Here is a 56,498-nt window from a genome sequence, read left to right on the forward strand (position 1 = left end):
GATTGGGGATTCGTAAAAGCGCGCACGGGCGGCTGCAGCGCCGCGTGGTGGTGAGGCGTCGCCGGGTTACCGGGAGTGCGGTACAGCGGATCGACCAAGACGCTTTGACGCAGTCAGCGGCACGCGCCGCCGCCGCGCCGCGCTGTTGCCAATCCCCAATCCCGACTCCCCAATCCCAACTCATTTCCTGGGCGCCTCCACCTTGGCCAGCAGCGCGCCCAACGCGTCGTCGGCGCTCTGGCCTTCGATCTGCAGTTCCGGGGCCAGGGCGATGCGGTGGCGCAGGGCCGGTTTGGCCACGTCGCGGATGTCGTCGGGGATGACGAAGTCGCGGCCGGACAGCACCGCCTGCGCGCGCGCCGCGCGCACCAGGGCGATGCTGCCGCGCGGGCCGGCGCCCAGGGCGATGCCCGGCCAGCGGCGGGTGGCGGCGACGATGCGCACGGCGTAGTCGATGACTTGCGGGTCCACCGCGATGGCGGCGGTGCCGGCCTGCATCGCCACCACGTCCTCGGCACCGAGCACGCGCGGCACCTGCGACAGGTCGAAGTCGCCGGCGCTGCGGCCGCTGGTGACCGCGGCGACCATGCGCGCCTCGTCCTCCAACTGCGGATAGTCGATCAGGATCTTCAGCAGGAAGCGGTCCAGCTGCGCTTCCGGCAGCGGATAGGTGCCTTCCTGCTCGACCGGGTTCTGCGTGGCCAGGGCCAGGAACGGCGGCGCCAGCGGGAAGGCGGTGCCTTCGATGGTGACCTGGCCTTCCTGCATGACTTCCAGCAGCGCCGACTGGGTCTTGGCCGGGGCGCGGTTGATTTCGTCGGCCAGCAGCAGATGGGTGAACACCGGGCCGCGGCGGATCTTGAAGCTCTCGGTCTTGGGGTCGTACACGGCATGGCCGCTGACATCGCTGGGCATCAGGTCCGGGGTGAACTGCACGCGTGCGTAGTTCAATTCCAGCGCCTGCGCCAGCGCACGCACCAGCAGCGTCTTGCCGAGGCCGGGCACGCCCTCGATCAGCACGTGGCCGCCGGCCAGCAGCGCGATCAGGATCTGCTCCAGCACCTGCGGCTGGCCGATGAAGGCGTGGCCGACCGCGGCGCGGATCGCCTCGGCGCGTTCGATCAGGGCAGGGCCGGCGAGCGGCGCGACGGCGTCGGAGGGGGCGGTGGTCATAACTGGTTTCTCATCTGGACGAGGAGGCGGATGCGCTCGCGCAAGGCGGCGGGTTGGTTGGGCGGCGGTGGCTGCAGCGCCTGTTCGACCTGCGCGACCGGCAGCTGCAGGCGTTCGGCGATGGCGGCCGCCTGGGCCTGACCTTCCAGCGCAGCGGCTAGCGGCGCGCGCCGGCGCAGCCGCGCCAGGAACGCCTCGCGCACCGCCGCGTGCAGCAGGTCGGCGCGGCCATAGCGCAGCAGGTGTTCGCCGCTGGCGTGCACGTGTTCCAGCAGCGAACGGCGATCCTCCGCCGGCGCGGCGCGCAGCGGTCCGAAGCGCTGCATGCGTGACCACAGCCAGGCCAGCAGGATCAGCAGCGCCGGCAGCCAGGCCGGCCAGCCGCGGGTGAACAGGGTGCGCCACAGCGACGGCAATTCGGCCGAATAGATCAGGTGGATGGTGCCCTGGCCGTAGTTCGGCCCCAGCACCTGCCGCGCCAGCAGGCGGTTGCCCGCTTCGCGCAGCCCGCCGCTGCGCAGCACCGGGTCGTTCTCCATCGGCGAGCCATCGAACATCGCGCCGATCCGGTTGTCCTGGTTCTCGAGGAAATCCAGCTCCGACAGCACGTCCACGCTGCCGTCGCCGTAGGGAATGCGCGCAAACACGAAGTCGTCGTCCTCGCCGCTCCACCAGTTGTCGGGCGCGTCCGGATCGATGTGGAAGCGGCGGCCGTCGCAGAACACTTTTTGCGGCGCTGCGCCCGGTACCGCCATCATCAGGCAGTTGTCCGGGCTGCGCGCCTCGACGGTGATGTCCAGCGCCTCCAGGATCGGCACGTCGCCATGCTTGACCTCCGCGGTGGGTGTGCGCAGCACCAGATGCCCGCCATGCTCCACCCACTCCAGCAACGCGTCGCTATCGGCCTGGCCGAGCATGCGTGGATCGCCGTACAGCACGACGCTGTCGTGCGGATGCAGGCGCATCGCCGCCAGGTCCAGGCGTTGCCGCGACTCGGCGCGCACGCCGTCGGCGCGCAGGGTCTGGCGCAGCGCGTACAGCGGGTTGTAGGCGGCCTCGCCGCGCGGCGGCAGCACGATCACCCGCTCGGCGCGTTCGTAGCGTCCGAAGAACCAGGCCGCGACCACGCTGGCCAGCAGCAGGCCGACCAGGAAGATCAGCGCATTGCGCGTCCCGCTGTTCATGCCTGCCACCGGAACTGCCGCTGCAGGTCGTCGACCAGCGCGTCGAAGGCACTGTCCTCGGGTAGCCGGCCGGCGTAGGCGGCGTGTTGCCAGACCCGCACCATGCGCGCGAACAGGCCGCGGTCGGCGTCGTCGGGCAGGCGTTGCGCGGCGCGCAGGCACTGCGCCTCGGTGGCGCTGGGCGGCAGCACCAGACCGGCGCGCTCGCACAGCGTCGCCACGCTGGCCCGGTACAGCAGCGCCAGCGCATCGCGGTGGCGCCCCTCGCGCCAGGCGCACCGCGCCACGGTCGCGACGTCGTCGGGCAGCGGTTGCGGCGCCAGCACCGGGGTGTGTTCCGGCGCCGCCGGCACCGCCGCGCGTCGGCGTCCGCTGCCGCGCAGCCACGGCAGCCAGTGCTTGGCGGTCAGCAGCAGCACCAGCAGCAGGATCCCCACCACGATCCACAGGCCCCACTTGCCAGCCAGCGCGATGGCCTGGCCCGCTGCCTTGATCCACTGGCCGAACGGGGTGAGGTCCTGCTTCTTGTCGTCCGGCTTGGGTGGTTCGTCGGGATTGCGTTTCTTCCAGTAGCCGATGGTGCGCTTGGCGGTCAGCAGCGGATCGTCGTAAGCGCGGTCGGCGGCACGGGCGAAGCGCGTATCGGCGGCGGGCACGGTGTCGAACACTTCGTCCAGCGGGACCGGGCGCGCGCCGTGGTGGTGGCTGTCGGCGGCGTGTGCGGTGGCGGCCTTGGTGTCGGTGTCGGCATCCGCGTCAGCGTCGGTATCGGCATCACTGTCCGAGTCGGCGTCGGTCTCGCCGTCGCCATCGCGCTTGTCGTCGGCGGTGTGGGCCTTCCGCTCCGCCGCGGTCTGCACTGCCGCGTCGGTGGCCGGCTGCGCGCGCAGCGCCGCGACCGGCGCGGCGAGCAGGGCCACGCACAGCAGTGCCAGCGGTGCAGCGTTGCGCAGGCGCGCGGCCATCCGCCGCAGCGCCATCTCCACGTCCCAGGCTTCGAGCTGGGTGCGCCGGTTGAGGTACAGGCCGAAGCCGGCGCCGACGAAGAACGGTTCGATCAGGGTCATCGCCAGCCAGCCGATGGCGTTGAAGCCGAGGTCGGCCCACACCGGCGTCTGCTGACCGATCAGCGACCAGGCCGCGCGCGCGGTTTCCGGCAGCAGATCGATGGGCACGAACAGGGCGATGGTGGCGATGCAGGCGACGAAGAGCATGCCCTCGAACGTGGCGAAGACGCTGGCCATCAGCAGCGCATGGCCGTAGATCGCCCCGCCCAGGGTGCGGCGGCGCTCGCGCTGCTGCTCGGCGCTTGCGCCTTCCAGCAATTCCAGCGGCATGAACACGCTGCGCGCCGGACTCAACCGACGCCAGGTCAGGTAGCCGAGCAGGGTGCGCCAGCCCCAGGCGCCCTGCGCACGCACGGTGTCGCGCACGCGCGGCACGTCGCCGAACACCGCGCGCGAGATCACGAACAGCGGGATCCGGTCCAGCACCGGCTTCAGCCACCACAGCAGCAGCGGTGCCAGCCACAGCGCGTCGATCGCCCAGGCGCCAAGGTTGAGCACGGCGAACAGCGGCACCGTGACCAGCAGCCAGGGTTTCCAGATCGCCCCGGCGTGGCGGCGGACCAGGGCGCTGCCCAGTTCCATCGCCTCCCAGGCCGAGCGTGCGCGCAGCACCACGTCCAGGCGCTCAATCCGCATCGATGGCCTCCGCGCGGCCGCGCCCGCCACGCCACAGCCACGCCAGCACCAGCGTCCACAGCACCGCGGACACGCTGTACTTGATCCACGCCGGCACGGTCGCGATGGACGACCAGAACGCCTCGATGAAGGCGGCCACCAGCAGCATCGCGGCCACGCCCAGGCACAGCCGGGCGCCGATCTTGCCGCCTTCCACCAGCGCATCGATGCGCCGCCGCCGTCCCGGCGCCAGCACCTTCAGGCCGAGCTGCAGGCCGGCACCGCCAGCGATCACGATCGCGGTCAGTTCGAACGGCGCATGCCCGGCGACGAAGCGCCAGAAGGTGACGCCATAGCCGATCTGGTGCAGATGCCCGGCCACCGCGCCGATGGTGATGCCGTTGAACAGCAGCACCAGCACCGTGCCCAGCCCCGCCAGCAGACCGCTGGCGAACGTGCGCAGGCCGATGCTGATGTTGTTCATGATGTAGTGGCCGAACATCTGCCAATCGGTGCCGCTGTCGCGGCCGAGCTTGTGCGCGCTGGCCGCCGGGTCGTACATGCGTTCGATCTGGCTGACCTGCATCGGGTCCATCAGCCCGTGGATCAGTTCCGGGCGGAACTGCAGCAGCACGAAGATGGTCACCAGCGGCACCACGAACAGCGCGGTGGCCGCGGCCATGTAGCCGGCCTGGCTGCGCACCAGTTGCGGAAACTCGGCGAACAGGAATTCCGCCGCGCGCCGCCAGCGTGGCCGCGGCGCCCGGTACAGGACGGTGTGGCCCTGCTGCATCAGGTGCTGCAGACGCGCGGTGACCTGCGGGCTGTAGCCGCGCCTGCGCGCCAGCGCCAGCTGGTGGCACACGCGCCGGTAGCGCGCGGGCATGTCCTCGTCGGCGAGCGGCGGCGGCAGGCCCGGGCCAGGGGGCGGTGGCGCGGCCGTCTCGCCGGCATCGTTGGCGTCGTCGGCCTTGTTCGGCGCCGACTTGCGCGCGCTGCGCTGCAGCCAGGCCTCGAACACCTGCCACTCGTGCTGATGGCGGAGGACGAACTGTTCCTGCTTCATCGGCGGCCCAGCAGCCAGTTGGCCATCGCGTACAGGCGCAGCACCCCGGCCTGTCCCGGTGTGTCGGTCAGCGGCTGCGCCAGCGCGGCCAGTTCCAGCTGCCGCTCCGGAGTGAGCCGCGGCGCGCGCTCGGCGAAGGCGATCAGCGCCGTCTGTTCGGCCGGCAGCAGCGGCCGCGGCGGCGCGAGCGCGCTGGCGATCGGCGGCAGCGCCTCGTCCTCGCGCGGCGGCTGGTGCACCACCAGCGTGCCCGCGACCAGGTCGCCCAGGCGCCGCGAATGGGCGTCGAACAGGCAGGCGATCAGGCCGACCGCATAGCCGAACGGCAGCATGTCCACAGTGCGCAGCAGGTTGCGGGTGATCGCGGCCATCCAGCCCACCGGCGCGCCGTCGCGCGCCACCACGCGCAGGCCCAGCGCCTGCTTGCCCAGGGTCTGGCCGCGCCAGCCCTCCAGCACGATCGGGTAGGCCCAGAACACCAGGAACATCGCCACCAGGTACAGGCCCTGGCCGAGGCCACCGAGCAGGCCGAGGAACATGCCCATGGCGGTGAGCAGAGCGAAACGCAGCGCCAGGTCGATCAGCCACGCCAGCGCACGCGGCACCTCACCGGCGGCCGGCAGGTGCAGCGGTACGCCCTCGGGGGTGATGACTTCGCGGTAGGTATCGAGCATGCCGCTTACCGCCGCCAAGTGGTGCGGCGGACACGGGCACCTGCGATGTGGGGAGGCCGTCCTTCCGTTCGGCCGGCTGCCTGTGGCGGCATGCTGCTCTCGACTGCGTCCTGCTCCGAAGCAGCACTTTAGCCGGCGTGGCGTGAATTGCCCAGCACGCCGGCGACGCCGATCAGCGCACCGTGCCGCCGTCGCGCTGGCGCCCGGAGAACAGCTTGCGCACGCCGGCGACCAGCGCCATCAGGCCGACCAGCAGCAGCTTCCAGGCCTTGGCCAACAACAGGCCCAGCTTGGCGAACAGGCCGGCCTTGGCCGCCAGGCCGCCGCCGATCAGCGTGGCCAGGCCGTAGCTGGCGATCTTGTCGGTGGACGGGTTGTGGTCGGCATAGCGGGCGCCGCTGTCGAACTCGGCCATCGGCAGCAACTGCTGCATGCCCTCGCGCACCTGCGTCAGTTCGCCCATGCCCGAGACCGCATTGAGGCTCAGATAGCCATGCCGGCCGAGCACGCGGATGTCGTAGTTGAGGGTGTGCTCGTGCTCGCCGGCGAACGCCAGCTCGCGCGCCCAGTACAGCTTCTTGCTGCCGGTGTCGTAGCGCGGCGGCACCGCCCAGCCGATCAGATCGACCTGCTCGTAGCCGGCCTTCTTGCGCTGCGCGTTGGACTCGCGCGTCTCCTCCTGCATGTCCTTGAGCATGGCCTGGTAGTCGATCTTGCTGGCGTCCTCGTCGGACACGTAGCCGTCGTCGGAATAGGTGACGACCACCGCCCAGCTGCCCTTCTCGTCGAGCGCGGGCTGGCGCGGCACGATCAGGCCCAGCACGTCGTCGTCGGGTGGGTTGCCCCAGTAGCTCTCCAGCACCCTGCGCGCGTCGGCCTTGTCCAGAAAGCGGAATGCCGGGCCGAGGTCGAAATGCACCTTGGCCTGCGGCAGTTCGATATGCCCGTCGCGGAAATGCAGCGAGCCGACGAACTGTTCGGCGGTCATGTCCGGGCCGCTGTCCTGAGCCAGCACCGGGCCGGCGGTGGTGCACAGCGCACAGAAAAAAGCGGCCAGCAGGCCGCGCAGCGAGGTGTTGAGCATCGGCGATTCCATTCGTTCGGTGGCGTCCCCACGCCAGAGACGCCTAGTGTCGCGCAAGCGTGCATGGCGCGCCAGTCGCGCGCGCGCCCGTTTGCCGGTCCACGGCGCCGCGCGGCGTCCTGCCGGCGATGCGCCGGCAGCGCTCAGACGGGTGAGGCTGGTGCAGGTCCGAGGCCGGCGTCGAAGGCAGCCAGCAACTGCGCGCCGTGCGGCCATGCGCCCAGGCCGCTGTCCGCATTGAGATGGCCCAGGCGCTCGAGTTCGACCAGTCCGCTGCCCCAGTCGGAAGCGCAGCGGCGGCTGTAGGACAGCGTTGCGTACGGATCGTCGCTGCTGGCCACGATCAGGCTGGGAAACGGCAGCGGCGCCGCCGGCACTGGGACGAAACTGGCGGCCTGCGCATGCGGAAACGCGGCACTGGCCGGGTCGGGCACCGCCACCAGGAAAGCGCCGCGCGGCTGCCGGTCGGCGCGCGCGGCCCAATGCGCGACCAGCAGGCAGCCCAGGCTGTGCGCGACCAGCAGCGGCGGCGTGGCGCAGTGCTGCACGCAGCGGTCGAGCGCACGCAGCCAGTCGTGCAGCTGCGGGTGCGCGAACGCGTCCGGCTGCAGCCGACGCATGCGCGGGTCTCGCCGCTGCCAGAGGGTTTGCCAGTGCTCCGGTCCCGAGTCGCCGATGCCCGGCACGATCACCACGTCCTGCATGCGCTACGCTCCGTCGAAGAAAGCACGAGTGTCGCGCTGCCTGTGCGGCATCGCCATGGCGATGCATCGGCCGATGCGGCGTTTTTCCGATGAATCCACGGTGCGTGACGAGGGGCGAGACGAGTGGCGGCGAAGACCTGGCGGGGCGATGCCCTGGACTACGCGATCCTGGAGGCGTTGCAGTGCGACGGACGCATCGCCCTGGCAGCGTTGGGGCGGCGCATCGGGCTGTCGCAGCCGGCGATGTCCGAGCGCGTGCGCCGGCTCGAGGAACAGGGCGTGATCACCGGCTATACCGCCCGGGTCGACCCGCGCGCGCTGGGCCTGGCGACCTCGGCCATCGTCCGCCTGCGCACCACGCATGCGCAGATCGGCGCATGCCTGGAACTGTTCGCGCAGATGCCGCAGGTGCTGGATGTGCATCGGGTCACCGGCGAGGACTGCTTCGTGCTGCGCGTGCTGGTACCCGCGCCGGCGCAACTGGAGCCGGTCATCGACGCCCTGGCGCGCTTCGGCGCGGTGACCACCAGCGTCGTGTTGCGCAGCGAGACGCCGCGCCCGATCGGCAGTGCGCTGATGGCGTTGGCGGCCGAGTAGCGGCGCTGCCTACTGCGGCGACGCAGCGGCCGCGGCCAGATAGCGGTCCTTCAGCCGCACGTAGTGCTGCGCCGAGTAGTGCAGGCTCTCGATCTCCTTGTCGCTGAGCATGCGCGCCTTGCGTGCGGGATTGCCCAGCCACAGTTCGCCTTCGCCGACGGTCTTGCCGGGCCCGACCACCGCGCCGGCGCCGACGAAGCCGTATTTCTTCACCGTGGCGCCGTCCAGGATGCACGCGCCCATGCCGATCAGGCACAAGTCCTCGATGGTGCAGGCATGGATGATGGTGCCGTGGCCCACGGTCACGTCCGCGCCGATCAGGGTCGGGTAGCCGGCGGCGTTGAACGGGCTGTGGTGGCTGACGTGGATGATGGTGCCGTCCTGGATGTTGCTGCGCGCGCCGATGCGCACGTGGTTGACGTCGCCGCGGATCACCGTGCCTGGCCACACCGACACGTCGTCCTCCAGCACCACGTCGCCGATCACGGTGCAGGCCGGGTCGACATAGACGCGCGCGCCCAGTTGCGGGGTCTTGTCGAGGAACGGACGGATCGGGGACATGGCGCTCTCCAGCGGTGGGCGGCCGGTGGCCACGCGGGCGCCGATGATAGCGTGGCGCCCGGTGCCGGGTTCGGCCTTCTGAGTACCCGGGAGGACAGGGCACTTCGTGCATTTGTGCGATAAACGCACCGCCAATCGATATTCGCACTTGAATGGTGCACTGCGATAAAACTAGCGTTGCCCCTGTTCCGGCGCCGTGCCACGGACGCGGCGGCGTCCGGCTCGGCGCCAACGCGTCGCCGGCGCGGTCCCGATCCTGTTGGAGATGGTGCATGTCCCCTGTGTGTTTCCGTGGCCTGGCGTTGCTCGCGGCCTTGCTTCCCGGTGCCGTGCGCGCCTACCAGGCCGAGCCGGCGCCGCCGGAGCGCAGCGTGCTCACGGTGGACCGCTACGCCGACGACGACGCGCCGGGCTCCCTGCGCTGGGCGATCACCACCGCCAACCAGGCGCCGGGCCGCTACCGCATCGAGATCGCGGCGGTGGGCGCGCCGCCCTACGTGATCCGCCCGCGCGCGCCGTTGCCGGCGCTGCAGGGGCCGCTGCAGGTGGTGGGGCTGGCGCGGGCGCACGACGGCCAGTACATCGCCATCGACGGCGCCGGCTACATCCACGGCAAGGGCACCGCCGCTTGCCCGGGCGCGGAGAAGGGCCAGTTCGGCACCAACGTGCGTAGCACCACGCTGCCGGGCCTGGTGCTGCGCGACACCCATGGCGTGGAACTGAGCGGCCTGGAGATCCGCAACTTCTGCATCGGCGTGTTGCTCAACCGCGCCAGCGACAATGTGCTGCGCGACAACCGTATCGTCGCCAACCACGGCGGCGCCGGGGTGATGCTGACCGGCGACGACGGCAACGGCCAGTCCACCGCCACCACCACGGTGCGCAACCGCATCGAGCGCAACACCTTCGTCGACAACGGCGACGGCCTGGAACTGACCCGAGGCGCGGCCTGGAACCTGGTGGCCGACAACGTGTTCCGCTCCACCGACGCCAATCCCGAGCCCTCGCAGGGCATCGAGATCCTGTGGGGCAACGACAACACCGTGCTGCGCAACCGGTTCGAGCGCTACTCCGACGGGCTGCAGATCAACTGGGGCAATCGCAATACCATCGCCGACAACGACTTCGCCGGCAATTCGATCGGCGTCAGCGTCACCGGCCGTGACAACCTCATCGAGGGCAACCGCCTGATCGGCAACGGCATCGGTATCGCGGTACGCCCGCAGCCGCGCAGCGAACCCAACCGCTTCAGCGCCAACCTGCTGTCCGGTAACGGCCTGAAGATCGAACGCTGTTTCGCCGGCGGCGCCTGCGTGCCGGGCCAGCCGCGCGGCGCCATCCTGTTCGGCGTGCCGGGCCTGGAACACGCGCCCTTCGTCGGCTCGCGCGGCATCGGCGTCGATCCGGACCCGCGCAAGCGCGCGGCGATCTGCGGCGCCGCCGCGGCGGACGGCTGCCAACCGCCGCCGAACTTCGGCCAGGCCGCGCCGCAGTTGCGCGCGATCGAACGTGGTGCCGGCGTGCCGCAGGTGCAGGGCAGCTTCATCGGCCGCCCCGGTCACCTCTACACGGTGGAACTGTTCGGCAACCGCCACCCCGGCGACGACGAAGCCGAACGCTATCTCGGCCGCGTCGAGGTGGCGGTGGATGCACAGGGACAGGGCCGCTTCGCGCTGCCACTGGACAGCGACGGCGCGGCGCTGGCCACGCTCACCGCCACCGTCACCAGCGACGATGGCGCGACTTCGCCGCTGAGCGCGCCGCTGGCGGTGGCACCGTGAGCCGCGCTGAATCCGCCGGCGCTGGCGCGCTGCGACGCGTGCCGGCGTTGCCGGCCTGGTCGCTGTTGGCCGCGGCCATCGTCTTGGCCCCGGCGCTTGCCACCGCGCAGGATGCCGACCTGGCGCACAGCACCTTGACCGGCGACTGGAACGGCACGCGCAGCGACTGGCTGCAGCGCGGTGTCAATGTACGCGGCGACTACGTCGGCGAAGCGATGGGCGTGGTCGATGGCGGCCGCGGCGAGCACGGCGCGCGCTATGCGCAGCAGGTACGGCTCGGCGTGGACCTGGACCTGGCCAAACTCGCCGGCTGGGACGGCGGCGCGCTGCATGTGACCATCAACGACCGCCGCGGCCGCAGCACCTCGGCCGACCTGCTCGGCAACCGCTTCCCGATCCAGGAAGCCTACGGCGGCCAGTTCACCCGGCTCACCGAACTGAGCTACGACCGCCGCTTCAACGACGGGCGCAGCTACGTCAAGGCCGGCTTCTACGCGATGGGCAACCAGTTCGGCGCGCACACGCTGCTGACCAACTTCGTCAACGCCGCGTTCTGCGCGCATCCGTTGGCGATGTCCGGCAACAGCGGCTGGTACAACTATCCCAACGCGCGCTGGGGCGCGGAGGCAGCACAGCATCTGACGCCGGCGACGAACCTGCGAGTCGGCTGGTTCCAGGTCAACCCCAGTACCAACAACAACGTGCACACCGCGTTCGATCTGAATGCGCGCGGCACCACCGGCTCGCTGTTCCCTGTCGAGCTCACCTGGACGCCGGGCGCCGGCGGCGCCTACCCGGGCACCTACAAGTTCGGCGGCTACTACGACTCCTCGCGGGTGCCTCGCAAGGGCCTGGACCCGCGCGCCACCACCGGCCGCGACGGCGCCTATCTGCTGGTCGAACAGAAGCTTTACTCGCCCGGCGGCGAGCGCGGCCGAGGCCTGACCGGCTTTGCCCAGTACATGGTCTCCGACCGCGCCACCGCGCAGATCACCCGCTGGTACGCGCTGGGCGGCGTGTACCAGGGCATTGGCCGGCGCAGCCAGGACCGCATCGCCCTGGGCTACGTCGGCGCCGACATCAACCACCGCCTGCTCGACATGCGTCGCGCGGCGCTGCTCGAGGCCGGCGTGCCGCCGGACGCGCCGGTGTTCGCGCTCGACACTGCCGAGGAACTCTACGAACTGTCCTACAGCGCGCAGCTGACGCCGTGGCTGATGCTGCGGCCGGATGTGCAGTACATCGTCAACCCCGGCACCTTCGCCTATGCGCGCACCGACAACGCGCTGGCGGTGGGGCTGCAGGTCAAGCTCACCTTCTGAGCGCGCGCTGCGCGCCACCTTGCCCAGGCCGATCCCGATGCCCCTGTTTCCACGACCACTGACCATCCTGTGCTGCGCCGGCCTGCTGCTGCTGGCATCGCCGCTGCAGGCCGCGGCGGCACCCGCGGCAGTGCCTGCGTCGCCACAGGCTGCGGCACCGCTACCGCCGCCGCACGTTCTGCAGATCCGCGGGCTCGATATCGGCGCCGGCCTGCCCAAGATCATCGTGCCGATCACTGCGCACGACGCCGAACAGGCGCTGGCGCAGGCACAGCGTATCGCCGCCTCGCCCGATGCGGACCTGGCCGAGTGGCGCATCGACCTGATGGACGATGCTACCGACGCGGCGGCACTGGCGGCATTGGGGCCGCGCCTGGCAAAGGCGCTGCACGGCAAGCCGCTGCTGCTGACCTTCCGCACCAAGGCCGAGGGCGGTGCGGTGGCGATCGACGATGCCGCCTACGGCGCGCTGTACGCGCGCCTGCTGGAGGCGCGCTTCGCCGACCTGCTCGACGTGGAGATGGTCCGCGACCCGGCAGTGCTGCGGCAGCTGGTGGCGCAGGCCCACCGGCAAGGCGTGTACGTGGTGATGTCCAGCCACGACTTCCACGCCACCCCGCCGGTGGCGGAGATCGTGGCGCGGCTGCAGCGGCAGCAGGTGCTGGGCGCCGACGTGCTGAAGATCGCGGTGATGCCGCGCGATCCGGGCGACGTGCTGCACCTGCTCGACGCCACCTGGCAGATGCGCCAGCGCAGCGGCCAGCCGTTGCTGACCATGGCGATGGGGCCGCTGGGCGCGGTGTCGCGATTGTCCGGCGGCACCTTCGGGCAGAGCCTGACCTTCGGCATGCTCGGCAGCGCCTCGGCGCCGGGGCAGATCGATGCGGCGCGGTTGCGGCAGGCGCTCGACGCGCTGCATGCCGCTGCGCCCTCCAAGTAATCCCGCGACGCTGCGGTTCTCGTTCGCTGTTCCTGCAGGAGTGTTGCCATGAGCCATGCCGCCGCCCCGCCCAGCACGCTCGTCCTGGACCGCATGAGCGGCTTCCAGTGGACGGCCATTGCGGTCTGCGTGTTGTTGAACATGCTCGACGGGTTCGACGTGATGGTGATGGCGTTCATCGCCCCGCACGTGTCGGAGGCCTGGCATTTGTCCGGCAAGCTGCTGGGGATCGCGCTCAGCGCCGGGCTGGTGGGCATGGCGCTGGGCTCGCTGCTGCTGGCACCGCTGGCCGACCGTTGGGGCCGGCGCAACATGATCCTGTGCTGCCTGGTGATCCTGACCGTGGGCATGGCTGCCTCGGCGCTGGCGCAGAACATCTGGCAACTGGCCGCGCTGCGCGTGTTCACCGGCATCGGCATCGGCGGCATGCTCGCCGGCGTCGGCGTGATCACCGCCGAATACGCGAGCCCGAAGTGGCGCAGCACCGCGGTGGCGCTGCAGGCCACCGGCTATCCCATCGGCGCCACGCTGGGCGGTTTGATCGCCGCGATGCTGCTGGAACGCTGGGGCTGGCACTCTGCCTTTCTGTTCGGCGCACTCGCGTCGCTGCTGTGCATCCCGGTGGTGCTGGCGCTGCTGCCCGAGTCGTTGGACTTCCTGCTCAGCCGGCGCCCGCCGGATGCGCTGGCGCGGCTCAACGTGCTGCTGACGCGCATGCGCGCACCGACCCTGGATGCCCTGCCGCCGCGACCGCCGGTGCAGGAAAAAGCGGGCTACGCGGCGCTGTTCACCCCGCGCCTGCGCCGCAACAGCGTGCTGATCGCGTTGGGCTTCTTCATGCACATGTTCGCCTTCTACTTCGTGCTGAGCTGGACGCCGAAACTGCTGGTGCAAGCCGGGTTGTCGGCCGAACAAGGCGTCACCGGCGGCGTGCTGCTGAACCTGGGCGGCATCGTCGGCGGTGCGTTGTTCGGCGGTCTGGCCGCACGCTTCGCGCTGCCGCGCTTGACCGCGGCCAGTTTCCTGATCGCCGCACTCGGCATGGCGGCGTTCGCCACGCTCGGCGCGCAGCTGCAGCTGGCCTTCCCGGTGGCCTTCGTGATCGGCGCGGCGCTGTTCGGCTCGATGGCCGGCCTGTATGCGGTGGCGCCGATCGTGTTCGCGCCGACTGTGCGCACCACCGGCCTGGGCTGGGCGATCGGCATCGGCCGCGTCGGCGCGATCCTCTCGCCGATGACCGTCGGCGTCCTGGTCGACGCCGGCTGGCAACCGGCCAACCTGTACTACGTGCTGGCGTTGCCGCTGCTGGTGGCCATTGCCGCGGTGCTGACGATGCGGTTGCAGCCAGCGCGTTGAAGGCCAGGCGGTCCGGATACGTGTCCAGTCTTCGAGAACAACGCGCCTGAAGACGCTGACATTGCCGACTTCGCCTACGTCATTGCTCGGCGCCACCACCCGGCGCCGGGACTGATGTGTCTGCGGTGACGCTCGGCGACAGCCAGTGCCAGCGCTGGGCCGGTACCGGTGGGCACCGCGCGCTGGAACCGCGCCAGTTCGGACGACTACCCACCGCCTTCCAGATCGTCGATGGCGCGGTCGACCTGCCCACGCATGACGTGGTGAGCGTGCAGCGTGTGCGTTGCTCGGCGCCCGGCATCGCGGTGGCGGCCAACGTGCTGCACTCGCTCGAGGCGGCCTAGGCCCCACGGACGTGGGGCCGCTCTGTCCGCTGCCACCGCGCGCAGGCGCTGCCTGCGCGCGACCTTGCTACTTGGCGTTCGGCAGCGCGTAGGCGATCACGTAGTCGCCGCGGTCCGGCGACTGCCGCGCGCCGCCGGCGGTGATCACGATGTACTGCTTGCCGTTCTTGGCCGATACGTAGGTCATCGGCCCGCCCTGGCTGCCGACCGGCAGCCGCGCCTTCCACAGTTCCTTGCCGGTGCCGCTGTCGAACGCACGCAGGTAGTAGTCCTGGGTGCCGGCGATGAACACCAGGCCGCTCTGCGTGGCCAGGGTGCCGCCCAGGGTCGGCATGCCGACCGGAATCGGCAGGTGCATCTTGAAGCCGAGCGGGCCAGTGTCCTGCACGGTGCCCACCGGCACCTGCCAGGCGATGCTGCGGGTCTTCAGGTCGATCGCGCTCAGCGTGCCGAACGGCGGCGCCTGGCAGGGGATGCCCAGCGCCGATAGGAAGCGGTTCTTGTTGACCGCGTACGGCGTGCCCTTCAACGGCACCGCGCCCATGCCAGTGTTGACCGCCTCGCCGCCGCTGGAGGCGGCCGCCTTCTGCGCCTTCTGCGGAATCATCTGCACCCACAGGCCCAGGCGCATGTCGTTGGCGAACACCACGTCGTGCACCGGATCGACCGACAGCCCGCCCCAGTTCATGCCGCCCAGCGAGCCGGGGAAACTCAGCGACACGTCGGTGCCGGGCGCGGTGTACAGGCCCTCGTAGCGCATCTTCTTGAAGGCGATGCGGCACAGCATCTGGTCCAGCAGGGTGGCGCCCCACATGTCCGCCTCGGTCAGGTGCTTGGTGCCGATCTGCGGCATGCCCACCGACAGCGGCTGGGTCAGCGCATACGGCTCGTGCGGGATGTCGGCGGCCTTCACCGGCACCTCGCGGACCTCGGTCAGCGGCGTGCCGGTGGCGCGGTCGAGCACGTACAGCTGGCCGGCCTTGGTGCCGATGATCAGCGCCGGCACGCGGCGGCCGTCGGCCATCGGGAAGTCGATCAGGCTCGGCTGCATCGGCAGGTCGAAGTCCCACAGATCGTTGTGCACGGTCTGGTAGACCCACTTGACCTTGCCGGTGCTGGCGTCCAGCGCGGTGATCGAGGCGCCGAAGCGGTGGTCCAGCGCGCTGCGCTCGGCACCGTACAGGTCGGTGGACGGGCTGCCCATCGGCAGGAACACGGTGTTGGAGGCGGCGTCGTAGGACATCGGCGCCCACACGTTCGGCGTGCTGCGCACGTAGGTCTTGCCCGGCGCCGGCGGCTGCGTGTCCTGCGGGTTGCCCGGGTCAAAGGCCCAACGCTGCGCACCGGTGATCACGTCGAAGCCGCGGATCACGCCGCCGGGCATGTCGGCCTGGACGTTGTCGGCGACGCGGCCGCCCACCACCACCGTGGTCCCGGCCACGGTCGGCGCCGAGGTCAACTGGTACAGCGGATCGGGCGCGGCGCCGAGGCCGGCCTTCAGGTCGACCTGGCCGTTCTGGCCGAAGCCGCTGCAGAACGCGCCGGTGTCCGCATCCAGCGCGATCAGCCGTGCGTCGATGGTGTTGGTCAGCACGCGGCGGCGGCAGTTCGCGCCGGCCGGCAGCACCGCCGCCGCCACCGGCGAGGCATTGGCGGCGCTCTGCTGCGCCAGCGCCGCGTCGGTATCGAAGTAGGCCAGGCCGCGGCAGCGCTGCCACACCGAGGACTGTGCGTTGATCTCGCGCTTCCACAGTTGCCGGCCGCTGCTGGCATCCAGCGCGATGACGTTGTTGTGCGGGGTGCACACGTACAGCGTCTCGCCGATCTGCAGCGGGGTGGTCTGGTCCTCGGCGCCGTTGCCGTCGCTGACGGCGACATCGCCGGTGCGATAGGTCCAGGCCACCTGCAACTGGCCGACGTTGCCGCGGCCGATCTGGTCCAGCGCGGCGAAACGGCTGCCGCCGGCGGTGTTGCCGTAGTGGCTCCAGCCGCGTTGCGCCTGCGCCGGGGTCACCGGCACCGGCGCCGGCCCGGGGCCGCTGGCGGCCACCGGCGCATGCGGTACGAACATGCCGGCCAGGCCGCCGGCACAGGCCAGCGCCAGCACCGCCGCCAGCGCATAGGCGCCGCGGCCGCCGCGCAGACCGCGGGCGCGGCGCAGGGTCGGGTAGACCAGGGCGACCAGCAGCGCCAGCACCGCCGGCATCATCAGCCGCGACACCAGCGGCCAGAACGCCAGGCCCGCATCCCAGGACGCCCAGGCCACGCTCAGCACGAAGGCCAGCGCGTACAGCCAAGCGCCGGCCGGGCGCCGCCGCAGTACCAGCAGCGCCGAGACCACGCAGGCCGCGCCCATCGCCAGGAAGTAGACGCTGCCGCCGAGCGTGGCCAGGCGGATGCCGCCGACCAGCAGCGCCAGCCCGATCAGCGCCAGCAGCAGGCCGACGCTCCACAGCAATATCCGGCCGCCGGCCGACACATCCGATTGGGTTTGCACGTTTTCGATCCTCTGCAGGGTAGGCGCGCGGCGCCCGCTATCGGCCACGACGATGGCGAGGGCAGGGCGTGCGCACGATGGCATGCCGCGGTTGGAAACGACGTCGGCAAGATGGGCGATTATCGCATTTGTGTTCGGTAATAGAACGAACGGCGCCGTCTGCCAATGCGACGCTGCGTGCCGGTTCCGACGTTTCTCCGACCTTGGTGAAGCCCGTACAACGCACTGTTACAGGGATGGTGCGATGCGACACATCGGTGGAGTAGCGTTGCGCGTTTCTTCCCAGCCGCACTCCCCATGTCCGACCTCTTCCAGGCGCCTCGTCGTCCCGTTCGCTGTGCCGTATTGCTGGCCATTGCCGTGGCCGGAGGCTGCTCCGGCGACAAGCCGGCGGCCGCGCCACCGCCGCGGGTGGGGGTGCTGACCCTGGGCGCGCGCACGTTGCCGGTGGAGCGCACCCTGGCCGGCCGCACCGTGGCCTACGAGACCGCCGACGTGCGTCCGCAGGTCGGCGGGCTGCTGCGCCAGCGCCTGTTCCAGGAGGGCCAGGAGGTCAAGGCCGGGCAGGCGCTGTACGTGATCGATCCGGCGCCGTACCAGGCCGCCTACGACATCGCCCGCGGCAACCTGGTGCAGGCCGAGGCGGCACTGGCCAGCGCGCGGCCCAAGGCCGAGCGCACCCGCAGCCTCACCGACATGGACGCGGCCAGCAAGCAGGACGCCGACGACGCGGTGTCCGCGCTGCGCCAGGACGAGGCGGCGGTGGTCGCGGCCAAGGCGGCGCTGCAGGCGGCGCGCATCAACCTCGACTACACCCGCATCACCGCACCGATCTCCGGCACCATCGGCACCTCCGCCTACACCGTCGGCGCGTTGCTCACCGCCGCGCAGGACGCGGCGCTGACCACCATCCAGCGGCTGGACCCGATCTACCTGGACGTCACCCAGTCCAGCACGCAGATGCTGGCGCTGCGCCGCCAGCTCGATGCCGGGCAGATCCACGCCATCGACGGCAAGGCGCAGGTGCAGGTGCGGCTGGAGGACGGCAGCACCTATCCGCACGCCGGCACCCTCGAATTCGTCGGCACCCAGGTCAACGCCGGCACCGGCAACGTCACCCTGCGCGCGGTGGTGCCCAACCCCGAGCACCTGCTGCTGCCGGGCATGTACCTGCGCGCGGCGCTGCCGATGGCCACCGACCAGGGCGCGGTGCTGGTGCCGCAGCAGGCGGTGACCCGCGACAGCAAGGGCGAGCCGGTCGTGAAATTGCTCGACGCGCACAACAAGGTGGTGGAGCGGCACATCCGCACCGGCGAGGCGATCGGCCACGACTGGCTGGTGGAATCCGGGCTCAAGCCGGGCGAGCGCCTGATCGTGGTCAACGGCAGCCGCGCCGAACTCGGCAAGCCGGCGCAGCCGTATCCCGTCACCGCCGCCCAGCTCGACGCCGCGCCGGCGCTGCCGGGCGACGACGCCCAGGCCGACTGAGGACTCCCGCATGTCGCGCTTTTTCGTCAACCACCCGGTGGTGGCCTGGGTCATGGCCATCGTCATCGTCCTGATCGGCATGCTGGCCATTCATGGCCTGCCGGTCGAACGCTATCCGCACATGGCGCCGCCCACCATCACCGTGCGCGCCACCTACACCGGCGCCTCGGCGCAGACGGTGGAGAACACCGTCACCCAGCTGATCGAGCAGTCGCAGCAGAGCCTGGACCACCTGCTGTACATGACCTCCACCAGCGCCTCGGACGGCACCGCGCAGGTCAACCTGGTGTTCGAGACCGGCACCAATGCCGACACCGCGCAGGTGCAGGTGCAGAACCAGTTGCAGTCGGTGATGTCGGTGTTGCCGCAGGCCGTGCAGCAGAACGGCCTGGTCATCACCAAGTCCAGCGGCTCGCTGTTCGAGGTGGTGGCGTTCACCTCCGACGACGGCAGCATGGACAACTTCGATGTCGCCAACTACATGGAATCGAACATCGACGACCAGATCAGCCGCGTCAGCGGCGTCGGCAACATCCAGCCGATGGGCTCGGAATACGCCATGCGCATCTGGCTGGACCCGGAGAAGCTGCGCAAGTACGCGCTGATGCCCTCGGACGTGGAGAACGCGCTGCAGTCGCAGAACACCGATGTGTCGGCCGGCGAGATCGGCGGCCAGCCGGCGCTGCGCGGGCAGCGCCTGGACGCCACCGTGACCACCCGCAGCCGCCTGCAGACCCCGGCGCAGTTCGGCGCGATCGTGCTCAAGAGCGATGCCAGCGGCGCCGCCGTGCACCTGTCGGACGTGGCCAGGATCGGCCTGGGCCCGGAGACCTACGACAGCATCACCCGCTTCAACGGCAAGCCCTCGGCCTCGCTGGGCATCGAGCTCAACTCCGATGCCAACGCGGTGGAAACCTCCAAGGCCATCGACCAGCGCCTGCAGGAACTCAAGCAGTACTGGCCGCACGGCTTCAACTACCACATCGCCTTCAGCACCACGCCGTTCGTCACCACCTCGATCAAGGAAGTGGTCATCACCCTGATCGAAGCGGTGTTGCTGGTGGTCGCGGTGATGTACCTGTTCCTGCAGAACTGGCGCGCCACGCTGATCCCGACCATCGCCGTGCCGGTGGTGCTGATGGGCACCTTCGGCGTGCTCGCCGCGTTCGGCTACTCGATCAACACCCTGACCATGTTCGCGATGGTGCTGGCGATCGGCCTGCTGGTCGACGACGCCATCGTGGTGGTGGAGAACGTGGAGCGGGTGATGGGCCAGGAGGGACTGCCGCCGAAGGAGGCGACGCTGCGCTCGATGCAGCAGATCGGCGGCGCCCTGGTCGGCATCGTGCTGGTGCTGACCGCGGTGTTCGTGCCGATGGCGTTCTTCAACGGCGTCACCGGCGTGATCTACCGGCAGTTCTCGATCACCATCGCCGCCTCGATGATCCTGTCGGTGCTGGTGGCGATGACCCTGACCCCGGCGCTGTGCGTGACCATCCTCAAGCCGCTGCACCAGGGCGAGGCGCCGATCGGCTCGCACGGCCGCCTGGGCTGGTTCTTCATCTGGTTCAACACCCGCTTCCGGCACCTGTCCGAGCGCTACCGCACGCTGGTCGAGCGGGTGCTGGGCAAGCGCGCGCTGGGCTTGGTCGCCTATGCGCTGCTGATCGCGGTCACCGGCCTGCTGCTGTGGCGCCTGCCCGGCGCGTTCCTGCCCGACGAGGACGAGGGCATGCTCAACGTGCTGGTCAAATTGCCGGCCGGCTCCACCCTGGAGCAGACCCTGGCGGTGACCGACCGGCTGACCAAGGCCGCGCTGAAGGACCCCGGCGTGCGCTCGGTGCTGTCCTCGGCCGGCTTCAGCGTCACCGGCGCCGGCCAGAACGTCGGTATGGCCTTCGTGCGGCTGAAGGACTGGGACGACCGCGACGACGACGCGGCGACCATCGCCGACCATCTGAACAAGGCGCTGGCCGACGTGCCCGACGCGGAACTGTTCGTGACCTCGCCGCCGGCGATCACCGGCCTGGGCGACGCCTCCGGTTTCACCTTCGAGCTGATGGACTACGAAGGCGCCGGCCACGCCGCCCTGGTCGCCGCGCGCGACAAGCTGCTGCGGCTGGCCCAGCACGATCCCAAGCTGATGAACGTGCGCTACGCCAGCCTGGAAGACGCGCCGGTGTACGCGGTCAAGATCGACGACGCCAAGGCGCAGGCGCTGGGCGTGGATCCGGGCGACATCAACGCCACGCTCAACAGCGCGCTCGGCGGCGACTTCGTCAACAACTTCATCTACAAGGGCCGCATCAAGAAGGTCTACGTGCAGGGCGATGCCGACGCGCGCATGGCACCGCAGGACCTGGACCGCTGGACCGTGCGCAACGGCGGCGGCGACATGGTGCCGATGTCGGCGTTCACCCGCTCGCACTGGACCAGCGCGCCGGCCGCGCTGGAACGCTACAACGGCGTGTCGGCGATGGAACTGACCGGCCAGGCGGTGCCCGGGGTCAGTTCCGGTGCGGCGATGGACGCGATGGCCGAACTCAGCAAGCAACTGCCGCACGGCTTCGGCTACGCGTGGTCGGACATGGCCTACCAGGAAAAGCTGTCGGCCAATCAGGCGCCGGCGCTGTACGCGATCTCGCTGCTGTTCGTGTTCCTGTGCCTGGTGGCGCTGTACGAGAGCTGGTCGATCCCGTTCGCGGTGATGCTGGCGGTGCCGGTGGGCGTGTTCGGCGCGGTGCTGCTGATGACCCTGCGCGGGCTGGAGAACGACGTCTACTTCCAGGTGGGCCTGCTGACCACGGTGGGCCTGGCGGCGAAGAACGGCATCCTCATCGTCGAGTTCGCGCGCGACCTCGAGCACCGCGGCGAAAGCCTGCTCGCCGCCACCCTGCACGCGGTGCAGATGCGCCTGCGGCCGATCCTGATGACCTCGCTGGCGTTCCTGCTCGGCGTGCTGCCGCTGGTGTTCAGCAAGGGTGCCGGCTCGGCCGCGCGTCACTCGCTGGGCACCGGCGTCACCGGCGGCACCCTGGCCTCGATCACCCTGGGCCTGTTCTTCGTGCCGCTGTTCTACGTGATCGTGCGCCGGATGTTCCCGGGGCCGGCGGTCGCCCACCCGGAGACGCAGGCATGAGCGCGATCTCTCGCATGAGCGTGGCGGTGGCCACGCTGCTGGCCCTGTCCGGCTGCACCCTGGCGCCCACCTACGTGCGCCCATCGGCGCCGGTGCCGGCCGACCTGGCGGCGGTCGATGCGGCGCCTGCCGCGGGCACCGCCACCGATACGCTGGCGATGCCGGACTGGCAGCAGGTGTTCCTGGATCCGCGGCTGCGCCAGACCATTGCGCTGGCGTTGCAGAACAACCGCGATCTGCGCGTGGCGATGCTGTCCATCGACAAGGCGCGCGCGCAGTACCGCCTCCAGCGCGCCGCGCAGCTGCCGTCGTTCGATGCCAACGCCAGCATGAGCCGCGGCCGCAGCAGCGCCGCCAGCAACGACGACGGTGTCTCCCAGGTCAGCACCAGCGACACCCTGCAGGTCGGGCTCAGCAGCTGGCAACTGGACCTGTTCGGACAGTTGCGCAGTCTCAAGCAGGAAGCCCTGCAGAACTGGCTGTCCAGTGCGGAGAACCAGCGCAACGTGCGCCTGAGCCTGGTCGCCCAGGTCGCCGCGGCATGGCTGACCGTGGGCGCGGACCAGCAGCAACTGGATCTGGCGCAGCAGACCCTGGACAGCCAGACGCAGACCCTGCAACTGACCGAGCGCCGGCACAGCATCGGCAGCGCGTCCGGGCTGGACCTGGCGCAGCAGCAGACCAGCGTGGAGTCGGCGCGTGTCGCCGTCGCCAGCGCCGCGACCCAGCTGGCGCAGACCCGCGATGCGCTGCAGCTGCTGGTGGGCGCACCGGTCGACGCAGCCCTGCTGCCGACCGCGCAGGCGATGCAGGGCAGCCTGGCGCTGGCACCGCTGCCGGCGCATCTGTCCTCGACGGTGTTGCTGCAGCGCCCGGATGTGCTTGCCGCCGAGCACACCTTGCAGGCGGCCAATGCCGACATCGGTGCCGCGCGCGCGGCGTTCTTCCCGTCGCTGAGCCTCACCGCGTCCACCGGGCGCAGCAGCGATGCGCTGTCCACGCTGTTCTCCGCCGGCAGCCGCACCTGGTCGTTCGTGCCCAGCATCACCGCGCCGATCTTCCACGCCGGCGCGCTGAAGGCCTCGCTGGATGCCTCCAAGCTCGGCAAGGACATCGCCGTGGCGCAGTACGAGAAGGCGATCCAGGCGGCCTTCGCCGAAGTGGCCGACGCCCTGGCCGCGCGCGACCACCTGCAGGCGCAGCTGACCGCGCAGCAGGCCCTGGTCGACGCCAGCCAGCGCAGCTACACCCTGGCCGACGCGCGCTACCGCGCCGGCCTGGATGGCCACCTGCCGGTGCTGGATGCGCAGCGTTCGCTATTTGCCGCGCAGCAGGCGCTGATCGCGCTGCGCCTGCAGGACGCCAGCAACCGCGTCACCCTGTACCAGGTGCTCGGCGGCGGTGCCGACGCCCAGGCCCTGGCTCAGGCCGCTGCTTCGCCCTGAGCCAGCTTGACGCTGGCCTGAGGCGAGGGATGAGTCGGTCCTGAGACGATCCTGAGCGAGCAGGAGCGTCGCCACGCGCGACGCTCCCCTGTGGGAGGGACTTCGGTCCCGACGCATCGCGGTTGGACGCTGTCCAACTGCCGGCCGAGGCGAGGTCCTGCGCGACATCCCCATGGCATCCCGCGCGGCCAGCCACCGCGCTGTTTTCCTGGCTGAACCCGGCCGCACGCAACGGCATGCGACGCCCACTTGGCGCGGGAGGAGCTTCTTGTGGGGGGGGACTTCAGTCCCGACGCGATGGACTCGAAAGGCGCTCCACCCATCGACCCAGACGCTGCCTTGCGCACCCCGCGGCACTCAACACGACCAGCCCGCGTCGCCCTCTTGATAGCTGAACGCGGCGGTACGCGCGGGCGGTCGTCGTAGACAAATGCCGGACATCGCTGCGCCCTGGATCGTTCGTCGCACAGGCCGCAGGCCGGCCCAGATGCATCTTCGGGCGCGCTGGCGACACCCTCGACACCGCACAGCGCGTCGGGCGTCGCGCCACGCTTGGGCCATAATCGCAGCGACTCACTCCAGGTATGCCGCACCCGATGAAGATCCCCCCGAGCCTGCAGCCGCTGATCGACGATGGCGTCATCGACGGCGTGCTGCGCCCGCTCAAGAGCGGCAAGGAGGCCGCGGTCTACGTGGTCCAGGCCGGCGACGACGTGCTCTGCGCCAAGGTCTACAAGGACATGGCGCAGCGCAGCTTCCAGGCGCGCGTGCAGTACCAGGAAGGGCGCAAGGTGCGCGGCAGCCGTCAGGCGCGGGCGATCGGCAAGGCCAGCAAGTTCGGCCGCCGCGAGCAGGAAGCGGCGTGGAAGGACACCGAGGCCAACACCCTGTACCAGTTGGTGGATGCCGGCGTGCACGTGCCGCAGCCGCGCGGCTACTTCCACGGCGTGCTGCTGATGGATCTGGTCACCGACGCCGACGGGCAGAGTGCGCCGCGGCTGAGCGAAGTCGAACTGGAACCGGCGCAGGCGCAGGCCTTCCACGCGCAGTTGGTCGGCGACGTGGTGAAGATGCTGTGCCTGGGCCTGGTCCACGGCGACTTGTCCGAATACAACGTGCTGGTCGGCGCCGACGGCCCGGTGGTGATCGACTTCCCGCAGGTGGTCAGCGCCGCCGGCAACAACGCCGCCCGCACCATGCTGCTGCGCGACGTGCACAACCTGCGCGATTGCCTGGGCCGCTTCGCCCCCGAACTCAACGCCACCCACTACGGCGAGGAGATGTGGGCGCTGTACGAGAAGGGCACGCTGCGCCCGGACAGCGCGCTCACCGGCCGCTTCGCCTTCGACACCCGCCGCGCCGACGTGCGCGCGGTGCGCGCCTCGATCGAGGACGCGCGGCAGGAAGCCATCATCCGCCAGCAGGGCCGCGAGGCCGCCGCGCAGGACGATTAGCTGGGGCCTCGAGTAACGACGGAGTCCCACTGTAGGAGCGGCTTCAGCCGCGACAAGCTCTATCGCGAATGCCCGGTCGCGGCGGAAGCCGCTCCTACCAGGGTCACGCCGTGTCCGGCTGCGCTGCGGTAACGCGGGTGATTGAGGTGCCCTGGTGTCGAGTACGCCATGTGGTGGTCATGCGTGTTCGTGGGTGGGAAGCGACGACGTGGACGGCCCGGCCACGCCCGGGCGACCGCATGCAGCATGACCGTTGCCGCCCGCAAAACGCCCCACGGTGTCGGCGAGACTGCGCATACCTGCCGCTCCGCTCGATCAGTGCCTGTTCGATTGCACTGAACCTAGCATCGCCACGCGGTCGCAGGCGCACGCGATCACGCCTTCAGGGTCGGCCTGGAAAACGCGCCGCTGACGCGGCGCAGCGTGTCTGATGACGGCCCCGCAATGCCAACGGACGGCCGCCAACTCCAACGCGGTGTATTGGGGAATGGGTACAGGACCTGGCGCGAAGCCGCGTTTGCGCAGGCCCATGTTGCGCTGCAATGCGGTGCCGCGGCATGTGCGACAGCGGCCACCGCGCGCTGCAAGCCGCGCCAGGCCTTGCCACGCCTGCATTGCGCAGGCCTCTACGCCGCGGCGGCCGGCCGTCTGCCGCTGATCCGCCAGGTGCCTTGATGAGCGTTCCATTTCGCTTATTTGCAGAAATGATTATTGAAAATAACAATCTGCCAGACGCCGCTTGCGCAGCCGCCCCTGGAGGGCCACCCATGTATTTCGATCCAGACGTCGTCCGATTCTTCGCCCTGGCGCAGCAGTCCGGGCAGCCGCCGATGGAGGAACTGCCCTTGCCCGAGGCGCGGGCGATGATGCGCGGCGTCGCCGCGCAGTTCGGTTTCCCGCGCGCGGAGATGGCCGAGGTCCGCGACCTGCAGGCGCCGGGTCCGGCCGCGCCGATCCCCCTGCGCCTGTACCGTCCGCACGGCCTCGACGCAGGCCCGGCGCCGACCTGCCTCTACGCACACGGCGGCGGTGGCGTGGTCGGCGACCTGGATTCGCACGACGACGTGTGCCGGCAACTGGCCGCGCGCGCCGGCTGCCAGGTGCTGGCGGTGGACTACCGGCTGGCGCCCGAGCATCCGGCGCCGGCCGGCATCGAGGACGTGATCGCCGTGCTGCACTGGTTGGCCGCGCACCCGGGCGAGGTCGGCGCCGATGCGCAGCGCCTGGCCGTCGCCGGCGACAGCATGGGTGGGGCCCTGGCGGCGAGCGCCGCGCTGGACGCACGCGATGCCGGCATCGCCCTGCGCTGCCAGATCCTGATCTATCCGCTCACCGACGTACGCCCGGACAATCCCTTCCCGTCGCGCGTGCACAACGCCGGCATCCCGCCACTGACCGAAGCGGCGATGCGCTACTTCGATCGCCAACTGCTGCCGGACCCGTCGCTTGCGTCGGACTGGCGCATCTCGCCGGTGGTGGCCGCGGACGTCGCCGGCGTCGCCCCGGCGCTGGTGGTGCTGGCCGACCGCGACGCGCTGCACGACGAAGGCCTGCACTACGCGCAGCGCCTGCGCGAGGCGGGTGTGGAAACCCTGGTGCGTGTCCACCCCGGCATGATCCACGGCTTCATCAACATGGGCAGCGTGATGCGCGTGGCCGGCGAAACCCTGGACCTGGCCGCGCTGCTGCTGCGCCAGCACCTACTGCCGGTAGCTGCGCAGGACTGAGCGCCTCGCTGCAGCGCATACGCCTGCCTGCGGTCGTTGCCCGCAGCGGCGCGCGCTGCCCTGCCTGACGCAATGCACCCATCGCGTCCGCAGGAGCGGCTTCAGCCGCGACGGGGCGTTGCCGATGCACCTCGGTCGCGGCTGAAGCCGCTCCTGCGCGTGCTGCGCTGTCGCGGGCTACGCCACCCGGCTGCGCCGCGCCCGTTCCAGGTGCACCAGCAGCAGCGAGATCGCCGCCGGGGTCATGCCGGGGATGCGCTGCGCCTGGCCCACGGTCTGCGGACGCACGCGCTCGAGCTTCTGCTGCACTTCGGCCGACAGCCCGCGCACCTGCGCGTAGTCGAAGGCGGCCGGGATCGGGGTGTCCTCGTGGCGCTGCTGGCGCGCGATCTCCTCGCGCTGGCGGTCCAGGTAGCCGGCGTACTTGATGCCGATCTCCACCTGTTCGGCCACCTGCGCGTCGGCCACGCCCGGGCCCAGCGACGGCACCCGCATCAGCGCGGCGTAGTCCAGCTCCGGGCGCTTGATCAGGTCCAGCACGGTGGTCTCGCGGCTCACCGCCACGCCCAGCGTGGCCACGACCTCGCGACCCAGTGCGTTGCCCGGCGTGGCCCACAGCGCGCGCAGGCGCTCGTTCTCGCGTGCCACCGCCTCCTGCTTGGCCTGGAAGCGTGCCCAGCGGCGTTCGTCGACGATGCCCAGGTCGTGGCCGATGCCGGTCAGGCGCGCGTCGGCGTTGTCCTCGCGCAGCTGCAGCCGGTACTCGGCGCGGCTGGTGAACATGCGGTACGGTTCGCTGGTGCCGTGGGTGATCAGGTCGTCGATCAGCACGCCGATGTAGGCCTGGTCGCGACGCGGCGACCACGGCTCCAGCCCGCGCACCTGGCGCGCGGCGTTGAGGCCGGCGATCAGGCCCTGCGCGGCGGCTTCCTCGTAGCCGGTGGTGCCGTTGATCTGCCCGGCGAAGAACAGCCCGGGCATGGCCTTGGTCTCCAGCGAGGCCTTGAGCCCGCGCGGGTCGAAGAAGTCGTACTCGATGGCGTAGCCGGGGCGGGTGATGTGGGCGCGCTCGAAGCCGCGGATCGAGCGCACCAGCTCCAGCTGCACGTCGAACGGCAGCGAGGTGGAGATGCCGTTGGGGTAGATCTCGACCACGTCCAGGCCTTCCGGCTCGACGAAGATCTGGTGGCTGGCCTTCTCGGCGAAGCGCACCACCTTGTCCTCGATCGAGGGGCAGTAGCGCGGGCCGATCCCCTCGATCTGGCCGGTGTACAGCGGCGAGCGGTCCAGCGCGCCGCGGATGATGGCGTGGGTGCGTTCGGTGGTGTGGGTGATCCAGCACGAGACCTGGCGCGGGTGCTGGGCGACCTCGCCCAGGAAGGACATCACCGGCAGCGGATCGTCGCCCGGCTGTTCCTCCATCGCCGTGTAGTCCAGGCTGCGCCCGTCGATGCGCGGCGGGGTGCCGGTCTTGAGCCGGTCCACGCCGAAGCGGCCATCGCGCAGCGCCTGCGCCAGCGCGGTGGCCGGCGGATCGCCGGCGCGGCCGCCGGCGTACTGGGTCTGGCCGATGTGGATCTTGCCGGCCAGGAAGGTGCCGGCGGTCAGCACCACCACCGCGGCCTCGAAGCGCAGCCCGGTCTGGGTCAGCACGCCGCGCACGCGCTCGCCGTACATGACCAGGTCGTCCACCGCCGCCTGGAACACGGTCAGGTTCGGCTGCGCCTCGACCAGGCGCCGGATCGCGCTGCGGTACAGACTGCGATCGGCCTGGCAGCGGGTCGCGCGCACCGCCGGACCCTTGGAGGCGTTGAGGGTGCGCCACTGGATGCCGGCCAGGTCCGCGGCGTGGGCCATCGCCCCGCCCAGCGCATCGATCTCCTTGACCAGGTGGCCTTTGCCGATGCCGCCGATGGCCGGGTTGCAGCTCATCGCTCCTACCGTCTCCACGTTATGGGTCAGCAGCAGGGTGCGGGCGCCGGCACGCGCGGACGCCAGCGCCGCCTCGGTGCCGGCATGGCCGCCGCCGATCACGATCACGTCATGGCGGTAGAAGGAATCGCTCATCGGGGTCTCGTCGGCCGGCGCGGGGCCGGTGGCAGGGGGCGACACATGGAGTCGACCCGGGTGTGAACAGGAATTTTAGCGGTTGCATCACAAATTGCAGATCCGGGCCTCAAGTTGGCACGCAATCTGCAGATATTCCTACTGCACCCAACGTGGCAATGCGTCAGGGGCGTATGACTGGAATTGGAACAGGGGCCAGTCACGCGCACGTTGGGGGAGCTGGGGGCCGGTAGTCGGGGGACTACCGGCCCTTTTTTATGCCCGTTTTTCGCTAGTCGCCGCGCCAGGCCAGCAACGGCAAGGCCCCAACGCGAAAAGCCCCGGCGGACCGGGGCTTTTCGTTGTGAGGCGCCGACGCCCGACAGGGCCGGAACAGGGGGGATCCAGATTTCCCTGTCGGACATCGACATAGACGGTGGGGTCGACCCCTTCGGGTCATAAAGCGACGCAGGCGGTCACCCCGTAGGACGTAGAGTGCGTGCTGGGACAGGCGAACGCAAGCCCTTTCTCAGGGTTCGAGTGTGCGACGTGTCCCATTGCTGCGACCCATATTGCCGGGGCGCGGCGCCGGCGGGCGCTGCATCCCCTCTGGACGCTGCATTGCCGGCCGGGCCGGCTGCATCGACTGCGGTCGCGGCGCCGAATTCAGCGCGTCCGGACGGCGCAGGCGATCCATGTCGCGCCAGGGCGAGGGCACCCGACCGCCCACGCTGGGCGGCGGCGGTGGGCGCGAACCGCCATCGTCCGGCCGCGGACGCGGTGGCGGGCGGTGGCGCGGACCATCGTAGCCACGGTAGTAGTAATACGGCACGCCGTACCCGTAGTAGCCGTAATAGGACGGGCCGTAGCCGTAGTAGGGCACCGCGCCGTAGGGCGAGTAGTACTCGGAGTAGCCGGCCGGGTAGCGGTATTCGACCGACGGGGCGCCACGGTAGTAGCCACCCTCGCCGCCTCCGGCGTAATCGTAGGTGGCACAGCCGCCCAGTGCGGCCAGCAGTCCAGCGGCGCAGATCAGGCGCAGTTTCATGGCGTTTGCCCTCCAGCAGGCTGGCTGACAGGTTCGGTCCGTGGCATTGAATCCCCCCTTAACTTCATCGGCCGCACTTGAACGCTTAAGTTGCGCGCAACGACGGCGAACCGGCGCGGGTCGCGGGCGCTGCACGTTGGCGACGATACGCTACCCTTTCGCGCATGGTCTCACGTTTTCTGCCCGAGTTCGGCGACGTCCTGGCGGCCGCCGCACGCATTGCCGCGCACGCGCGGCCGACCCCGGTGCTGCGTTCGCGGGCGCTGGATGCCGCCACCGGCGCGCAGCTGTACTTCAAGGCCGAACACCTGCAGCGCGGCGGCGCGTTCAAGTTCCGCGGCGCCTGCAACGCGGTGTGGGCGCTGGACCCGGCACAGGCGGCCTGCGGGGTGGTCACCCATTCCTCCGGCAACCATGGCGCGGCCCTGGCCCTGGCCGCGCGCACCCGCGGCATCGGCTGCCATGTGGTGGTGCCGGAGGGGGCGGTCGCCGCCAAGCTCGCCAACATCGCCCGCCACGGCGCCACGCTGTGGCGCTGCGCGCCGAGCATCGCCGCGCGCGAGGCGCTGTGTGCGCAGGTGAAGCGCGATACCGGCGCGACCCTGGTGCATCCCTATGCCGATCCGGCGGTGATCGCCGGGCAGGGCACCGCGGCGCTGGAACTGTTGGACGCCAGCGGCGGGCTGGACCTGCTGGTGGTGCCGGTCGGCGGCGGCGGCCTGGCCGCGGGCAGCCGGCTGGCGCTGTCGGCGCGGGCGCCGCAGGCGCAGTTGCTGCTGGCCGAGCCGGCCGGCGCCGCCGACACCGCGCGCTCGCTGGCGGCCGGCGAGCGCCGCGTGGACATGGTCCCGGACACGCTCTGCGACGGCCTGCGCGGCACCCTCGGCGAACCCAACTTCGCCCTGCTGCACGGCCAGGCCGAGGTGCTGGTGGTGGAGGACGCGGCGACCGTGGCGGCGATGCGGCTGCTGTGGCAGGTGCTCAAGCAGGTGGTGGAGCCGTCCTCGGCGATCGCCCTGGCGGCGGTGCTGGCGCAGCCGGCGCGCTTTGCCGGGCGCCGGGTCGGGGTGATCCTGTCCGGCGGCAACGTCGACCTGGACGCCTTGCCGTGGGGCGCGGCATGAGCGCGCGGCGCGGCTTCCGCTGGCTGGTGCGCCTGGCGGCGTTGCTGGGGCTGTGGCTGCTGGGCGTGGCGATCTACATCGTCTGGGTCGGCGACCGCGACCAGGCGGCGCCGGCCGACGCGATCATCGTGCTCGGCGCCGCGGCCTACGATGCCAAGCCGTCGCCGGTGTTCGAGGAGCGCATCCGTCATGGCCTGGACCTCTATCAGCGCGGCTACGCGCCGACCCTGATCTTCACCGGCGGCTTCGGCAATGGCGCGCGTTTCGCCGAGTCGCAGGTGGCCCGGCGCTACGCGCTGCGCCACGACGTGCCGGCCGACGCGATCCTGATCGAGACGGTGTCGCGCACCACCCGGCAGAACCTGATCGAGGCGCGCCGGCTGATGCGCGAACATGGCCTGCACCGGGTGATCGTGGTCAGCGATCCGCTGCACATGGCACGGGCGCTGCGGCTGTGCCAGGAACTGCAGATCGACGCGCTGGCGTCGTCGACGCCGAGCAGCCGTTTCCGCAGCTTCCAGACCCGCTGGCGCTTCCTGCTGCAGGAGCTGTACTTCTTCCATCGCGACCTGCTGGAGCGGGGCGTCGAGCACGGCGGCGAGACCGTATGATGGGCCTTTCCACGGGCGGAGGGCGGCAGCCATGAGCAACCACGGAGTTCCTGCGCAGGACCAGGCCATCACCCTGGTGCAGGCCTATTACGCGGCGTTCAACCGCGGCGATTGGGACGGCATGCTGGGCATGCTCACCGACGATGTCGCCCACGATCTCAACCAGGGCGCGCGCGAGACCGGCAAGGAGGTCTTCGCCGCCTTCCTGCAGCGCATGAACGCCAGTTACCGCGAGCAGTTGCAGGACATCGTGGTGCTGGCCGCGCAGGACGGCCGCCGCGCCGCCGCCGAGTACGTGGTGCATGGCGAATACCACCACACCGACACCGGCCTGCCGGAGGCGCGCGGCCAGCGCTACGTGCTGCCGGGCGGGGCGTTCTTCGACATCCGCGACGGCAGGATCGCCCGCGTCAGCAACTACTACAACCTCGAAGACTGGATCGCGCAGGTCTCCGCCTGAGCCGCGCGCCGGCCTGAGGCCGGCGCGTTCGCGCTGTCGCAAAACTGTCCGCCGGCCGTCATCTGCGGCCGCAGGCGCGGTGACTATGGTCGCCGCGTCGACCGAGAGGATTGCCGATGCGCGCGCTGCTTCGTTCCCCGGCCGTCGCGGTGGCGCTGCTGGCCTGCACGCTCGCGCTGGCCCTGCTGGGCGCCCGCGGCATCTGGGACGCCGACGAGGGCCGCTACTCCAATGTCGCGCTGAACATGCTGCACAGCGGCGACTGGCTCACGCCCCGCCGCAGCGAGGACGTGGCGCACTGGACCAAGCCGCCGCTGACCTACTGGGCGATCGCCGCCAGCGTCGCCGTGTTCGGGCCGTCGCCGTGGGCGGCGCGGCTGCCGTCGGCGCTGTCCTACCTGCTGTGCGTGCTGCTGGTCTGGCGCCTGGCGATGCGGCTGTTTCCCGAACGCCCCGCGCTGCCGACGCAGGCGGCGCTGCTCTACGCGACCATGCTGGCGCCGTTCGGCGCGGCGCAATGGATCTCCACCGACTTCCTGCTCGCCGCCTGCGAGACCCTGGCGGTGTGGGCCTTCGTCGAGGCGCGTGCGCATCCGCCCGGCCAGGGCAAGCGCTGGATCGCGGCGATGTGGGCCGGCTTCGCCCTGGCGTTCATGACCAAGGGGCCGCCGGGCCTGCTGCCGTTGCCGGCGCTGCTGCTGTTCAACGCGGTGACGCCGGGGCCGCCACGACGCGCGCTGCAGCTCTCCGGCATCGTCCTGTTCGTGGTGCTGGCGCTGCCCTGGTACCTGGCGGTGATCCGTGGCCATCCCGGGTTGCTGCAGTACTTCGTCGGCGACGAGGTGGTCAAGCGCGTGGCCAGCGATGCGTTCGGGCGCAACGCGCAGTGGTACGGCTGGGCGGTGGCGTATGCGCCGATCCTGGTCTTGGGCACGCTGCCGTGGACGCCCGCGCTGGCGCGCTGGGCCTGGCGGCTGCCGCGGCAGCTGCGGCAGTGGTGGCGCACGCCGGCGCTGCGCCTGCAGCAGGCCGCGCCCTTGTTGCTGACCCTGTGGCTGCTGCTGCCATTGCTGGTGCTGTGCCTGTCGCGCTCGCGGCTGCCGCTGTACGTGCTGCCGCTGTTCGTGCCGCTGGCGTTGCTGGCGGCGTGGCAGCGCGCGCAGGAGGGGCGCGCGCCGTGGCGCTGGCCGTGGCTGCTGGGCTGGTGCGGATTGCTGTTGGCCCTCGAACTGGCCGTGGCGCTGCTGCCCACGCATAAGGATGCCGGCGCCTGGGCGCAGGCGATCGCCCAGCGTGCCGGCACGCCGGTGCGCGAGGTGGTGTTCGTCGAGGATATGGCGCGCTATGGCTTGCGCCTGGAGCTGGGCGCGCAGGTGCGCAAGATCCGCCTGGACCCCTTGCCCGACGCGCCGCGCTTCGGTCCCGAGTACGACGCCGACCTGGCGACGGTGCTGCGGCAACCGCGCACCGGCCGCGTGTGGGTGTGCAAGGACGCGGCCTGGTCGCAGGTGGCCGTACGCATCGCCGCGCAGGGCGCACAGGCGCAGGTGCTGGGTAAGCCGTACCAGGGCCGGGTGCTGTTCCGGGTGCGGCCCGGCTCAGTCGCCGCGGCGGCGGATCGGGATCGCTGACAGCGGCACCGCGGCGATCTCGCCGCCGCCTTCGCGGATCGGCGCGCCCGGCGGTGGTGCCCAGGCGTGCGCGTAGATCACTTCCCAGGTGCTGGGCAGCGTGCCGTCGGCGCTGCGCAGCGGCTCGTAGGCGGCGCTGGCGGCAGCGAACCGGCCACGGCCGGTGAGGGTGTGGCGGCGCGCCTGCAGCGCGTTGGTGGCGCCGATCGCGCGCAGTTCGCGCATCAACGCGGCGAGATCCGGATAGGTCAGGTTGAACACGTCGCGGTCCAGCACCGGATCGCGGAAGCCCGACAGCATCAGCGCATCGCCGAACTGCGCGATCGGTGCGAAGCGGCTCACGTGCGGTGTGGTCCGGTCGGCCTGGGCGAACGCCTCGCGCAGTTCCACCAGGGTGTCCGGGCCGAAGCTGGAACACAGCAGCAGGCCGCCGGGCTTGAGCACGCGGCGGAAACCGGCGAACACCGCCGGCAGGTCCTCCACCCACTGCAGGCACAGATTGCTGAAGATCACATCGACGCTGTGCTCGGCCAGCGGCAGCGCGCGCGCGTCGGCGCAGATGCGGCCGAACGGCTTCCACCAGCCGGCCTGGCGCTTGGCCTGCTGCAGCATCGGCAGGGCCTGATCGAGCGCGATCACCTGCGCGCGCGGCCAGCGCTTCTTCATCGCCGCGGCGGCATGCGCCGGGCCGCTGCCCACGTCCAGCACCACCTGCGGCACGCGGTCGCCGAGGTAATCCAGCGATTCCAGCAAGCGCCCCTGCACCTCGCGCTGCAGCGCCGCGGCGGCGTCGTAACTGGCGGCGGCACGCGCGAACGCGCGGCGGATATGCTGGGAGTCGAACGCGGAAGGATCCATCCGCGCATTATCGCCGCCCGCGTCCCGCCGCGGCCAGCGGTGGCGCGAATCACCGCGTTGCGCACTTCGCGCTGATCAAGCGGTGCGACCGCCGCCATGTACTCCCAATCCCGAATCCAGCCGGTTCCTCATCGCCGCTTTTCCCTCGCGGCCAGCGTCGTCCTCAGATCATCATGTTCAGCGCCTCGCGCCGACCAAGCGGCGCGACCGCCGCTGTGCATCCCCACTCCCGACTCCCCCAATCCCGGCTCTTCAGAACGTCCCCGGATAGCTGCCGCCGTCCAGCAACAGGTTCTGTCCGCTCAGATAGCCGGCCTGCGCGCTGCACAGGAAGGCGCAGGCGGTGCCGAATTCCTCCGCGGTGCCGAAGCGCCCGGCCGGAATCTGTTGGCGCTTGCGTTCGGCCAGGTCGGCGGGGTCGATGCCTTCCCGTTGCGCGGCATGGGCGATGTTGCCGCGCAGGCGGTCGGTGTCGAACTGCCCCGGCAACAGGTTGTTGATGGTGACGTTGTGCGCCACCGTGCGCCGCGCCAGCCCGGCGACGAAGCCGGTGAGGCCGGCGCGCGCGCCGTTGGACAGGCCCAGGCTGTCGATCGGCGCCTTCACCGCGGCGGAGGTGATATTGACGATGCGACCGAAGCCGCGCGCCTGCATCGCATCGACGGTGGCGCGGATCAACGCGATCGGCGCCAGCATGTTGGCGTCGAGCGCGCGCAGCCAGTCCTCGCGTTCCCAGTCGCGGAAATCGCCCGGTGGCGGACCGCCGGCGTTGTTGATCAGGATGTCGACCTGCGGGCAGGCGGCCAGTGCGGCGGCGCGCCCATCCTCGGTGGCGATGTCTGCGGCCAACGCGACCACGTCGCCACCGCCGCGCAGCGCGCGCAACTGCGCCGCGGCCGCATCCAGCCCCGCCTGGCCGCGCGCCACGATCACCACGTGCACGCCTTCGCGTGCCAGCGCCTGCGCGCAGCCCAGTCCCAGCCCCTTGCTCGCGGCGCACACCAGCGCCCACTTGCCAGCGATTCCCAGGTCCATGCTTGCGCTCTCGTTCGAAGGAGCCGCGATGATCGGACATCGTCGCTGCTGCGGCCAGCTGCGCGGCGTGACATGGAGGACAGTTGAGCGCGCAAGACATGTGCAGGAGCGGCTTTCGCCGCGCGGTGCGCGGCTGCCATGCGTCGCGACGGAAGGGCACCTCTAAAAACCTCGATTTAAGGAATCGCGCGCCAGGTGGATCAGTCGGTTGCGAAAGACGCAGATCGAGTTTTCGGGGTCGAGGTGTCCTGAAGTCGCTCTCGCAGGGATGGGGTGGGCATCCTTGTGGGAGGGACTTCAGTCCCGACGACGGAGGGTGTCAGCGGGCTTTCGGCGTCGCTTGTCGCGGCTGCATGACAGTTGAGTTCCATGATCGAGCCGCTTGCGTCTTTCTGACATCGGTACAGGATGATGCAGTGTGGGAGTCGACCGTCATGCGGTCGCGACGAACGGAGTCGGGAAGTCCACCGTCTTCGGACGCGATCGGGATGCCATGCGTCCGCGCGCTGCAGGACTGTCTGGGTGAGAGGAATGGAGGCCGCCAGGTCCAGTCGTCGGGACTGAAGTCCCTCCCACAGTGCAATCGCAATCGCCCGCGGTCTTGGAAGAATCCCGATTTCCGGCTTTTTGCGGAAGGCGGTTGCGAAAGATGCAGATCGAGTTTTCGGGGTCGAGGTGTCCTTAAGTCGCTCTCGCAGGAATAGGGTGGGCATCCTTGTGGGAGGGACTTCAGTCCCGACGACGGAGCGTGTCAGCGCACTTTCGCCGTCGCTTGTCGCGGATGCATGACAGTTGAGGTCCTTGAATGGAGCCTCTTGCGTCTGTCTGAGGTCGGTACGGGACGCGTGGTGCAATGTGGGAGTCGACGGTCATGCGGTCGCGACGAACGGAGTCGGGAAGTCCGCCATCTTCGGACGTGATCGGGATGCCATGCGTCCGCGCGTTGCAGGACTGTCTGAGTGAGAGGAATGGAGGCCGCCAGGTCCAGTCGTCGGGACTGAAGTCCCTCCCACAGTGCAATCGCAATCGCCCCGCGGTCCCGGAAGAATTCCGATTTCCGGCGTTTTGTGGGAGTGGCTCGGCCGCGCCGCGATTGGCCGGACATGCGTCGCGGCTGAAGCCGCTCCTACGGCACGCTCGTGGAGCGTGCACGCTGCCCGACCACGCTAGTTCAGCATCGCCATGAATTCGCGCAGCGCTTCGGCCACGGTGTCGGCGTGGCCGAGGAACGGGGCGTGGCCGCCGCCGGCGATGGTCAGCGCACGCGCGTTCGGCGCCAGTGCCGCGGCGGCCTCGATGCCCGCGGGCGGGACCAGGCGGTCGCGCTGGCCGCCGATCCACAGGCTCGGCACGCGCAGGCCGGGCAGGGCGCGGCGCAGGTCGGTGCGTTCCAGCAGGGTCAGGCCGTCCTGCAGCACGTGCGGGTCGGGCGCGCCGCGGGCGTCGAGCGCTTCGCGCAGGGTGCGCAGTTCGGCGCGGGCGTGCGCCGAGCCGAGCGTGTCCAGGGCCAGGAAGCGTTCGAGGGTGCCGCGGTAGTCTTCGGCCAGATCGCGGCCGAACTGTGCGAACACCTGCGGCTCCACCGCGTGCGGCCAATCGCTGCCGCGCACGAAACGCGGCGTTGCCGCGAGCATCGCCAGGCCGCGCACCTGCGGTTGCGTGGCGGCGGCGTGCAGCGCGAACAGCCCGCCCAGCGACCAGCCCAGCCACGCGGCCGGCGGCGTGGCCGCGGCGATCGCGCTGACCACGTGCGGCAGCGCCAGCGGCGTGTCGTCGCCGCGGCTGTGACCGTGCCCGGGCAGGTCCACCAGGTGCAGGCGACACTGCGCCGACAGGCGCTCCACCAATGGCGCGAAGATGCCGCCGTTCAACGCCCAGCCATGCAGCAGGACCAGATCGGGGCCCTGCCCCAGGGTGTCGATATGCATCGTCGTCCGTCGTCGAAGGAACAGGAAGGCCGCTTCGGCCGCCGCGTCAGTTCGCCGCGCGTTGCGCCAGCACCTGCGGCAGCAGCAGGCGCCACTGCCGGCGCGGATAGTCGCGGGTGCGCCAGGCGGACACGCGATGCGCACCGCGGCACTGCTGGATCGCCGTGCTCAGCCAGTCGCCGTCGATGCCTTGCCAGGCGCCCGCGGGCGTCAGCAGGTTCGGCGCCAGCCGCGGATGCACGTCCTCGCGCAGCATCTGCCACAGCGCGTCGGTGGCGAACGGCGAGGCGGCGAGCACGCCGGCGATATGCGCATGGCGTGCGTCGACCGCATCGTCCAGGTACAGCTCGGCCAGCGCGTCCCACACCGCGCGTCGCGCGGCGAGGTCGGTTGCGCTCACGCCGGCACGCCGGGCGGGTGCGCGGCCACGCGATCGCGGGCCAGGGCCAGCGCATCGAGCAACGCCTGCACCTGCGCCGGCGTGTGCAGTGCCGACAGGGTCACGCGCAGCCGCGACTTGCCTTCCGGCACGGTTGGCGGGCGGATCGCCGAGACCAGGTAACCGGCCTGTTCCAGCGCCGCCGACCACGCCAGCGCCGTGCGCTCCTCGCCGCACAGCAGCGGCTGGATCGGCGTGTCCGAGGCCATCAGCTCCAGGCCATGGCGGCGTGCGCCGCCGCGGAACAGGACGATCAGTTCGACCAGCCGCTCGCGCCGCCACTGGTCGCGCCGCGCCAGCTTGACCGCCGCCAGCGACGCGGCGGCCTGCGCCGGCGGCAGCGCGGTGGTGTACAGATACGGCCGTGCGGTTTCGGCCAGGTGCCGGATCAGCGCCGCATCGCCGACCACCGCCGCGCCGTAGCCGCCCAGCGCCTTGCCCAGGGTCACCAGCTGCAGCGGCACGTCGTCGACACCGAGGCCGGCCTCGGCGACGCCGCCGCGCCCATGCGGGCCGACCACGCCGACGCCGTGGGCGTCGTCCACGTACAGCAGCGCCTGCTGCGTGCGTGCCACCAGCGCCAGCGAGCGCAGCGGGGCGACGTCGCCGTCCATGCTGAACACGCCATCGGTGGCCAGCATCGCCGCGCCATCGGCGGCGTGCTTGAGCTGGCGCATCGCGCCTTCGGCATCCAGGTGCGGATAGCGGCGCAGGCGGCAGCCGGCCAGGCGGCTGGCGTCGAGCAGGCTGGCGTGGTTGAGCCGGTCCTGCACGCACACGTCCTCTTCCTCGCTCAGCAGCGCCTGCTGTACCGCCAGGTTGGCGATGAAGCCGCTGCCGAACAGCAGCGCCTGCGGGTAGCCGAGCCAGTCGGCGATCTCGCGTTCCAGCGCCTCGTGCAGCGCGTGGTGGCCGCACACCAGGTGCGAGGCGGTGGCGCCGGCGCCGTCGCGCGCGGCGGCGTCCTGCAGGGCGGCGACCACTTCGAACTGCTGCGCCAGGCCCAGATAGTCGTTGCTGCAGAAGCCGGTCAGCCAGCGGCCGTCGAGTTCCAGGCGCACGCCGTCGCGGCGGCCGACGCTGCGGCGCACGCGCAGGCGCCCCTGCGCTTCGCGCAAGGCGCGCGCGGACTGGATGCGGTCGTGCAGGTCGGGACGGGCCATGGGCGCGGGTGGGGCATCTGGCGGATTAGCGTAGCGCGTCCCCGGTCGGGCCGGGCGCCGCCGGCGATGGACGGCCGGATCGGCGGACGGACGCGCGACCGGGATTCAGACCAGGGCGGCGGCGATCGCCGGCGTGGGATGGGCGGTGATGTCCGCATGCACGGTGCCGGGATGGTCGTGCGCGTCGGCGTCCACCATCACCTGCATCGGCCGCAGCCCCAGCCGCGCGAACAGCGCTTGGTCGCGCTCGGTATCCGGGTTGCCCGTGGTCAGCAGCTTCTCGCCGTAGAAGATCGAGTTGGCGCCAGCGCAGAAGCACAGTGCCTGCAGTTCGTCGCTCATGCTCTCGCGCCCGGCCGACAGCCGCACCATCGCCCGCGGCATCGCGATGCGGGCCACGGCAATCGTGCGCACGAACTCGAACGGGTCCAGCTCGACCGTGCCGTGCAGCGGGGTGCCGGCGACCTGCACCAGGCCGTTGATCGGCACCGAATCCGGATGCACCGGCAAATTGGCCAGCGCCTGCAGCAGGCCGGCGCGCTGGTCGCGCGACTCGCCCATGCCGACGATGCCGCCGCAGCAGGTCTTCAGCCCGGCGTCGCGCACGTGGGTCAGCGTGTCCAGGCGGTCCTGGTACTGGCGGGTGTGGATGATCGAGTCGTAGAAATCCGGGGCGGTGTCCAGATTGTGGTTGTAGTAGTCCAGCCCGGCCGCCTTCAGCGCCTGCGCCTGGGTGCCGTCGAGCATGCCCAGGGTCGCGCAGGTCTCCAGGCCCAGCGCCTTCACCTCGCGGATCATCTCCGCCACCTTCGGGATATCGCGGTCCTTGGGCGAGCGCCAGGCCGCGCCCATGCAGAACCGTGAGGCGCCGGCGGCCTTGGCCTGGCGCGCCTTGTCCAGCACCGCCTCGGTGCTCATCAGCTTCTGCGCCTCCACGCCGGTGGCGTAGCGCTGCGCCTGCGGGCAGTACGCGCAGTCTTCCGGGCAGCCGCCGGTCTTCACCGACAGCAGCGTGGACACCTGCACCTGCGCCGGATCGAAGTGCTCGCGGTGCACGGCGGCAGCGCGGTGCAGCAGCTCCGGGAACGGCAGATCGAACAGGGCGAGCAATTCCTGGCGTTGCCAGTCGTGTCGGACGACAGCGGACATGGGGGTTTCCTGACGGTCAGCGGCTGGGAAAGCGGGCAGTCTGGTGAGCATGGAAACTCCTGTCAACTTCACGATGCCCTGTTTGGTTGACGGTGCATGGCGCTGGCTGCAGCACCGCCTGCTGCCGGAACGCTGCCTGGTCTGCGGGGAGTCCGGCGTGCCGGGCCTGGACCTGTGTGCGGCCTGTCGCGATGGCGTGCCCTGGAATGCGGCGACCTGTTGCCGCTGCGCGCTGCCGTTGCCGGCGCTGGATGCCGAGCAGATCTGCGGCGTGTGCCAGCGCCGGCCGCCGCCGCTGGAACGGGTCGCCAGCGCCTGCGTGTACGCCGCGCCGGTCGATGGCCTGTTGCGCCGCTTCAAGTTCCACCAGGATCTGGCGGCCGGGCGCGTGCTCGCCGCGCTGCTGCAGGCACGCTGCGCGGCCTTGCCGCGGCCGCAAGCGCTGCTGCCGGTGCCGCTGCATCCGGCGCGGCTGCGCCAGCGCGGCTACGACCAGGCGCTGGAACTGGCGCGGCCACTGGCGCGCGCGCTGGCGCTGCCGCTGTGCCTGGAGTTGCAGCGGGTGCGGGCGACCGCGGCGCAATCGGAACTGGATGCCCACGCGCGCCGGCGCAATCTGCGCGGCGCGTTCGCGGTGCCGGCGTCGGCGGTGCTGCCGGCGCACGTGGCCCTGGTCGACGACGTGATGACCACCGGCGCGACCCTGCACGCCGCGGCAAAGGCGCTGCGCCGCGCGGGCGTCGAACGGGTCGACGCCTGGGTGGTGGCGCGGGTGCCGTGAGCGTGGTGCGTCTATCGTGCGTGGTGCAGATGGGTGGCTCCGCTGCAAAGCACACGCGTCGCGCGGTTATTGCCTGTCGTGGGAGACAACCGCTACGCGTGGCGTTGCGTGCATATCGGCCGATGTGCCGCAGCGGCGATCTCCACCAAGTGCCTGTGCGCATCAACGGTCGGCAGGTGCGCGCGGCGTTATGATCGCGACGACGCCAACAACGAAAGGAGCGCGCGATGCGCTGGAAGGCTTTGGGTCTGTCGATGGCGCTGTGTGTCTTCGGTGTCGCCGGCTGCGGATACGGCAAGGCGCCGGACGCCGCTGCTGCCAGCCCGGTCAAGGCGAAGCTCGAATGGCGCCTGGCCAGCCATGCGCCCACCCCGGACGCTGTCCAGGCCGACTACCACGGGCAGCCGCTGTACCTGGCGCCGCAGGCGCTGCTGGTCGTCGAGGATGCGGCGACCGTGTCGCTCGCCGACAACGGCGATGGCCAGCCAGCGCTGGATCTGCGCTTTCCTGGACACGGCCAACGCCTGACCCAGGCCACCGAGCAGAACGTCGGCAAGCCGATCGCCCTGCTGGCCGACGGCCGGGTGCTGACCGTGGCCACGATCATGGCGCCGTTGCCGGGCGACAGTCTGCGGATCAGCGGGCTGCAGGACATGCAGGAACAGCAGCGGGTGTTCGCGCTGTTGACCCACGCGCCAGCCGCGTCCGCGCCAGCGCAGGAGGCCAAGCGCTAGAACGCATCGGTGCGAGCAGGCGCGGCGGATGCCGCGTCCTGGTCAGGTTCCGCGTGGAGCGAGTCGGTGGCCTGGCCGGCGTCCGGGGGCGCGCCTGGACGTCGCTGTCAGCATGGCGCGTCGGCGGCGCCAGCCTTTTGCCAGGGCCTTGGGCAGGTTTCAAAGCACGACGCACGCTGCGTGAGCGATGACAGGTCCTAGCCTGCGCGCAGCGCCAGCGCCGCGGCGATGCCGGCGAAGATGGCCAGGCCGACCCAGTTGTTGTGCAGGAAGGCGCGGAAGCACGCCGCGCGTTCGCGGTGCCGGGCCATGCGGAACTCGGCGGCCACCAGCAGCGCCGCCACGCCCAGGCCGGCCCAGTACCACACGCCCAGTTCCGCACGATGGCCGACGAAGGCGAGGGCGACGAACATCAGCGCGTACAGCACGCCCTGGATGACCAGGTCCAGTTCGCCGAACAGGATCGCGGTGGACTTGGAGCCGGCACGCAGGTCGTCCTCGCGATCGACCATCGCATACCAGGTGTCGTAGGCCGTGGACCAGAGGATGTTGGCCGCGTACAGCAGCCAGCCCAGCGCCGGTACCTCGCCGCGCACCGCGGCGAAGGCCATCGGGATGCCCCAGCCGAAGGCCATGCCCAGATAGACCTGCGGCAGGTAGGTGTAGCGCTTCAGGTAGGGATAGCTGGCGGCCAGGAACAGCCCGACCACGCTCAGGCCGATGGTCAGCGCGTTCATCGTCAGCACCAGCGCGAAGGCCACCAGCATCAGCACCGCGAACACCGCCAGCGCCTCGCGGCCGCTGACCGCACCGGTGGCCAGCGGCCGGCTGCGGGTGCGCTCGACCTGCGGGTCCAGCCAGCGGTCGGCGTAGTCGTTGATCACGCAGCCGGCCGAGCGGGTCAGCCAGACACCGGCGGTGAACACGAACAGGGTCCACAGCGGCGGCACCCCGTCGGCGGCCAGCCACAGCGCCCACCAGGTCGGCCACAGCAGCAGCAGCGCGCCGATCGGCCGGTCGCCGCGCAGCAGTTTCCAGTACTGGCCCAGGCGCGCGCGCGGCGGCAGTGCGGCAGGCGTTTCGTAGCGTTCGTAACCCATCGCGCAAGGGTAGCAGCCGCGTCGTGCGGGCGGCAGCACGTGGCGTCGCAGCAGTGACATGCGTTGCCGTGCCTGGGGTCGGCGAAGGTGGGGCGCCCGTTCGCAGAGCTGACAGTGTGCTGTCCTGGCGTCCGCCTTTGCGCGGACCATGCAGGCAGACCAGGATGCGCGCGCGCTCAGCACTGCAGGCCGGGTCGCCATGTTTGCCTCGAGGCCGGGTGGCGCGCGGGTGCAGCGTGCCCGGCGGCCGGTCGCAGGCAACGCCATTGCTGGCCAGGACGCGTGGGGGAGACGCGGCCCGCGAATGTCGTTAGAATGCGCGTCCGTTGCGCCCGTAGCTCAGCCGGATAGAGTAGTGGCTTCCGAAGCCATTGGTCGGGGGTTCGAATCCCTCCGGGCGCGCCACCCCGTACTGCCCCTGCTTCCTCTGCATCGTTTTTCCGACGATCGCCTTCTCGGCAAACAGACTCGCTGGCGCCGCATCGCGCCTGCCAGCGACGCGGCTATCGTATGCGCATGTCGGCGCTCATCTTCCCTGTCTTTGCTTTCTTGTCTGCCCGTCCTGCCGCCTGCTGCGCCGCAGATGCCGGCACCGCTGACCTGCGCCTGCGCATCACGCGCGCTGCCCGGATCCGCGAGCGGGCATGACCATGCAACGTCTCGCCAGTCCGCGGACGGCCTTGCCCAAGCCCGCAGTGCGCCGGCTCGGTGCGGACGACGCGCTGGCCTATCTGCGGGTGGGCGAGGGCGCGCCGGTACTGCTGGTACATGGGGCCTTGTGCGACTACCGCTACTGGGCGCCGCAGCTGCGCGGCCTGGCCGACCGCTTCCAGCTCAGCGCGTTGAGCCTGGGCCAGTACTACCCGCGGCTGCCGTCTTCGTCGCAGCATGCGTTCGGCTGGCGCTGGCATGCGCAGCAGCTTGCCGCCTTCATCGCCGAGGAGGCGCGGCCGGTGCATCTGGTCGGCCATTCCCGTGGTGCCGCCGTAGCCTGGCAGGCGGCGCTGCTGCGTCCGGATGCCATCGCCAGCCTGACCCTGTTCGATCCGGGCGGTCCGCAGCCGCAGGGCCTGCCGGCCGAGGTGCAGGCGGTCCGCGCGCAGGCGATCGCGCTGCTGCAGGGCGGCCAGGTCGAGGCGGGCCTGGAATGCTTCGTCGATTCGGTCAGCCAGCCCGGCGCCTGGGCGCGCAGCAGCGCGAGCTTCCGGCAGATGGTGCGCGACAACGCGCAGACGCTGGTGCCTCAGATCGCGGATGCACTACCGGCGTACCGGCCCGAGCAGGCCGCTGCCCTGGCGATGCCGGTGTTGCTGGTCGCTGGCGAACGCAGCCCGGCCCAGTACCGCGACAACGCCGCCGCGCTGGCGGCCTGGCTGCCGCAAGCGCGCCATGAGGTGCTGGCCGGTGCGTCGCACGGCATGACCTTTACACACGCGCGCCGCTGCAATGGATTGATCGCCGATTGGGTGGACTCTGCCAGCGGGTGAGCGCGTAAGGCAGGAAGACGCGCTCGTTGACCGCTGCCAGGTATCGAAGGAGCGGCGCACGTGCTGCCTGCGGCTTCTTCAACCGACCAGGCGGCGTGCACCGGGTGGCGTCGGACCCACTGCGTTCGCCGTCGCCTCCCCACGATCCAACTGCCGGTAGGCGATGGCCTCGGTCAGGTGCGCGGTGGCGATGGCGTCGCTGGCGTCCAGGTCGGCGATGGTGCGGGCTACACGCAGGATCCGATGCAGCGAGCGCGCCGACAGCCGCAGGCGTTCGATGGCCTGCTCCAGCAGCGCCTCGTCGCGCGGCTGCAGGCGGCAGTCGCGCAGGGTCTCGCTGTGGCCTAGCTGGCCGTTGGGCCGCCCGGCACGTGCCTGCTGGCGTTGCCGCGCCTGCTCCACGCGCTCGCGCACGGCGGCGCTGGCCTCCCCGGGCGGGGCGTCGGCGCGCAAGGCCTGCGGCGGCAGCCGCGGCACCTCCACGTGCAGGTCGATGCGGTCCAGCAGCGGGCCGGAGATGCGCGCGCGGTAGCGCCGCACCGCGTCCTCGCTGCAACGGCAGCGGCCGCTGGGGTCGCCGGCCCAGCCGCAGGGACAGGGATTCATCGCCGCCACCAGTTGGAAGCGCGCGGGAAACTCGGCGCTGCGCGCCGCGCGCGATACGGTCACCTGGCCCGACTCCAGCGGCTCGCGCAGCACTTCCAGTGCATGCCGGTTCCATTCCGGCAATTCGTCCAGGAACAGCACGCCATGGTGCGCCAGCGAGATCTCGCCCGGACGCGGGTGGGTGCCGCCGCCGACCAGCGACACCGCACTGGCGGTGTGGTGCGGTGCGCGGTACGGGCGCTGCCGCCAGCGCGACGGGTCCACGCCGCGGCCGCTGACCGAGGCGATGGCCGCGCTCTCCAGCGCCTCGGCTTCGCTGGCCTCGGGCAGGATGCCGGGCAGGCGCGAGGCGAGCAGGGTCTTGCCGCAGCCGGGACTGCCGATCAGCAAGAGGTGGTGATGCCCGGCCGCGGCGATCTCCAGGGCGCGCCGCGCCTGCGCCTGGCCGCGCACGTCGCTCAGGTCGGGAAAGGGCGCTGCGACCGCCGGCGGCGCTGTGGCCGCAGGCAGGGTCTTGCTGCCGTTGAGCAATCCGCAGACCTCCAGCAGGGTGCGCGCGGTGAAGGCTTGCACGTGTTGCGCCAGTGCGGCCTCGGCACCGTTGTCGGCCGGCACGATCAGGGTGCGCCCGGCCTGGGCGGCAGCCAGCGCGGCGGGCAGGACGCCGTCGACCGGGCGCAGTTCGCCGGTCAGGGCCAGTTCGCCGAGGAATTCGTACTGGCCGAGCACCTGCGGGTCGAGCTGGCCGGCGGCGGCGAGGATGCCCAGCGCGATCGGCAGGTCGAAGCGGCCGCCTTCCTTGGGAAGGTCGGCCGGGGCCAGGTTGACGGTGATCCGCCGTGCCGGGAATTCGTACTGCGCGCAGAGCAGGGCGGCGCGGACGCGGTCGCGCGACTCGCGCACCGCCGCCTCGGGCAGGCCGACGATCTGGGTGGCCGGCAGGCCGCCGGACAGATGGACCTCGACCCGAACCGGAGGCGCAAGCACCCCCGCGCGGGCACGGCTGTGCACCAGCGCCAGGCTCATGGTGGCGGGTGGATCAGGCGTTGGGGCTGGGCGTGTGCCCGCTGCGCGCCGCTTCCAGCGCGGTGACGCTGCGCTCCAGCGCTTCGAGCTTCTCGCGCGTGCGCAGCAGCACCGCGCGCTGCACTTCGAACTCCTCGCGGGTGACCAGGTCGAGCTTGCCCAACCCGGCCTGCAGCGCGCTCTTGAAGGTGCTCTGCAGTTCGTCGCGGGACTGGCGCAGGCCCGGCGGCACCAGGTCGCTGAGGCGGCGGGCGAGGTCGTCGAGATGGTTGAGGTCGATCATGGCTGTGCTCCGGCAGGTGGCGTCAGAGTGCGGCACCCCGCAGGTCGGGACCATCGGGATCGGACGCGGCGCGCTGTCGGAAAATTCCGGCGTTGGGGGCGCGCGGCCATTGAACCCGACGGCCGCCGATCGCGCAACCGCGCTATCCTGAGGCCATTGTGATTGGAGAACGCCGCATGAAGATGATCATGGCCGTGATCAAGCCGTTCAAGCTCGACGACGTGCGCGAAGCGCTCGCCGCGCAGGGCGTGGCCGGCATCACCGTCACCGAGGTCAAGGGCTTCGGCCGGCAGAAGGGCCACACCGAGCTGTACCGCGGCGCCGAGTACGTGGTCGATTTCCTGCCCAAGGTGAAGCTGGAAGTGGCGGTCAGCGAGGACCAGGTCGAGCGCGTGGTCGAGGCCATCGTCAAGGCCGCCGCCACCGGCAAGATCGGCGACGGCAAGGTCTTCGTCTACGACTTGGGCACGGTGGTGCGGATCCGTACCGGCGAGCTGGACGCGGACGCGCTGTAGCGCAGTCACCGCGCCCGCAGCGGCGTGGCATGGATGGTGTCGGGTGTCGTGTAGGAGCGGCCTCAGCCGCGATGGGCGTTCCCGATAAAACCTGTCGCGGCTGAAGCCGCTCCTACAGGCATGGCGGGCCAGCCGGATGGGCCGGCCGCCACGCTGCGCCAGGCGCCGACTCAGACGCCGCCGTAGCCGCGGCCGAGGGTGAGCCAGAACGTCGCCACCACCAACACCGCCACGGCGATCGTCGTGCGGCTGGACGGTAGCAGCAGCGGCGCGCGCGACCGGCGCGACAACGCAATGACCATCAGGCCGATCGGTGCCAACAGGCCTTCCTGCGCCGCCTCGCGCAATGCCGGCAGCACCGGGCCGGTGTAGAACAGCACGCTCACGCAGGCCACCGCGCCGGCACTGGCGTAGGCCATCACCATTGGCCTGCCTTTCGGCAGCCACGGGGCGATGGCGCGCAGCACCTGCAGATACAACCAGGCACCGGCCAGTCCCATCCCCAGCCGCCATGCCCAGGCCGGATGCAGAGCGAGATCGCGCAGGACGAAGGCCAGGTCGCCGTCATCGGTGACCGCGGAGAACAGCAGGTAGCCGGCACCCCACAGCCCGTTGAAGGCGGCGATCAGCGCGAGCGCCAGGCGCGGCGTGTCCGCGCGACGGCGGCGTGCCGCCAGGATGCAGACTGCGGCCACGCACAGATTCGCCAGCGGGCCGGCAGCATCGACGATCGGTTGGCCAGGCTTGCAACGGAAGTACACCGACGTGAGCCAGCGGACCGTGCCGCCGCTGCCCAGGCAGGCCAGGCCATGGCCCACCGCTTCGTGGGCGACGCAGGCGACGACGAAACCGATCGCGGCCAGGGCGCACAGGGTCCATGGCGACGTCGGCTGGGAGCGCATCGGAGGCTCGCGATGTGGTACCGCGGAAGATCGGGGCATCGTCGCACGATACCCGGGCCAGCGCGCGCGCCATCGCCAGCACTTGCGCAGTGAGCGATCGGAGCAACCCGCGCGGCGATGCCATGCGCGAGGCGCAGGCACGCCGGCGCTGCGGCGAATGCGCTGATGCTGGAGCCGGCCTGGAGTCGAGGGCCGAGGCCGCGCCCGCGACTCGCAGCATCGGCGCACGTCCAGCGCGCCGATGCCGAAGGGAGCCCGGGCTTAGCCGCCCAGCGCCTCAGCCACGAACGGCGGCAGCACCTGGGTGCCGGTGTGCAGGTGCGCGCTGTAGTAGCGGGTGGCGAACGGCTTGGCCGCGGCGTCGTCCTGGCGGAAGTCGAAGCCGCCCTGCTTGCGCGCCATGGTCACGCTCCACCAGCCGGTCGGGTAGCACGGCTGCGGGAACGGCACGGTGTGGAAGCTGGCGAAGCCGGCCTTGCCCATCTCCGCGCGCATTTCCTTGATCAGGTCCAGCAGCGCCAGCGGCGATTCGGACTGCTGCACCAGGATGCCGTCGTCCTTCAGCGCCTTGAAGCAGCTCTCGTAGAACGCCTTGTTGAACAGGCCTTCGGCCGGGCCGACCGGGTCGGTGGAGTCGACGATGACGATGTCCACACTGCCGGCCGGGCAATTGGCCATGTAGGCCACGCCGTCGTCGAACAGCAGCTCGGCGCGCGGGTCGCCGTTGGAGTCGCACAGTTCCGGGAAGTACTTCTCGGCCATGCGCGTGACCTGCTCGTCGATGTCGCACTGCGTGGCGCTCTCCACGCCCGGGTGCTTGAGCACTTCGCGCAGGGTGCCGCAGTCGCCGCCGCCGATGATCACCACGCGCTTGGGCGCGGCATGGGTGAACAGCGCCGGGTGGCTGATCATCTCGTGGTAGAAGAAGTTGTCGCGCGTGGTCAGCATCACCGCGCCGTCGATCACCATCAGCTTGCCCCAGTCGGTGGTGTCGTAGATCTCGATCTTCTGGAACGGCGACTGCACCTCGTCCAGCTTGCCGGTGATGCGGTAGCCGATGGCCGAGCCGGTGGGCTGGAAGTGTTCGATGTACCAGTTGTCGTTGGCGCTCATGGAATGTCCTAGGAAAGCAAAAAGAATGCAGCGTTTCCTTCTCCCCCCGGGAGAAGGTGGCGCGAAGCGCCGGATGAGGGCCGGGCGCAGCCTCGCGCAGCTGAGCCACGCGAGGCCGTTACCGCATCCTCTCCGGATGAGGGGCGGACACAGCTCTGCGCATCCAGCCCGCACCATGCACCCGCGAACCCGGCCCGGCTCCACCCGGAGCCGAGGGCGTCGGAACGGCGCGGATTGTAACGGACCCCACGCGTAGCAGGGGTTACAATCCACGCCCTTTTTCCGTCAGCCGAGCCGCCACGATGAGCGATTGGTCCCTCGACCAAGCCCGCAAGACCTACTCGATCCCGCACTGGGCCGACGGGTACTTCGACGTGGACGCGGCCGGCCGGCTGGTGGTGCGGCCGCAGGGCGCCGATGGCGTGGCGATCGCGCTGCCGGAGGTGGTGGACGCCGCGCGCGCAGCCGGCGCCAAGCTGCCGATGCTGGTGCGCTTCCCCGACATCCTCGGCGAGCGCCTGGGCAAGTTGCAGGCCGCCTTCGCCCAGGCCCAGGCCGACTGGGACTACGCCGGCGGCTATACCGCGGTGTACCCGATCAAGGTCAACCAGCATCGTGGCGTGGCCGGCACCCTGGCCAGCCACCAGGGCGAGGGCTTCGGCCTGGAGGCCGGCAGCAAGCCGGAACTGATGGCGGTGCTGGCGCTGTCGCGGCCGGGCGGGCTGATCGTGTGCAACGGCTACAAGGACCGCGAGTACATCCGCCTGGCGCTGATCGGGCGCAAGCTCGGCCTGCAGACCTTCATCGTCATCGAGAAGCCGTCGGAGCTGAAGCTGGTGCTGGAGGAGGCGCGCGCGCTGGACGTGAAGCCGGGCCTGGGCGTGCGCATCGGCCTGGCCTCGCTGGGCGCGGGCAAGTGGCAGAACAGCGGCGGCGACAAGGCCAAGTTCGGGCTGTCGCCGCGGCAGGTGCTGGACCTGTGGAAGACCCTGCGCGACACCGAGTACGCCGACGCGCTGAACCTGCTGCACTTCCACATGGGCTCGCAGATCTCCAACGTGCGCGACATCGCCAACGGCATGCGCGAGGCCACCCGCTACTTCGTCGAGCTGTCCAAGCTGGGCGCCAGGATCAGCCACGTCGACGTCGGCGGTGGCCTGGGCAGCGACTACGAAGGCACCCGTTCGCGCAGCTATTGCTCGATCAACTATGGCCTGCATTCCTACGCCAGCAACATCGTGCAGCCGCTGGCCAGCGCCTGCGAGGAGCACGGCCTGGCGCCGCCACGCATCGTCACCGAGTGCGGGCGCGCGATGACCGCGCACCACGCCGTGTTGATCGCCAACGTGTCCGAGGTGGAGCAAGCGCCGGAAGGCCGCGTGCCGGACGCGCACGACGACGAGCCGGCGGCGATCCGTCACCTGCGCGAGATCCACGCCGAACTGGACCAGCGCCCGGCGGTGGAACTGTTCCAGGAAGCGCAGCATTTCCACGCCGAAGGCCTCAGCGGCTACGCCCTGGGCCAGATCGACCTGACCCACCGCGCGCGCATCGACGACCTGTTCTATGCCATCGCCCATGGCGTGCGGGCGCGGCTGAGCCATGAGGAAAAGAGCCACCGTCCGGTGCTGGACGAACTCAACGAGCGCCTGGTTGACAAGTACTTCGTCAACTTCAGCGTGTTCGAGTCGATTCCCGACGTATGGGCGATCGACCAGGTGTTCCCGATCGTGCCGATCGAGCGCCTGAACGAGGCGCCGGTGCGGCGCGGCGTGGTCTGCGACATGACCTGCGATTCCGACGGCATGGTCAAGACCTATGTCGAGAACGAAAGCCTGGACAGCTCGCTGCCGCTGCACGCGCTGCGTCCGGGCGAAAGCTATCGCATCGGCTTCTTCCTGGTCGGCGCGTACCAGGAAATTTTGGGCGACATCCACAATCTGTTCGGCGACACCGACGCGGTCGAAGTGGCGGTGGCCGGCGACGGCTACCGCATCGCCCAGCAGCGCCGCGGCGATACCACCGACGTGATGCTGGACTACGTCGGCTACCGCCTGGACGACCTGCGTGCCGCCTACGCCGAACGCGTGGCCGCCGCGCAGTTGCCGGCCGCGCAGGCGACGGAACTGGCCGATGCGCTCGAGGCCGGCCTGACCGGCTACACCTACCTGTCGGACGAACCGCTGAGCTGACAGCGCGCGCGACCCGCTAAAGCCCCTCTCCCCTCGGGAGAGGGGTTGGCGTGAGGTAGGCTCGTGCACGCAATCCTGGGTTGGCCGCCTGACGCCGCAGCTGCGTCTTCTAGGCGCGATCGCACGGACGCCAGTGAACGGCTGCTGCCGCAACCGGCAACGTAGCCAGTAAGCTGCACCCTCCCCACCGCCACCTTCTGCGATGCGCTATCCCGGCCTCGACCTGCTGCGCGCCATCGCCATCGTCTGGGTGATGCTGTTCCATTCCTTCGTGGTCGGTGGGCTCGGACCGGACTGGGAGTGGCTGTCGCGCTACGGCTGGATGGGCGTGGATCTGTTCTTCGTGCTCAGCGGCTTCCTGATCGGCGGCCAGGTGCTGGCGCCGCTGGCGCGCGGCGAGCCGCTGCGCTACGGCGATTTCTACCGGCGCCGCGCCTACCGCATCCTGCCGGCCTACGCGGTGGTGCTGGCGTTGTACCTGGCCTGGCCCGGGTTCCGCGAAGCGCCCGGGATCGCGCCGTGGTGGCTGTTCGCCAGCTTCACCCTCAACCTGGGCATCGACTACGCCAACCAGCAGGCGTTCTCGCATGCCTGGTCGCTGTGCGTGGAAGAACACTTCTACCTCGTGTTCCCGCTGCTGGCGGCGTGGATGCTGCGGCGGCCGTCGGCGCCGCGTTTCGTGGCGCTGTGCGTGGCCGTGGTGCTGGCCGGCATCGCCCTGCGCTGTGCGATCTGGCTGCACGACAGCGCGCTGGATCGTATCGGCACCGGGCTGCAGCGCAACTGGTTCATCGAGGATCTCTACTACCCCACCTGGAACCGCCTGGACGGCCTGCTGGCCGGCGTGGCGTCGGCAGTGCTGAAGACCTTCCGGCCGCAGCACTGGCAGCGGCTGCAGTGCCACGCCAGCGTCGTGGCGCTTGCCGGCATCGTGGTCTGTGCGCTGGCGATGTGGCTGTTCCGCGATCGCACCGGCCTGCTCGGCAATGCGATCGGCTGGCCGGTGCTGTCGCTGGGCCTGGCGCTGCTGGTCGGCGCTGGCGCCTCCACCCAGGGCTGGCTGGGGCGTTGCCGGGTGCCCGGCGCCGCCTGGCTGGCCGCGGTGTCCTACAGCCTGTACCTGAGCCACAAGGCCGCGTTCCATCTGACCCAGGCCTGGTTCGGTGGGTTGCTGGACGGGCGCGGGCCGCTCGCCTTCGCCGCCTATGCCGGCATGGCGCTGCTGTTCGCGGCTGTCCTGCACTACGCGGTGGAGCGGCCGTTTTGCGCCTGCGCGAGCGGCGCGGCGCCGCGGCTGTCGCGACCGCGCATGGTTGAACGCACGGTTTCCGATCCGCGCGGCACGTCCTGGTGAAGCGCGATGGCAATCCTTTAAGACCGCGACCAGCGGCGGCGTCAACATGTTCGCCGGCGGCGTCCTGATCGCCAGGAGGGTGCCCTGCAAGGGCGGCAAATCAGCCTCGGAACACCTCCCCATCCCGGGCCAGCGCTGCATGCGCCGCCTGCAGGCGCTGTTGCAGGATCTCGGCCAGCCGTGCCACCGCCGGCGGCGGCGTGGCAACCGCGCGATGCAGGCTCAGTCCCAGCGCGGGCAGCGTCGGCAGGCCGCCGGCGCCCGGCGCCAGCAGGGTCAGCCCGTCCGGCACGCCGGCGGATGTGCGCAGGGTGATGCCCAATCCGGCACGCACGGCCGCCCACACGCCGCCGAGACTGGCGCTGGTGAAGGCGATGCGCCATGGGATGCCGGCGCGGTCCAGTGCGGTGGTCGCGGCGGTGCGCAGCAGGCAGGGCGCTTCCAGCATCACCAGCGGCAGCGGCGCTTCGCCGCTCCAGGTGGCTGTCGTGGGCGCGTTGCTGCGCTCGCCTGCGGCGATCCAGCGCAGCGGCCACGCCGCTTGCGCCTGCCGATGCACCGAGGCCGCGCCGGACTCCCAGGCCAGGGCCAGGTCCAGTTGCCCAGCCTCGACCCGCGCCAGCAGTTCCTGGTGGCGGGCGATGCGCGCTTCGATCCGCACCTGCGGATGGGCGCGGGCGAAGCGTCCCAGCACGTCGGGCAGCATGTGTTCGCCGAAGTCCTCCTGCAGCCCCAGCCGTACCCAGCCCTGCAGCGCCGTGTCCTGCAGCGCCACGACCGCCTCGTCGTTGAGTTCGAGCAGCCGCCGCGCGTAGCCCAGCAAGGCTTCGCCGGCCTCGGTCAGGGCCAGGCCGCGGCCCTGGCGGCGCAGCACCGGCTGCCCGGCCTGTTCCTCCAGCTTCTTCAACTGCGCGCTGATCGCCGAGGTGGAGCGCCCGCGGCGGTCGGCGGCCCTTGCGAAGCTGCCCAGTTCCACGCCGGCGACGAAGCTGCGCAGCGCATCGAGATCGAAGGTCACCGGGCGCATCTGTCGATCCTGTTTTTCCGGATGGTCATTTCGATATTTTCCGATTTTTCGCAAGGTCCTGCGCGCCTACGCTGTGCCCGTTCCCACAGCGAGACCTCCGATGTCCGACCCTGGCATGCCGTTCCCTTCCCCGCAGGCCGCGTTCGGCGACATCGCGCCGGCCTTCGCCCGCCTGACCGACGAGGTGCTGTTCGCCGAGGTGTGGCAGCGCCCCGGGCTGTCGCTGCGCGAACGCAGCCTGGTCACGGTGGCGGCGCTGGTGGCGCTGTATCGCCTGGAGCAGTTGCCGCTGCACCTGGCTCGCGCGCTGGACAACGGCCTGGACCGCGACACGCTGGCCGAAGCCATCACCCACCTGGCGTTCTACGCCGGTTGGCCATGCGCGGCGTCCGCGCTGCCTTTGCTGCGCACCGCCGCCGCGGCGCGGCCGGCCATGCCGGAGACGTGCTGATGCCGTACGCCCGCATCTCGCTGCTGCGCGGCCACCCGCCCGCCTACCTGCGCGCGCTGTCGGCCAGCCTCTACCAGGCCCTGCACGAGGCCTTCGAGGTGCCGGCCGGCGACTGCTTCCAGGTCATCCATCAGCACGACCCGGACGAACTGGTGTTCGACCGCCACTACCTGGGCGGACCGCGCTCGGATCGCTTCGTGCTGGTCGCCATCACCGCCGGCCGCGAACGCAGCGCCGCCTGCAAGCAGGCGTTCTATCGGCGCCTGGTCGAACTGCTGGCGATCGCCCCGGGAATTCCACCGGAGGACGTGATGGTCACCATCGTCACCACCGCCGCGCAGGACTGGTCCTTCGGCGGCGGCCGCGCCGGCGTCGTGGCCCGTGGAGTGCCGGCATGATCGCCATGCAGTACAGCATCGCGTTGCCGGCGGACTACGACATGGCCATCGTCCGCCGCCGCATCGCCGCCAAAGGACCATTGCTCGACACGCTGCCCGGGCTGCAGTTCAAGGCCTATCTGGTCGCCGATCGCGCCGATCCGGTCCTGCCCGGCGAACAGAACCTGTATGCGCCGTTCTATCTCTGGCGCGATGCTGCGGCGATGCACGCGTTCCTTGCCGGTCCCGCGTTCGCTGCGCTGTGCGATGCCTTCGGCCGTCCGGCGGTGCAGGCGTGGATGGTCGACACTGCGTGGACGTCCGCGGCGCTGCGCACGGCGCGCTACGCCACCCGCGCGCTTCCGGCAGCATCGGCTGCCTGCGGAAACGACACTGACGACATGCACGCGCCTGACCAACGCGTGCTGGCCACGGTGCACGGCTACGAACCGCAGGGATGGACGCGGCTGCGCTTTCGCCTGTGGCGCGACTTGCCGCCGGCAGACGACGATGCACGGCGCTATGCCGTGCATCACCTCAGCGCACCCGGCGTGACCGACGCAGCCGGGTGAGCCGGGTGAGCCGGCGGCGTCGCCTGCTCAGTACATGTTTTTCTTGTAGTCGGCCTGCAGCCCTTTGCGCACCACGCCGGGCACCGAGACCGCCGCGCGCAGCAGCGCGGCCTGGGCACCACGCGCGCCGCTGAGCCGGACGTGGTCGCGGAAGATCGCCGGCGGGTCCAGGTCGTGTGCGGTGGCGGCGGGCGGCCAACGGTCGAAGCGACCCAGCGCAGGGCTGTGCATGTCGTCGAGCACCGCCGGCAGCACCCGCACCGCCAGATGCGGAACGCGTCCATCGACGGCGAGCGCGTTGCGGATCGCCTCGTCGGTGCTGGGGCGGGCGAGCCCTTCGATGCGCACGCAGCGCGCGCTGCCGGGGCGCAGTGCCAGCAGCGCGAGCTGCGGCCGCGCCAACAGATTGCCCAGGCTGTCGACACGGCGATTGCCCGGCCGGTCGGCGAACCACCAGGCGTCGCGGTGGGCTTGCAGCAAGGCCCCGGCGCGATCGCCGCGCGGGCTGACATCGACGCGGCCCTCGGCATCGGCGGTGGCCAGGATCAGCAGCCGGCAGCTGGCGAGCAATCCTTCTGGCGTCTCCGGCGCCGTGGCGTCGGTCTGTGTCTCCGCGTGCCACCAGTCGGCGCGGAGCAGCGCCTTGGCGCAGTGCAGATAGCATTCCTCGACGGCGACGAACACGCGCGTGCCGTCGTCGCCGGCGATGCGGCCATTGATCCGCAGCGTTTCGCCGAGGCCGGGCACCAGGAACAGCGAACCGAAACCCGCGCCGACGTGCGTGTCGGCCGCGTCCAGCGCCTGCAGCGGGAGCGACAGCAGGTGCGGGGTGTCGCCGCGTGCGAAGCCGGGCGCGCCGCTGCCTGCGCTCAGCGCCAGGCGCTGGCCGGCGACGCCAGCGAACAGCAGGGGGCTGGCGGCCAGCCAGCGCAGCGCATGCGCGTCCAGGTGGTCGATCACCTTCATGTCGCGCGGGCCGGGCAGGCGGCCCACGCAGTCCTGCAACTGCGCTGCGTCGGTGACGAAGTCGGTCATCGCGGCGTCTCCCGGAAACGGAAGACGACGAGGTCGAAAGAAGCGGACGAGGTCATCGCAAAGCACTCCTGTGAACGAGCGGGAGGCTTGCGCGAAGGCTGGCGACGTCTGGAACCGTAGCACAGCGCGGCGGACGCCGCGTCCGGCGACTTACGGTCGTCCTTGGCCAGGCAAAACCGTGACAGGGCACCTCTCATCTCCCCGGGGACGTGTCCCGTAGGAGCGGCTTCAGCCGCGACAGGGGCGTTCCCGGTGAAGCCCGTCGCGGCTGAAGCCGCTCCTACGCAGCAAACCGTGGCGGATGCAGGTGACGCGAGGGGCCCTACAGCCGCAGTTCGAACCCGAGGTAGGCCGAGCGCCCGGGCGCTGGCGAGAACATCGGCTGGTCGTTGCCGCCCCAGAAGAAATTGTCGTACCAGACGTAGGCGTAGCGGGCGTCGGTGAGGTTCTTCACCTGCAGGTCGAGGCTCGCGCGCGGGCTGAGCTGGTAGCGCACGCTGGCATCGACCACGCGGAAGCCACCGTACTTGCCCTGGGTATTGCGTTCGTCGATGTAATAGTCGCCCTGCGCGCGCGCCTGCAGCCCCAACTTCCAGCGCGCGTCGGGCCGGTAATCGAGGCCGGCGTTGCTGATGTAGCGCGGGGTGGAGAACACCTCGCGCCCGCGCAGCGATTCGCCGGTCGCGGTGAAGGCGCTGACCACTTTGGCTTCCTGGATCGCGTGCGACAGCCACAGCGTCCAGCGCTCGCCCAGTTGCGTGCTCAGTTGCAGGTCCACGCCCTGCCGGCGGGTCTGGCCGAGGCCGACCGTGGTGCCGGTGCTGGGCATGTTGGCCACTTCGTCGGTGGCGTCCTGGCGCCAGACCGCCACGCGCGCTTCGGTGCCGGCCACCGGCTGCAGTTTCAGGCCCAGCTCCTTGCCGGTATTGATCGAGGGCCGGAACGTACTCTGCCCGGGCGTCAGGTAGGCCGGCGCGGTCGAGCCGGTGAGGATCTGGAAGGTGCGGCCCCAGTTCGCATAGACGCTCAGCCGTTGGGTCAGCGCGTAGATCACGCTGAGCTTGGGCTGGTCGATCCAGCCGTAGCGCTGCAGCGGCGCATGCACGCCGCCGGGCAGTGCGGTCTCGCCGGAGAAGCGATCGGCGCGGAACGCGGGGACGATCTTCAGCGCATCGGTCGGCTGCAGCACCGCCTGCAGGTACAGGCCGAGGTTGTCCAGGCTGTAGCGGTCGT

At 70.8% G+C, this 56,498-nt stretch carries 49 protein-coding genes and 1 tRNA gene (1 of these 50 running past the window's edge); 25 read left to right on the forward strand and 25 right to left on the reverse strand.

Annotated elements, in window-relative coordinates:
- Positions 1–180: 180 nt before the first annotated feature.
- The 7 genes from ACP93_RS15215 to ACP93_RS15245 form a co-directional block, all read right to left on the reverse strand.
- On the reverse strand, positions 181–1,173 hold the full coding sequence (locus ACP93_RS15215; RefSeq protein ID WP_048491519.1) for an AAA family ATPase: 993 nt from the start codon (positions 1,171–1,173) through the stop codon (positions 181–183).
- The gene (locus ACP93_RS15220) at positions 1,170–2,357 is read right to left on the reverse strand and encodes a DUF4350 domain-containing protein (protein ID WP_048491520.1); all 1,188 of its coding nucleotides are present in this window, start codon (positions 2,355–2,357) and stop codon (positions 1,170–1,172) included. The genes ACP93_RS15215 and ACP93_RS15220 overlap by 4 nt, the downstream gene beginning before the upstream one ends.
- Complete coding sequence (locus ACP93_RS15225; protein WP_048491521.1) at positions 2,354–4,060, reverse strand: DUF4129 domain-containing protein; 1,707 nt, start codon at positions 4,058–4,060, stop codon at positions 2,354–2,356. Before ACP93_RS15225 ends, ACP93_RS15220 begins: the two co-directional genes overlap by 4 nt.
- A complete protein-coding gene (locus ACP93_RS15230) occupies positions 4,050–5,105 on the reverse strand; it encodes a stage II sporulation protein M (RefSeq protein WP_048491522.1) in 1,056 nt (351 codons plus the stop codon). The genes ACP93_RS15225 and ACP93_RS15230 overlap by 11 nt, the downstream gene beginning before the upstream one ends.
- A complete protein-coding gene (locus ACP93_RS15235; RefSeq protein WP_048491523.1) occupies positions 5,102–5,779 on the reverse strand; it encodes an RDD family protein in 678 nt (225 codons plus the stop codon). Before ACP93_RS15235 ends, ACP93_RS15230 begins: the two co-directional genes overlap by 4 nt.
- Positions 5,780–5,951: 172 nt before the next feature.
- The gene (locus ACP93_RS15240) at positions 5,952–6,875 is read right to left on the reverse strand and encodes a DUF2167 domain-containing protein (protein WP_048491524.1); all 924 of its coding nucleotides are present in this window, start codon (positions 6,873–6,875) and stop codon (positions 5,952–5,954) included.
- A gap of 131 nt (positions 6,876–7,006) precedes the next feature.
- Positions 7,007–7,567 carry an RBBP9/YdeN family alpha/beta hydrolase gene (locus ACP93_RS15245; RefSeq protein WP_048491525.1) on the reverse strand — a complete coding sequence of 187 codons (561 nt, stop codon included), beginning with the start codon at positions 7,565–7,567 and terminating at the stop codon, positions 7,007–7,009.
- 123 nt (positions 7,568–7,690) lie between these two features.
- On the opposite strand from ACP93_RS15245, the gene ACP93_RS15250 reads away from it, so the two are divergent.
- Complete coding sequence (locus ACP93_RS15250) at positions 7,691–8,164, forward strand: Lrp/AsnC family transcriptional regulator (RefSeq protein ID WP_048491526.1); 474 nt, start codon at positions 7,691–7,693, stop codon at positions 8,162–8,164.
- 9 nt (positions 8,165–8,173) lie between these two features.
- Here ACP93_RS15250 and ACP93_RS15255 read toward each other — a convergent pair whose 3' ends face one another.
- A complete protein-coding gene (locus tag ACP93_RS15255) occupies positions 8,174–8,725 on the reverse strand; it encodes a gamma carbonic anhydrase family protein (RefSeq protein WP_048491574.1) in 552 nt (183 codons plus the stop codon).
- 272 nt (positions 8,726–8,997) lie between these two features.
- Here ACP93_RS15255 and ACP93_RS15260 point away from each other — a divergent pair, with 272 nt between their 5' ends.
- The 5 genes from ACP93_RS15260 to ACP93_RS15280 all read left to right on the forward strand — a co-directional run bounded on the left by ACP93_RS15260 (position 8,998) and on the right by ACP93_RS15280 (position 14,468).
- Entirely contained in the window at positions 8,998–10,506 is a 1,509-nt protein-coding gene (locus ACP93_RS15260) for a right-handed parallel beta-helix repeat-containing protein (RefSeq protein WP_048491527.1), read from the forward strand.
- Entirely contained in the window at positions 10,503–11,828 is a 1,326-nt protein-coding gene (locus ACP93_RS15265; RefSeq protein ID WP_228136064.1) for a carbohydrate porin, read from the forward strand. Before ACP93_RS15260 ends, ACP93_RS15265 begins: the two co-directional genes overlap by 4 nt.
- Before the next feature lie 37 nt (positions 11,829–11,865).
- On the forward strand, positions 11,866–12,768 hold the full coding sequence (gene aroD, locus ACP93_RS15270) for a type I 3-dehydroquinate dehydratase (protein WP_228136065.1): 903 nt from the start codon (positions 11,866–11,868) through the stop codon (positions 12,766–12,768).
- Positions 12,769–12,816: 48 nt separating this feature from the next.
- Positions 12,817–14,124, forward strand: a complete 1,308-nt coding sequence (locus ACP93_RS15275) for an MFS transporter (RefSeq protein WP_048491528.1) — start codon at positions 12,817–12,819, stop codon at positions 14,122–14,124.
- Between the two features lie 116 nt (positions 14,125–14,240).
- Positions 14,241–14,468, forward strand: coding sequence for a hypothetical protein (locus tag ACP93_RS15280; RefSeq protein WP_048491529.1), 228 nt, complete (start codon positions 14,241–14,243; stop codon positions 14,466–14,468).
- A gap of 67 nt (positions 14,469–14,535) precedes the next feature.
- Here ACP93_RS15280 and ACP93_RS15285 read toward each other — a convergent pair whose 3' ends face one another.
- Complete coding sequence (locus tag ACP93_RS15285) at positions 14,536–16,965, reverse strand: membrane-bound PQQ-dependent dehydrogenase, glucose/quinate/shikimate family (RefSeq protein ID WP_048491577.1); 2,430 nt, start codon at positions 16,963–16,965, stop codon at positions 14,536–14,538.
- Between the two features lie 345 nt (positions 16,966–17,310).
- Between ACP93_RS15285 and ACP93_RS15290 the strand changes: the two genes are divergently transcribed.
- From ACP93_RS15290 to ACP93_RS15310, 5 genes are all read left to right on the forward strand, one after another.
- Positions 17,311–18,453, forward strand: a complete 1,143-nt coding sequence (locus ACP93_RS15290; RefSeq protein ID WP_048491530.1) for an efflux RND transporter periplasmic adaptor subunit — start codon at positions 17,311–17,313, stop codon at positions 18,451–18,453.
- A gap of 10 nt (positions 18,454–18,463) precedes the next feature.
- Entirely contained in the window at positions 18,464–21,592 is a 3,129-nt protein-coding gene (locus ACP93_RS15295; RefSeq protein ID WP_048491531.1) for an efflux RND transporter permease subunit, read from the forward strand.
- Entirely contained in the window at positions 21,589–23,037 is a 1,449-nt protein-coding gene (locus tag ACP93_RS15300) for an efflux transporter outer membrane subunit (protein WP_048491532.1), read from the forward strand. Before ACP93_RS15295 ends, ACP93_RS15300 begins: the two co-directional genes overlap by 4 nt.
- Positions 23,038–23,633: 596 nt before the next feature.
- Entirely contained in the window at positions 23,634–24,491 is an 858-nt protein-coding gene (locus ACP93_RS15305; RefSeq protein ID WP_048491578.1) for a PA4780 family RIO1-like protein kinase, read from the forward strand.
- 767 nt (positions 24,492–25,258) lie between these two features.
- On the forward strand, positions 25,259–26,218 hold the full coding sequence (locus tag ACP93_RS15310; RefSeq protein ID WP_048491533.1) for an alpha/beta hydrolase: 960 nt from the start codon (positions 25,259–25,261) through the stop codon (positions 26,216–26,218).
- A gap of 177 nt (positions 26,219–26,395) precedes the next feature.
- On the opposite strand, the gene mnmG is transcribed toward ACP93_RS15310, so the two are convergent.
- The gene (gene mnmG, locus ACP93_RS15315; RefSeq protein ID WP_048491534.1) at positions 26,396–28,285 is read right to left on the reverse strand and encodes a tRNA uridine-5-carboxymethylaminomethyl(34) synthesis enzyme MnmG; all 1,890 of its coding nucleotides are present in this window, start codon (positions 28,283–28,285) and stop codon (positions 26,396–26,398) included.
- A 508-nt stretch (positions 28,286–28,793) separates the two neighbouring features.
- Positions 28,794–29,312, reverse strand: a complete 519-nt coding sequence (locus tag ACP93_RS15320; protein ID WP_048491535.1) for a hypothetical protein — start codon at positions 29,310–29,312, stop codon at positions 28,794–28,796.
- A gap of 164 nt (positions 29,313–29,476) precedes the next feature.
- Between ACP93_RS15320 and ACP93_RS15325 the strand changes: the two genes are divergently transcribed.
- The 4 genes from ACP93_RS15325 to ACP93_RS15340 all read left to right on the forward strand — a co-directional run bounded on the left by ACP93_RS15325 (position 29,477) and on the right by ACP93_RS15340 (position 33,138).
- Positions 29,477–30,436 carry a pyridoxal-phosphate dependent enzyme gene (locus tag ACP93_RS15325; RefSeq protein WP_048491536.1) on the forward strand — a complete coding sequence of 320 codons (960 nt, stop codon included), beginning with the start codon at positions 29,477–29,479 and terminating at the stop codon, positions 30,434–30,436.
- Complete coding sequence (locus ACP93_RS15330) at positions 30,421–31,047, forward strand: YdcF family protein (RefSeq protein ID WP_048491537.1); 627 nt, start codon at positions 30,421–30,423, stop codon at positions 31,045–31,047. Before ACP93_RS15325 ends, ACP93_RS15330 begins: the two co-directional genes overlap by 16 nt.
- Before the next feature lie 31 nt (positions 31,048–31,078).
- The gene (locus tag ACP93_RS15335; RefSeq protein ID WP_048491538.1) at positions 31,079–31,507 is read left to right on the forward strand and encodes a ketosteroid isomerase-related protein; all 429 of its coding nucleotides are present in this window, start codon (positions 31,079–31,081) and stop codon (positions 31,505–31,507) included.
- A 116-nt stretch (positions 31,508–31,623) separates the two neighbouring features.
- Entirely contained in the window at positions 31,624–33,138 is a 1,515-nt protein-coding gene (locus ACP93_RS15340; RefSeq protein ID WP_048491539.1) for an ArnT family glycosyltransferase, read from the forward strand.
- Here ACP93_RS15340 and bioC read toward each other — a convergent pair.
- The 6 genes from bioC to bioB all read right to left on the reverse strand — a co-directional run bounded on the left by bioC (position 33,106) and on the right by bioB (position 39,710).
- Positions 33,106–33,996 carry a malonyl-ACP O-methyltransferase BioC gene (gene bioC / locus ACP93_RS15345; protein ID WP_048491540.1) on the reverse strand — a complete coding sequence of 297 codons (891 nt, stop codon included), beginning with the start codon at positions 33,994–33,996 and terminating at the stop codon, positions 33,106–33,108. The genes ACP93_RS15340 and bioC overlap by 33 nt on opposite strands.
- Before the next feature lie 252 nt (positions 33,997–34,248).
- Positions 34,249–35,031, reverse strand: a complete 783-nt coding sequence (locus ACP93_RS15350; protein ID WP_048491541.1) for an SDR family oxidoreductase — start codon at positions 35,029–35,031, stop codon at positions 34,249–34,251.
- Positions 35,032–36,197: 1,166 nt separating this feature from the next.
- Positions 36,198–36,959, reverse strand: coding sequence for a pimeloyl-ACP methyl ester esterase BioH (gene bioH, locus ACP93_RS15355; protein ID WP_048491542.1), 762 nt, complete (start codon positions 36,957–36,959; stop codon positions 36,198–36,200).
- A gap of 46 nt (positions 36,960–37,005) precedes the next feature.
- A complete protein-coding gene (locus ACP93_RS15360; RefSeq protein ID WP_048491543.1) occupies positions 37,006–37,359 on the reverse strand; it encodes a DUF7079 family protein in 354 nt (117 codons plus the stop codon).
- The gene (gene bioF, locus ACP93_RS15365) at positions 37,356–38,561 is read right to left on the reverse strand and encodes an 8-amino-7-oxononanoate synthase (RefSeq protein ID WP_048491544.1); all 1,206 of its coding nucleotides are present in this window, start codon (positions 38,559–38,561) and stop codon (positions 37,356–37,358) included. Before bioF ends, ACP93_RS15360 begins: the two co-directional genes overlap by 4 nt.
- A 105-nt stretch (positions 38,562–38,666) precedes the next feature.
- A complete protein-coding gene (gene bioB / locus ACP93_RS15370) occupies positions 38,667–39,710 on the reverse strand; it encodes a biotin synthase BioB (RefSeq protein ID WP_048491545.1) in 1,044 nt (347 codons plus the stop codon).
- Between the two features lie 73 nt (positions 39,711–39,783).
- Here bioB and ACP93_RS15375 point away from each other — a divergent pair, with 73 nt between their 5' ends.
- Complete coding sequence (locus ACP93_RS15375) at positions 39,784–40,491, forward strand: ComF family protein (protein WP_106407119.1); 708 nt, start codon at positions 39,784–39,786, stop codon at positions 40,489–40,491.
- Between the two features lie 227 nt (positions 40,492–40,718).
- Complete coding sequence (locus ACP93_RS15380; RefSeq protein ID WP_048491547.1) at positions 40,719–41,225, forward strand: SecDF P1 head subdomain-containing protein; 507 nt, start codon at positions 40,719–40,721, stop codon at positions 41,223–41,225.
- 197 nt (positions 41,226–41,422) lie between these two features.
- Here the strand turns inward: ACP93_RS15380 and ubiA are convergent, their stop codons facing one another.
- On the reverse strand, positions 41,423–42,325 hold the full coding sequence (gene ubiA / locus ACP93_RS15385) for a 4-hydroxybenzoate octaprenyltransferase (RefSeq protein WP_048491548.1): 903 nt from the start codon (positions 42,323–42,325) through the stop codon (positions 41,423–41,425).
- 328 nt (positions 42,326–42,653) lie between these two features.
- Between ubiA and ACP93_RS15390 the strand changes: the two genes are divergently transcribed.
- Both ACP93_RS15390 and ACP93_RS15395 read left to right on the forward strand, forming a co-directional pair.
- Positions 42,654–42,730, forward strand: a tRNA-Arg gene (locus ACP93_RS15390).
- A 245-nt stretch (positions 42,731–42,975) separates the two neighbouring features.
- Positions 42,976–43,812 (forward strand): alpha/beta fold hydrolase, encoded by an 837-nt coding sequence (locus ACP93_RS15395; protein ID WP_048491579.1) that lies wholly within the window; start codon positions 42,976–42,978, stop codon positions 43,810–43,812.
- A 78-nt stretch (positions 43,813–43,890) separates the two neighbouring features.
- Here ACP93_RS15395 and ACP93_RS15400 read toward each other — a convergent pair whose 3' ends face one another.
- Complete coding sequence (locus ACP93_RS15400; RefSeq protein WP_048491549.1) at positions 43,891–45,444, reverse strand: YifB family Mg chelatase-like AAA ATPase; 1,554 nt, start codon at positions 45,442–45,444, stop codon at positions 43,891–43,893.
- Between the two features lie 13 nt (positions 45,445–45,457).
- Complete coding sequence (locus ACP93_RS15405; RefSeq protein ID WP_048491550.1) at positions 45,458–45,727, reverse strand: ubiquinone biosynthesis accessory factor UbiK; 270 nt, start codon at positions 45,725–45,727, stop codon at positions 45,458–45,460.
- Positions 45,728–45,903: 176 nt separating this feature from the next.
- On the opposite strand from ACP93_RS15405, the gene ACP93_RS15410 reads away from it, so the two are divergent.
- A complete protein-coding gene (locus tag ACP93_RS15410; protein WP_010341856.1) occupies positions 45,904–46,242 on the forward strand; it encodes a P-II family nitrogen regulator in 339 nt (112 codons plus the stop codon).
- A gap of 170 nt (positions 46,243–46,412) precedes the next feature.
- Here ACP93_RS15410 and ACP93_RS15415 read toward each other — a convergent pair whose 3' ends face one another.
- Complete coding sequence (locus ACP93_RS15415; protein ID WP_048491551.1) at positions 46,413–47,144, reverse strand: hypothetical protein; 732 nt, start codon at positions 47,142–47,144, stop codon at positions 46,413–46,415.
- Positions 47,145–47,405: 261 nt separating this feature from the next.
- Positions 47,406–48,257 (reverse strand): polyamine aminopropyltransferase, encoded by an 852-nt coding sequence (gene speE / locus ACP93_RS15420; protein ID WP_048491552.1) that lies wholly within the window; start codon positions 48,255–48,257, stop codon positions 47,406–47,408.
- Positions 48,258–48,559: 302 nt separating this feature from the next.
- Between speE and speA the strand changes: the two genes are divergently transcribed.
- Together speA and ACP93_RS15430 are read left to right on the forward strand one after the other, a co-directional pair.
- The gene (speA, locus tag ACP93_RS15425) at positions 48,560–50,449 is read left to right on the forward strand and encodes an arginine decarboxylase (RefSeq protein WP_048491553.1); all 1,890 of its coding nucleotides are present in this window, start codon (positions 48,560–48,562) and stop codon (positions 50,447–50,449) included.
- 202 nt (positions 50,450–50,651) lie between these two features.
- Positions 50,652–51,803, forward strand: coding sequence for an acyltransferase family protein (locus ACP93_RS15430; RefSeq protein ID WP_228136067.1), 1,152 nt, complete (start codon positions 50,652–50,654; stop codon positions 51,801–51,803).
- A gap of 100 nt (positions 51,804–51,903) precedes the next feature.
- On the opposite strand, the gene ACP93_RS15435 is transcribed toward ACP93_RS15430, so the two are convergent.
- Positions 51,904–52,830, reverse strand: a complete 927-nt coding sequence (locus ACP93_RS15435) for a LysR substrate-binding domain-containing protein (protein ID WP_048491554.1) — start codon at positions 52,828–52,830, stop codon at positions 51,904–51,906.
- 100 nt (positions 52,831–52,930) lie between these two features.
- Here ACP93_RS15435 and ACP93_RS15440 point away from each other — a divergent pair, with 100 nt between their 5' ends.
- Genes ACP93_RS15440 through ACP93_RS15450 form a run of 3 tightly spaced genes read left to right on the forward strand, consistent with a single transcriptional unit; the run spans position 52,931 to position 54,230 of the window.
- On the forward strand, positions 52,931–53,281 hold the full coding sequence (locus ACP93_RS15440; RefSeq protein WP_048491555.1) for a carboxymuconolactone decarboxylase family protein: 351 nt from the start codon (positions 52,931–52,933) through the stop codon (positions 53,279–53,281).
- Positions 53,281–53,679: a tautomerase family protein gene (locus tag ACP93_RS15445; protein WP_048491556.1), complete on the forward strand. Its 399-nt coding sequence runs from the start codon at positions 53,281–53,283 to the stop codon at positions 53,677–53,679. The genes ACP93_RS15440 and ACP93_RS15445 overlap by 1 nt, the downstream gene beginning before the upstream one ends.
- Positions 53,676–54,230: a DUF4865 family protein gene (locus tag ACP93_RS15450; RefSeq protein ID WP_048491557.1), complete on the forward strand. Its 555-nt coding sequence runs from the start codon at positions 53,676–53,678 to the stop codon at positions 54,228–54,230. The genes ACP93_RS15445 and ACP93_RS15450 overlap by 4 nt, the downstream gene beginning before the upstream one ends.
- A 27-nt stretch (positions 54,231–54,257) precedes the next feature.
- Here the strand turns inward: ACP93_RS15450 and ACP93_RS15455 are convergent, their stop codons facing one another.
- Both ACP93_RS15455 and ACP93_RS15460 read right to left on the reverse strand, forming a co-directional pair.
- Positions 54,258–55,265, reverse strand: a complete 1,008-nt coding sequence (locus ACP93_RS15455; RefSeq protein WP_048491558.1) for a pyridoxamine 5'-phosphate oxidase family protein — start codon at positions 55,263–55,265, stop codon at positions 54,258–54,260.
- A 322-nt stretch (positions 55,266–55,587) separates the two neighbouring features.
- Positions 55,588–56,498, reverse strand: partial view of a TonB-dependent receptor gene (locus tag ACP93_RS15460; RefSeq protein ID WP_048491559.1) — the end only. 1,141 nt of this gene lie beyond the right edge of the window; 911 of the gene's 2,052 nt are visible here — the last part of the coding sequence; the start codon falls outside the window, past its right edge — the gene reads right to left on this strand; its stop codon occupies positions 55,588–55,590.

It is taken from the genome of Xanthomonas sp. NCPPB 1128 (assembly GCF_001043115.1).
Taxonomy (GTDB): domain Bacteria; phylum Pseudomonadota; class Gammaproteobacteria; order Xanthomonadales; family Xanthomonadaceae; genus Xanthomonas_A.

Bases quoted from the DNA above. Each gene is read 5' to 3' on its own strand.
- ACP93_RS15415 (WP_048491551.1), bottom strand. From the start codon at position 47,144: ATGCGCTCCCAGCCGACGTCGCCATGGACCCTGTGCGCCCTGGCCGCG.
- ACP93_RS15300 (WP_048491532.1), top strand. From the start codon at position 21,589: ATGAGCGCGATCTCTCGCATGAGCGTGGCGGTGGCCACGCTGCTGGCC.
- ACP93_RS15340 (WP_048491539.1), top strand. From the start codon at position 31,624: ATGCGCGCGCTGCTTCGTTCCCCGGCCGTCGCGGTGGCGCTGCTGGCC.
- ACP93_RS15255 (WP_048491574.1), bottom strand. From the start codon at position 8,725: ATGTCCCCGATCCGTCCGTTCCTCGACAAGACCCCGCAACTGGGCGCG.
- ACP93_RS15230 (WP_048491522.1), bottom strand. From the start codon at position 5,105: ATGAAGCAGGAACAGTTCGTCCTCCGCCATCAGCACGAGTGGCAGGTG.
- bioC (WP_048491540.1), bottom strand. From the start codon at position 33,996: ATGGATCCTTCCGCGTTCGACTCCCAGCATATCCGCCGCGCGTTCGCG.
- ACP93_RS15305 (WP_048491578.1), top strand. From the start codon at position 23,634: ATGAAGATCCCCCCGAGCCTGCAGCCGCTGATCGACGATGGCGTCATC.
- mnmG (WP_048491534.1), bottom strand. From the start codon at position 28,285: ATGAGCGATTCCTTCTACCGCCATGACGTGATCGTGATCGGCGGCGGC.
- bioF (WP_048491544.1), bottom strand. From the start codon at position 38,561: ATGGCCCGTCCCGACCTGCACGACCGCATCCAGTCCGCGCGCGCCTTG.
- speE (WP_048491552.1), bottom strand. From the start codon at position 48,257: ATGAGCGCCAACGACAACTGGTACATCGAACACTTCCAGCCCACCGGC.
- ACP93_RS15445 (WP_048491556.1), top strand. From the start codon at position 53,281: ATGCCGTACGCCCGCATCTCGCTGCTGCGCGGCCACCCGCCCGCCTAC.
- ACP93_RS15435 (WP_048491554.1), bottom strand. From the start codon at position 52,830: ATGCGCCCGGTGACCTTCGATCTCGATGCGCTGCGCAGCTTCGTCGCC.
- ACP93_RS15320 (WP_048491535.1), bottom strand. From the start codon at position 29,312: ATGAAACTGCGCCTGATCTGCGCCGCTGGACTGCTGGCCGCACTGGGC.
- ACP93_RS15245 (WP_048491525.1), bottom strand. From the start codon at position 7,567: ATGCAGGACGTGGTGATCGTGCCGGGCATCGGCGACTCGGGACCGGAG.
- ACP93_RS15405 (WP_048491550.1), bottom strand. From the start codon at position 45,727: ATGATCGACCTCAACCATCTCGACGACCTCGCCCGCCGCCTCAGCGAC.
- ACP93_RS15275 (WP_048491528.1), top strand. From the start codon at position 12,817: ATGAGCCATGCCGCCGCCCCGCCCAGCACGCTCGTCCTGGACCGCATG.
- ACP93_RS15395 (WP_048491579.1), top strand. From the start codon at position 42,976: ATGCAACGTCTCGCCAGTCCGCGGACGGCCTTGCCCAAGCCCGCAGTG.
- ACP93_RS15440 (WP_048491555.1), top strand. From the start codon at position 52,931: ATGTCCGACCCTGGCATGCCGTTCCCTTCCCCGCAGGCCGCGTTCGGC.
- ACP93_RS15455 (WP_048491558.1), bottom strand. From the start codon at position 55,265: ATGACCGACTTCGTCACCGACGCAGCGCAGTTGCAGGACTGCGTGGGC.
- ACP93_RS15260 (WP_048491527.1), top strand. From the start codon at position 8,998: ATGTCCCCTGTGTGTTTCCGTGGCCTGGCGTTGCTCGCGGCCTTGCTT.
- ACP93_RS15375 (WP_106407119.1), top strand. From the start codon at position 39,784: ATGCCCTGTTTGGTTGACGGTGCATGGCGCTGGCTGCAGCACCGCCTG.
- ACP93_RS15225 (WP_048491521.1), bottom strand. From the start codon at position 4,060: ATGCGGATTGAGCGCCTGGACGTGGTGCTGCGCGCACGCTCGGCCTGG.
- ACP93_RS15235 (WP_048491523.1), bottom strand. From the start codon at position 5,779: ATGCTCGATACCTACCGCGAAGTCATCACCCCCGAGGGCGTACCGCTG.
- ACP93_RS15380 (WP_048491547.1), top strand. From the start codon at position 40,719: ATGCGCTGGAAGGCTTTGGGTCTGTCGATGGCGCTGTGTGTCTTCGGT.
- ACP93_RS15310 (WP_048491533.1), top strand. From the start codon at position 25,259: ATGTATTTCGATCCAGACGTCGTCCGATTCTTCGCCCTGGCGCAGCAG.
- ACP93_RS15335 (WP_048491538.1), top strand. From the start codon at position 31,079: ATGAGCAACCACGGAGTTCCTGCGCAGGACCAGGCCATCACCCTGGTG.
- ACP93_RS15430 (WP_228136067.1), top strand. From the start codon at position 50,652: ATGCGCTATCCCGGCCTCGACCTGCTGCGCGCCATCGCCATCGTCTGG.
- ACP93_RS15350 (WP_048491541.1), bottom strand. From the start codon at position 35,031: ATGGACCTGGGAATCGCTGGCAAGTGGGCGCTGGTGTGCGCCGCGAGC.
- speA (WP_048491553.1), top strand. From the start codon at position 48,560: ATGAGCGATTGGTCCCTCGACCAAGCCCGCAAGACCTACTCGATCCCG.
- ACP93_RS15215 (WP_048491519.1), bottom strand. From the start codon at position 1,173: ATGACCACCGCCCCCTCCGACGCCGTCGCGCCGCTCGCCGGCCCTGCC.
- ACP93_RS15325 (WP_048491536.1), top strand. From the start codon at position 29,477: ATGGTCTCACGTTTTCTGCCCGAGTTCGGCGACGTCCTGGCGGCCGCC.
- bioH (WP_048491542.1), bottom strand. From the start codon at position 36,959: ATGCATATCGACACCCTGGGGCAGGGCCCCGATCTGGTCCTGCTGCAT.
- ACP93_RS15240 (WP_048491524.1), bottom strand. From the start codon at position 6,875: ATGGAATCGCCGATGCTCAACACCTCGCTGCGCGGCCTGCTGGCCGCT.
- ACP93_RS15220 (WP_048491520.1), bottom strand. From the start codon at position 2,357: ATGAACAGCGGGACGCGCAATGCGCTGATCTTCCTGGTCGGCCTGCTG.
- ACP93_RS15400 (WP_048491549.1), bottom strand. From the start codon at position 45,444: ATGAGCCTGGCGCTGGTGCACAGCCGTGCCCGCGCGGGGGTGCTTGCG.
- aroD (WP_228136065.1), top strand. From the start codon at position 11,866: ATGCCCCTGTTTCCACGACCACTGACCATCCTGTGCTGCGCCGGCCTG.
- ubiA (WP_048491548.1), bottom strand. From the start codon at position 42,325: ATGGGTTACGAACGCTACGAAACGCCTGCCGCACTGCCGCCGCGCGCG.
- ACP93_RS15450 (WP_048491557.1), top strand. From the start codon at position 53,676: ATGATCGCCATGCAGTACAGCATCGCGTTGCCGGCGGACTACGACATG.
- ACP93_RS15295 (WP_048491531.1), top strand. From the start codon at position 18,464: ATGTCGCGCTTTTTCGTCAACCACCCGGTGGTGGCCTGGGTCATGGCC.
- bioB (WP_048491545.1), bottom strand. From the start codon at position 39,710: ATGTCCGCTGTCGTCCGACACGACTGGCAACGCCAGGAATTGCTCGCC.
- ACP93_RS15410 (WP_010341856.1), top strand. From the start codon at position 45,904: ATGAAGATGATCATGGCCGTGATCAAGCCGTTCAAGCTCGACGACGTG.